This is a genomic window from Ruegeria sp. BG10, from assembly GCF_056538575.1.
This window is the reverse complement of sequence record NZ_JBQFTI010000003.1, coordinates 332,165-386,417: the sequence shown is the minus strand read 5'-3', so window position 1 is coordinate 386,417 and position 54,253 is coordinate 332,165. Positions and strand designations below refer to the sequence as shown.

Annotated in this window: 50 protein-coding genes and 1 tRNA gene (1 of these 51 only partly in view); 19 read left to right on the top strand and 32 right to left on the bottom strand. The window is 61.8% G+C overall.

The genetic code is table 11. The features are described 5' to 3' along the window. Nucleotides 1–368 precede the first annotated feature (368 nt). On the bottom strand, nucleotides 369–2,573 hold the full coding sequence (katG, locus tag ACR0D8_RS15230; RefSeq protein ID WP_480647722.1) for a catalase/peroxidase HPI: 2,205 nt from the start codon (nucleotides 2,571–2,573) through the stop codon (nucleotides 369–371). A gap of 247 nt (nucleotides 2,574–2,820) precedes the next feature. Next, a complete protein-coding gene (locus ACR0D8_RS15225) occupies nucleotides 2,821–3,666 on the bottom strand; it encodes an SDR family oxidoreductase (protein ID WP_480647720.1) in 846 nt (281 codons plus the stop codon). Nucleotides 3,667–3,755: 89 nt separating this feature from the next. On the opposite strand from ACR0D8_RS15225, the gene ACR0D8_RS15220 reads away from it, so the two are divergent. Next, entirely contained in the window at nucleotides 3,756–4,388 is a 633-nt protein-coding gene (locus ACR0D8_RS15220; RefSeq protein WP_480647741.1) for a class I SAM-dependent DNA methyltransferase, read from the top strand. 10 nt (nucleotides 4,389–4,398) lie between these two features. On the opposite strand, the gene ACR0D8_RS15215 is transcribed toward ACR0D8_RS15220, so the two are convergent. Both ACR0D8_RS15215 and ACR0D8_RS15210 read right to left on the bottom strand, forming a co-directional pair. Then, nucleotides 4,399–5,388, bottom strand: a complete 990-nt coding sequence (locus tag ACR0D8_RS15215; protein WP_480647718.1) for a sterol desaturase family protein — start codon at nucleotides 5,386–5,388, stop codon at nucleotides 4,399–4,401. A gap of 22 nt (nucleotides 5,389–5,410) precedes the next feature. Next, entirely contained in the window at nucleotides 5,411–6,166 is a 756-nt protein-coding gene (locus ACR0D8_RS15210; protein ID WP_480647716.1) for a class II aldolase and adducin N-terminal domain-containing protein, read from the bottom strand. 117 nt (nucleotides 6,167–6,283) lie between these two features. Between ACR0D8_RS15210 and ACR0D8_RS15205 the strand changes: the two genes are divergently transcribed. From ACR0D8_RS15205 to ACR0D8_RS15185, 5 genes are all read left to right on the top strand, one after another. Beyond that, nucleotides 6,284–7,159 carry a LysR substrate-binding domain-containing protein gene (locus ACR0D8_RS15205; RefSeq protein ID WP_480647714.1) on the top strand — a complete coding sequence of 292 codons (876 nt, stop codon included), beginning with the start codon at nucleotides 6,284–6,286 and terminating at the stop codon, nucleotides 7,157–7,159. A gap of 144 nt (nucleotides 7,160–7,303) precedes the next feature. Further along, the gene (gene ade / locus ACR0D8_RS15200; RefSeq protein WP_480647713.1) at nucleotides 7,304–9,106 is read left to right on the top strand and encodes an adenine deaminase; all 1,803 of its coding nucleotides are present in this window, start codon (nucleotides 7,304–7,306) and stop codon (nucleotides 9,104–9,106) included. Continuing rightward, on the top strand, nucleotides 9,103–10,569 hold the full coding sequence (locus ACR0D8_RS15195; protein WP_480647711.1) for an AMP nucleosidase: 1,467 nt from the start codon (nucleotides 9,103–9,105) through the stop codon (nucleotides 10,567–10,569). Before ade ends, ACR0D8_RS15195 begins: the two co-directional genes overlap by 4 nt. A 130-nt stretch (nucleotides 10,570–10,699) precedes the next feature. Continuing rightward, a complete protein-coding gene (locus ACR0D8_RS15190) occupies nucleotides 10,700–10,987 on the top strand; it encodes an HU family DNA-binding protein (protein WP_039533371.1) in 288 nt (95 codons plus the stop codon). 175 nt (nucleotides 10,988–11,162) lie between these two features. Further along, on the top strand, nucleotides 11,163–11,552 hold the full coding sequence (locus tag ACR0D8_RS15185) for a GFA family protein (RefSeq protein WP_480647740.1): 390 nt from the start codon (nucleotides 11,163–11,165) through the stop codon (nucleotides 11,550–11,552). A 42-nt stretch (nucleotides 11,553–11,594) separates the two neighbouring features. On the opposite strand, the gene ACR0D8_RS15180 is transcribed toward ACR0D8_RS15185, so the two are convergent. Continuing rightward, nucleotides 11,595–12,812 (bottom strand): BCCT family transporter, encoded by a 1,218-nt coding sequence (locus ACR0D8_RS15180; RefSeq protein ID WP_480647708.1) that lies wholly within the window; start codon nucleotides 12,810–12,812, stop codon nucleotides 11,595–11,597. 171 nt (nucleotides 12,813–12,983) lie between these two features. Here ACR0D8_RS15180 and ACR0D8_RS15175 point away from each other — a divergent pair, with 171 nt between their 5' ends. The 3 genes from ACR0D8_RS15175 (at nucleotide 12,984) to msrA (ending at nucleotide 14,912) form a co-directional block, all read left to right on the top strand. Continuing rightward, nucleotides 12,984–13,862: a DMT family transporter gene (locus ACR0D8_RS15175; RefSeq protein WP_480647738.1), complete on the top strand. Its 879-nt coding sequence runs from the start codon at nucleotides 12,984–12,986 to the stop codon at nucleotides 13,860–13,862. 94 nt (nucleotides 13,863–13,956) lie between these two features. After that, nucleotides 13,957–14,406: a peptide-methionine (R)-S-oxide reductase MsrB gene (gene msrB, locus ACR0D8_RS15170; protein ID WP_475156529.1), complete on the top strand. Its 450-nt coding sequence runs from the start codon at nucleotides 13,957–13,959 to the stop codon at nucleotides 14,404–14,406. Next, the gene (msrA, locus tag ACR0D8_RS15165; RefSeq protein WP_480647706.1) at nucleotides 14,403–14,912 is read left to right on the top strand and encodes a peptide-methionine (S)-S-oxide reductase MsrA; all 510 of its coding nucleotides are present in this window, start codon (nucleotides 14,403–14,405) and stop codon (nucleotides 14,910–14,912) included. Before msrB ends, msrA begins: the two co-directional genes overlap by 4 nt. 27 nt (nucleotides 14,913–14,939) lie before the next feature. Here the strand turns inward: msrA and ACR0D8_RS15160 are convergent, their stop codons facing one another. The 8 genes from ACR0D8_RS15160 to ACR0D8_RS15125 all read right to left on the bottom strand — a co-directional run bounded on the left by ACR0D8_RS15160 (nucleotide 14,940) and on the right by ACR0D8_RS15125 (nucleotide 27,189). Continuing rightward, nucleotides 14,940–16,943 carry a hydantoinase/oxoprolinase family protein gene (locus ACR0D8_RS15160; protein ID WP_480647704.1) on the bottom strand — a complete coding sequence of 668 codons (2,004 nt, stop codon included), beginning with the start codon at nucleotides 16,941–16,943 and terminating at the stop codon, nucleotides 14,940–14,942. 72 nt (nucleotides 16,944–17,015) lie between these two features. Continuing rightward, nucleotides 17,016–18,053, bottom strand: a complete 1,038-nt coding sequence (gene queG, locus ACR0D8_RS15155) for a tRNA epoxyqueuosine(34) reductase QueG (protein ID WP_480647702.1) — start codon at nucleotides 18,051–18,053, stop codon at nucleotides 17,016–17,018. A 72-nt stretch (nucleotides 18,054–18,125) separates the two neighbouring features. After that, nucleotides 18,126–18,791: an FtsZ-binding protein FzlA gene (gene fzlA / locus ACR0D8_RS15150; protein WP_480647700.1), complete on the bottom strand. Its 666-nt coding sequence runs from the start codon at nucleotides 18,789–18,791 to the stop codon at nucleotides 18,126–18,128. Between the two features lie 58 nt (nucleotides 18,792–18,849). Next, a complete protein-coding gene (gene mtgA, locus ACR0D8_RS15145; RefSeq protein WP_480647699.1) occupies nucleotides 18,850–19,584 on the bottom strand; it encodes a monofunctional biosynthetic peptidoglycan transglycosylase in 735 nt (244 codons plus the stop codon). Between the two features lie 39 nt (nucleotides 19,585–19,623). Further along, nucleotides 19,624–20,574 carry a Hint domain-containing protein gene (locus tag ACR0D8_RS15140; protein ID WP_480647697.1) on the bottom strand — a complete coding sequence of 317 codons (951 nt, stop codon included), beginning with the start codon at nucleotides 20,572–20,574 and terminating at the stop codon, nucleotides 19,624–19,626. A gap of 185 nt (nucleotides 20,575–20,759) precedes the next feature. Then, nucleotides 20,760–25,292, bottom strand: a complete 4,533-nt coding sequence (gene gltB / locus ACR0D8_RS15135) for a glutamate synthase large subunit (RefSeq protein WP_480647695.1) — start codon at nucleotides 25,290–25,292, stop codon at nucleotides 20,760–20,762. Next, the gene (locus tag ACR0D8_RS15130) at nucleotides 25,289–25,726 is read right to left on the bottom strand and encodes a GFA family protein (RefSeq protein ID WP_480647693.1); all 438 of its coding nucleotides are present in this window, start codon (nucleotides 25,724–25,726) and stop codon (nucleotides 25,289–25,291) included. Before ACR0D8_RS15130 ends, gltB begins: the two co-directional genes overlap by 4 nt. Before the next feature lie 29 nt (nucleotides 25,727–25,755). Continuing rightward, a complete protein-coding gene (locus ACR0D8_RS15125; RefSeq protein ID WP_480647691.1) occupies nucleotides 25,756–27,189 on the bottom strand; it encodes an NAD(P)-dependent oxidoreductase in 1,434 nt (477 codons plus the stop codon). Nucleotides 27,190–27,419: 230 nt separating this feature from the next. Here ACR0D8_RS15125 and ACR0D8_RS15120 point away from each other — a divergent pair, with 230 nt between their 5' ends. After that, complete coding sequence (locus tag ACR0D8_RS15120; RefSeq protein ID WP_480647689.1) at nucleotides 27,420–28,223, top strand: undecaprenyl-diphosphate phosphatase; 804 nt, start codon at nucleotides 27,420–27,422, stop codon at nucleotides 28,221–28,223. On the opposite strand, the gene ACR0D8_RS15115 is transcribed toward ACR0D8_RS15120, so the two are convergent. Further along, a complete protein-coding gene (locus tag ACR0D8_RS15115; protein ID WP_480647687.1) occupies nucleotides 28,224–29,207 on the bottom strand; it encodes a complex I NDUFA9 subunit family protein in 984 nt (327 codons plus the stop codon). Nucleotides 29,208–29,405: 198 nt separating this feature from the next. On the opposite strand from ACR0D8_RS15115, the gene ACR0D8_RS15110 reads away from it, so the two are divergent. Beyond that, nucleotides 29,406–29,492, top strand: a tRNA-Leu gene (locus ACR0D8_RS15110). A gap of 101 nt (nucleotides 29,493–29,593) precedes the next feature. Here ACR0D8_RS15110 and ACR0D8_RS15105 read toward each other — a convergent pair. The 13 genes from ACR0D8_RS15105 to ACR0D8_RS15045 all read right to left on the bottom strand — a co-directional run bounded on the left by ACR0D8_RS15105 (nucleotide 29,594) and on the right by ACR0D8_RS15045 (nucleotide 42,816). Beyond that, a complete protein-coding gene (locus ACR0D8_RS15105) occupies nucleotides 29,594–29,989 on the bottom strand; it encodes a hypothetical protein (RefSeq protein ID WP_480647685.1) in 396 nt (131 codons plus the stop codon). A gap of 38 nt (nucleotides 29,990–30,027) precedes the next feature. Next, entirely contained in the window at nucleotides 30,028–31,011 is a 984-nt protein-coding gene (locus ACR0D8_RS15100) for a hypothetical protein (RefSeq protein WP_480647683.1), read from the bottom strand. Nucleotides 31,012–31,136: 125 nt separating this feature from the next. Then, the gene (locus tag ACR0D8_RS15095; RefSeq protein ID WP_475156484.1) at nucleotides 31,137–31,589 is read right to left on the bottom strand and encodes an SRPBCC family protein; all 453 of its coding nucleotides are present in this window, start codon (nucleotides 31,587–31,589) and stop codon (nucleotides 31,137–31,139) included. A 106-nt stretch (nucleotides 31,590–31,695) separates the two neighbouring features. Then, on the bottom strand, nucleotides 31,696–32,508 hold the full coding sequence (locus ACR0D8_RS15090; protein ID WP_480647681.1) for an XdhC family protein: 813 nt from the start codon (nucleotides 32,506–32,508) through the stop codon (nucleotides 31,696–31,698). 11 nt (nucleotides 32,509–32,519) lie between these two features. Further along, on the bottom strand, nucleotides 32,520–33,707 hold the full coding sequence (locus tag ACR0D8_RS15085) for a vWA domain-containing protein (protein WP_480647679.1): 1,188 nt from the start codon (nucleotides 33,705–33,707) through the stop codon (nucleotides 32,520–32,522). Next, the gene (locus ACR0D8_RS15080) at nucleotides 33,707–34,573 is read right to left on the bottom strand and encodes an AAA family ATPase (RefSeq protein ID WP_480647678.1); all 867 of its coding nucleotides are present in this window, start codon (nucleotides 34,571–34,573) and stop codon (nucleotides 33,707–33,709) included. The genes ACR0D8_RS15085 and ACR0D8_RS15080 overlap by 1 nt, the downstream gene beginning before the upstream one ends. 105 nt (nucleotides 34,574–34,678) lie before the next feature. After that, entirely contained in the window at nucleotides 34,679–37,096 is a 2,418-nt protein-coding gene (locus tag ACR0D8_RS15075) for an aerobic carbon-monoxide dehydrogenase large subunit (RefSeq protein WP_480647676.1), read from the bottom strand. Next, nucleotides 37,093–37,587 (bottom strand): (2Fe-2S)-binding protein, encoded by a 495-nt coding sequence (locus ACR0D8_RS15070; protein WP_480647674.1) that lies wholly within the window; start codon nucleotides 37,585–37,587, stop codon nucleotides 37,093–37,095. The genes ACR0D8_RS15075 and ACR0D8_RS15070 overlap by 4 nt, the downstream gene beginning before the upstream one ends. Before the next feature lie 13 nt (nucleotides 37,588–37,600). Then, nucleotides 37,601–38,434 carry an FAD binding domain-containing protein gene (locus tag ACR0D8_RS15065; RefSeq protein WP_480647673.1) on the bottom strand — a complete coding sequence of 278 codons (834 nt, stop codon included), beginning with the start codon at nucleotides 38,432–38,434 and terminating at the stop codon, nucleotides 37,601–37,603. Between the two features lie 140 nt (nucleotides 38,435–38,574). Next, nucleotides 38,575–39,663, bottom strand: coding sequence for an MHYT domain-containing protein (locus tag ACR0D8_RS15060; RefSeq protein WP_480647671.1), 1,089 nt, complete (start codon nucleotides 39,661–39,663; stop codon nucleotides 38,575–38,577). Nucleotides 39,664–39,784: 121 nt separating this feature from the next. Then, complete coding sequence (locus ACR0D8_RS15055) at nucleotides 39,785–41,323, bottom strand: tripartite tricarboxylate transporter permease (RefSeq protein WP_480647669.1); 1,539 nt, start codon at nucleotides 41,321–41,323, stop codon at nucleotides 39,785–39,787. A 10-nt stretch (nucleotides 41,324–41,333) separates the two neighbouring features. Further along, the gene (locus ACR0D8_RS15050) at nucleotides 41,334–41,765 is read right to left on the bottom strand and encodes a tripartite tricarboxylate transporter TctB family protein (protein WP_475156453.1); all 432 of its coding nucleotides are present in this window, start codon (nucleotides 41,763–41,765) and stop codon (nucleotides 41,334–41,336) included. 82 nt (nucleotides 41,766–41,847) lie between these two features. Continuing rightward, nucleotides 41,848–42,816 (bottom strand): Bug family tripartite tricarboxylate transporter substrate binding protein, encoded by a 969-nt coding sequence (locus ACR0D8_RS15045; RefSeq protein WP_480647667.1) that lies wholly within the window; start codon nucleotides 42,814–42,816, stop codon nucleotides 41,848–41,850. 160 nt (nucleotides 42,817–42,976) lie between these two features. Here ACR0D8_RS15045 and ACR0D8_RS15040 point away from each other — a divergent pair, with 160 nt between their 5' ends. The 3 genes from ACR0D8_RS15040 to ACR0D8_RS15030 are packed head-to-tail and all read left to right on the top strand — an operon-like array spanning nucleotide 42,977 to nucleotide 46,072. After that, nucleotides 42,977–43,648 carry a response regulator transcription factor gene (locus ACR0D8_RS15040; RefSeq protein WP_480647665.1) on the top strand — a complete coding sequence of 224 codons (672 nt, stop codon included), beginning with the start codon at nucleotides 42,977–42,979 and terminating at the stop codon, nucleotides 43,646–43,648. Continuing rightward, the gene (locus tag ACR0D8_RS15035) at nucleotides 43,641–45,038 is read left to right on the top strand and encodes a sensor histidine kinase N-terminal domain-containing protein (protein ID WP_475156439.1); all 1,398 of its coding nucleotides are present in this window, start codon (nucleotides 43,641–43,643) and stop codon (nucleotides 45,036–45,038) included. Before ACR0D8_RS15040 ends, ACR0D8_RS15035 begins: the two co-directional genes overlap by 8 nt. Then, entirely contained in the window at nucleotides 45,035–46,072 is a 1,038-nt protein-coding gene (locus ACR0D8_RS15030) for an ABC transporter substrate-binding protein (protein WP_480647663.1), read from the top strand. The genes ACR0D8_RS15035 and ACR0D8_RS15030 overlap by 4 nt, the downstream gene beginning before the upstream one ends. On the opposite strand, the gene ACR0D8_RS15025 is transcribed toward ACR0D8_RS15030, so the two are convergent. The 3 genes from ACR0D8_RS15025 to ACR0D8_RS15015 are packed head-to-tail and all read right to left on the bottom strand — an operon-like array spanning nucleotide 46,069 to nucleotide 49,563. Beyond that, the gene (locus ACR0D8_RS15025) at nucleotides 46,069–47,571 is read right to left on the bottom strand and encodes a heme biosynthesis HemY N-terminal domain-containing protein (RefSeq protein ID WP_475156430.1); all 1,503 of its coding nucleotides are present in this window, start codon (nucleotides 47,569–47,571) and stop codon (nucleotides 46,069–46,071) included. The genes ACR0D8_RS15030 and ACR0D8_RS15025 overlap by 4 nt on opposite strands. Before the next feature lie 10 nt (nucleotides 47,572–47,581). Beyond that, complete coding sequence (locus tag ACR0D8_RS15020) at nucleotides 47,582–48,796, bottom strand: COG4223 family protein (RefSeq protein WP_480647661.1); 1,215 nt, start codon at nucleotides 48,794–48,796, stop codon at nucleotides 47,582–47,584. A 53-nt stretch (nucleotides 48,797–48,849) separates the two neighbouring features. Further along, nucleotides 48,850–49,563 carry a uroporphyrinogen-III synthase gene (locus tag ACR0D8_RS15015; RefSeq protein WP_480647659.1) on the bottom strand — a complete coding sequence of 238 codons (714 nt, stop codon included), beginning with the start codon at nucleotides 49,561–49,563 and terminating at the stop codon, nucleotides 48,850–48,852. 97 nt (nucleotides 49,564–49,660) lie between these two features. On the opposite strand from ACR0D8_RS15015, the gene tsaD reads away from it, so the two are divergent. The 4 genes from tsaD to ACR0D8_RS14995 are packed head-to-tail and all read left to right on the top strand — an operon-like array spanning nucleotide 49,661 to nucleotide 52,410. Next, the gene (tsaD, locus tag ACR0D8_RS15010) at nucleotides 49,661–50,758 is read left to right on the top strand and encodes a tRNA (adenosine(37)-N6)-threonylcarbamoyltransferase complex transferase subunit TsaD (protein WP_480647657.1); all 1,098 of its coding nucleotides are present in this window, start codon (nucleotides 49,661–49,663) and stop codon (nucleotides 50,756–50,758) included. After that, nucleotides 50,755–51,717: an NAD(P)H-dependent glycerol-3-phosphate dehydrogenase gene (locus ACR0D8_RS15005; protein WP_480647655.1), complete on the top strand. Its 963-nt coding sequence runs from the start codon at nucleotides 50,755–50,757 to the stop codon at nucleotides 51,715–51,717. The genes tsaD and ACR0D8_RS15005 overlap by 4 nt, the downstream gene beginning before the upstream one ends. A 1-nt stretch (nucleotide 51,718) precedes the next feature. Beyond that, a complete protein-coding gene (locus ACR0D8_RS15000; protein WP_475156409.1) occupies nucleotides 51,719–51,988 on the top strand; it encodes a YciI family protein in 270 nt (89 codons plus the stop codon). Next, nucleotides 51,988–52,410, top strand: coding sequence for an EVE domain-containing protein (locus ACR0D8_RS14995; protein ID WP_475156406.1), 423 nt, complete (start codon nucleotides 51,988–51,990; stop codon nucleotides 52,408–52,410). The genes ACR0D8_RS15000 and ACR0D8_RS14995 overlap by 1 nt, the downstream gene beginning before the upstream one ends. Before the next feature lie 223 nt (nucleotides 52,411–52,633). Here ACR0D8_RS14995 and ACR0D8_RS14990 read toward each other — a convergent pair whose 3' ends face one another. Continuing rightward, a complete protein-coding gene (locus ACR0D8_RS14990; protein WP_480647652.1) occupies nucleotides 52,634–52,975 on the bottom strand; it encodes a DUF2853 family protein in 342 nt (113 codons plus the stop codon). A 212-nt stretch (nucleotides 52,976–53,187) separates the two neighbouring features. Between ACR0D8_RS14990 and ACR0D8_RS14985 the strand changes: the two genes are divergently transcribed. Then, the gene (locus ACR0D8_RS14985; RefSeq protein ID WP_480647650.1) at nucleotides 53,188–53,835 is read left to right on the top strand and encodes a DUF899 family protein; all 648 of its coding nucleotides are present in this window, start codon (nucleotides 53,188–53,190) and stop codon (nucleotides 53,833–53,835) included. Nucleotides 53,836–53,902: 67 nt separating this feature from the next. Here ACR0D8_RS14985 and ahcY read toward each other — a convergent pair whose 3' ends face one another. Next, on the bottom strand, nucleotides 53,903–54,253 hold the end of the coding sequence (gene ahcY / locus ACR0D8_RS14980) for an adenosylhomocysteinase (protein WP_480647648.1). 1,038 nt of this gene lie beyond the right edge of the window; only the last 351 of its 1,389 coding nucleotides appear in the window; its start codon lies beyond the right edge, outside the window; the stop codon is at nucleotides 53,903–53,905.

The following is a 54,253-nucleotide window of genomic DNA, read 5'->3' as shown; positions in this document are numbered from 1 at the left end:
GGTCTCTCCCAAGCGTCTCAACCGTCTTTCCGATCCGTCAGCACCGTCCATCCGATGCAAACCCAGCGCCTCACCAGCGCCGGTGAAGGGGTATTTACGGATTAGGTCCGGGACCTGCAACCCCCATTTTGAAAAAACTTCACAATTCCCGGCGGAAACTTACCCAACTTAATGAAAACAATATCTTAGCTTAAGAATTCCATTGAAACCCCCGCCGGTTCAGGCATCCGACACCTGCTTTTGTGCCTTAGAATCCAACCTGGCGCTGGAATCGCTCGGTTCCTGTGGTTGTCAGCGCAAACTCACCCGAAAGAAAACGCCGCCAAAGGGGTCCCGTGGCGGCGTCACTTAGGCGGTCGGGTTCACCCTTATTTCAGGTCGAACCGATCCGCGTTCATCACCTTGTTCCAGGCGCTGACGAAATCACAGACGAATTTGCCTGCCGCATCGTTCTGACCGTAGACTTCGGCCAGCGCCCGCAGCTGCGCGTTGGAACCGAAGACCAGGTCAACGCGGGTCCCCGTCCATTTGACCTCTCCGCTGGCCCGGTCGCGACCCTCATAGATCCCGGCCTCGCCTGAAGGTTTCCATTCGGTGCCCATATCCAGCAGGTTGGTGAAGAAATCGGTGCTAAGCGTCCCGATGCGATCGGTAAACACACCATGGGACGTTCCACCGAAATTGGTGCCCAGAACACGCAGACCGCCCACCAGCGCCGTCATCTCGGGCGCGGACAGGGTCAGTAACTGCGCCCGGTCGACCAGCAGTTCTTCGGGTGAAACGCTGTATTCGCTCCTCTGGTAATTGCGGAAGCCATCCGCAATCGGCTCGAGCACCGCGAAGCTGTCGACATCCGTCTTCTCTTGGGTCGCGTCGGTGCGGCCCGGGGTAAAGGGAACCTCGACCTCCTGACCGCCGGCCCTGGCAGCCTGCTCGATTCCAACCGCACCGGCCAGAACGATAACATCGGCCAGAGACACTTTCTTGCCACCCGACTGCGCATCGTTGAACGCTTTCTGAACACCGGTCAGAGCATCCAGCGCTTTGGACAGTTTCAGCGGCTCATTCACGTCCCAGTCTTTCTGGGGCGCAAGGCGGATGCGGGCACCATTGGCACCGCCGCGCTTGTCCGACGCGCGGAAGGTCGAGGCCGAAGCCCAAGCGGTTGACACCAACTCGGACACCGACAGCCCGGTCGCGGCGATCCGGGCCTTCAGATCCGCCACATCCGCATCGCCGATCAGGTCGTGGTCCACGGGGGGGACGTTGTCCTGCCACAGCAGTTCCTCAGCCGGGGCCTCATCACCGATATAGTTCGTCCGTGGCCCCATGTCGCGGTGGGTCAGCTTGAACCAGGCGCGCGCAAAGGCGTCGGCGAATTCTTCCGGGTTTTCGTGGAAGCGTTTCGAGATCGGCCCATAGATTGGGTCCATGCGCATCGCCATGTCGGCGGTGGTCATCATGGTCTTGACCTTTTTCGACGGGTCATGTGCCGCAGGGGCCATATCCTCTTCGCGGACATTGACCGGTTCCCAGATCCACGCGCCCGAAGGGCTTTTGGTCAGGTTCCAGTCATATCCGAACAGCAGATCGAAATAGCCGTTGTCCCATTTGGTCGGGTTCGCGGTCCACGCCCCTTCGATGCCGCTGGTGGTGGTGTCGTCCCCCTTGCCGCTGCCGAACTTGTTGATCCAGCCCAGACCCATCTCTTCGATCGGGGCCGCCTCGGGTTCGGGGCCGACCAGATCGGGATCGCCGGCGCCGTGGGCCTTGCCAAAGGTGTGGCCCCCCGCGACCAGAGCGACGGTTTCCTCATCATTCATGGCCATCCGGGCAAAGGTTTCGCGGATGTCCCGGCCAGAGGCCAGGGCGTCGGGCTGTCCGTCCGGGCCTTCGGGGTTCACATAGATCAGGCCCATCTGTACCGCGGCCAGAGGGTTTTCCAACTCGCGGTCGCCGGAATAGCGGCTGTTCGGCTGATCGCTGGTTGCCAGCCATTCGGTTTCGGTTCCCCAATAGATGTCTTCTTCCGGGGCCCAGATGTCCTCGCGGCCGCCGGCGAATCCAAAGGTCTCTCCCCCCATCGATTCAATGGCGCAATTGCCGGCCAGTATGATCAGGTCGGCCCAGGAAATCCGGTTGCCGTATTTCTGCTTGATCGGCCACAGCAGGCGGCGTGCCTTGTCCAGATTGCCGTTATCCGGCCAGCTGTTCAGCGGCGCAAACCGCTGGTTTCCGGTCGAGGCCCCGCCGCGCCCGTCCGCGGTGCGATAGGTGCCGGCGCTGTGCCACGCCATACGGATGAACAGACCGCCATAATGCCCGTAATCGGCAGGCCACCAATCCTGCGATTCCGTCATCAGCGCGAAAAGGTCCTGTTTCAGCGCCTTCAGGTCCAGCTTGCTGAATTCGTCGGCATAGCTGAATTCCGCGCCCAGCGGGTTTGACGCCGGGGCGTTCTGGTGAAGGATCGACAGATTCAGCTGATTGGGCCACCAGTCCCGGTTCGACCGGGTTCCGTTGCCATGCATGACAGGGCATCCGCCCATGTTTGGGTTGTCACTTCCGTCCATATCGATCTCCAATCCTGGCTAGATTCCGGCGGTTTCGCGCGGTGAATACTCGGGCGATCAAGAACACATGCAGATGACACTTTTACCCGGCCTGCCAGCGCGTCCGGTATGGTACGCGGGCGGTCCGGGATATCGGCGACTCTTTTTGTCTTGTCACCGCTACAGGTAGCAAATCCAAGCCATGCAAAAAAGTTTTGTTTATGGATGATAGCCATAAACAAAACCTATAAATCAACCGGGTCCGCGCTCAGCCGCCACGCATCAGGGCGTCCAGACCTATGCGGTAATCCGGATACAGCAGCTTTACCCCAAGCTCATCTTTGATCCTGTCATTTCTGACGCGCTTGTTTTCATTGTAAAAGCTGCGGGCCATCGGGCTCAGGTCGGCCTCATCGAATGGTACGGCGGGGGGCAGTGGCAGGCCCTGAAGCCGAGCGGCATATGCGATGACATCCTGTGGCGGGACCGGCTCGTCGTCGCATACGTTATAGATCGCACCGGGATTTGGCGTGGCCATCGACGCCGCGAGAACCTGCGCGATGTCGGCGACGTGGATCCGGGAAAACACCTGCCCCGGCTTGATAATGCGCCGCATGCCAGCCCGCTTGAGTTTCGAAAACGGGCCGCGACCGGGGCCGTAAATGCCCGCAAGCCGAAAGATATGCGACGGCAGCCCGGGGATACCCTGCCATTCCTGTTCAGCTGTCACCCGCCACCTGCCGCGTTCGGCGGTGGGCGCGGGTGGTGTCGATTCATCCACCCAATCGCCCTGATGGTCGCCATATACCGCCGTTGTCGACAGATATCCGACCCACTGAAACTGACCGGCACGTTCTGCGATTTCATCCCGCATCCGGGCCAGAACCGGATCGCCCTGCGCGTTTGGCGCGGTCGAGATCAGCATATGCGTCACGCCATCCAGATCCGGCACCTGACCCGGCCAGATCAGAGGTTCCGCGCCCGCGGCACGGATGGTGTCGGATTGCGCCGGGTCCCGCGTGGTGCCGTAAATGCGCCAGCCCTGCGGTTTCAGAAGCCGGGACAAGGCCTGCGCCGAATACCCGTGGCCGAAGGAAAACAAACTACCTGTCATAGCACCTTTGATGATCCGCAATTTCGACGGATGCAAGCACCCGCGCCGGAATACTTGATTCGAATCCCGCAATGCGCCTTTCTTTCAGTATGAGCGACAAGACACCCGACCTGAACGCCGCCTATGCGCTGGATTCGCCCGAGGATCACCGGCGGCTCTATGCGGAATGGGCCGGGGATTATGACGAGACTTTCGCAGCGCGCGAGGATTATCAGCTGCACATCCATACGGCCCGCGCCTTTGTTGCGGCAGGCGGGCAGGGTCCGGTTCTGGATGTCGGCGCAGGCACCGGTCTGTGCGGCGCTGTTCTGGCCGGGCTGGGCGTCGGGCCGATCGACGCCACCGATATCAGCGCCGAGATGCTGGATCAGGCCTTGCGCAAGGATATCTACCGCGACGCGATCGAGGCCGATCTGAACCAGGGTATCCCGGTTCCGCGTCAAAGCTATTCGGGCATCGTTTCTTCGGGGACATTCACCCATGGACATCTGGGCCCCGAGGCCCTGACCGCCTTGCTGCGCGTGGCCCGGCCCGGTGCGCAATTCGCCCTGTCGATCAACGCCAAACATTACGAAAAACTAGGGTTCGCCGAGGCGCTTCACGTGCTGGCGCAGGGCCGGATACGGAACCTGTCGCTGCCCGAGGTGCGGATCTACGGCGATCTGGCTGCCGGCCCGAACCGGGACGATACCGCGCTGATCGCTCTGTTCGAGCGGACCTGACCCGCTAAAATCAGGTATACATCTGCTTTTTGAACGCCCGGGTTCGCGCCGTCGCCTCGGCCGAGCCGTCGTGATAGGTGCCGAACCACTTGTCGAACGGAATCTCGGACGTGCCGTAATTGCATTCGAAATACCGGTGGTGCAGCTGATGAAAGAAATCCCCGGCGCGGGCGGCGTCCGTATCCCCAGCCCTGAGCTTTTCGAACCCGGAATGCGACAGAACCGGGCTGATCTGCTGAAAATAGCTGTGAAACAGCAGGTGCATCGGATGCGAGGGCACGATCAGGTGGATGAAGTAGGTGGTGAAATACAGCAGGTTTTCAAACCAGTGGTTCGATATTCCCGACCAGGGACCGATATTGACGTTTCGGTGATGCACGGCGTGAACGTGTTTATAGAGCTTCGGATGATGCTCCAGCCGGTGCACCCAATAAAAATGCAGCCCCGACCACATGGGAATGAACATCATCCAGATCACGAACCAGACCGGCGCACTGGCCCATGTCACGGTGGGGACATAACCGTTGGCCATCGCCCAGTAGATGATCCACTGGTAGACAGTCGCCACGGTCATGGCGCTGCCCAGCGTCCACCAGATATTATCAAGGACCTGATTGCGAAAGGTGAAATTGCCGTTGTTCCGGGTCAGATCGCGGCGGTCGAATTTCTTGTACATGCCCTGCCCCTTGCGCATGTACAGCCACCAGTGCAGGCTGCCCGCGATCAGGATCTGGGGCACCATGTTCAGCAACCAGATGCGGAACATCCAGCCCGGCGCAAAACGCTGCATCGTCTCAAGCGACGGGAAGAAATACGCATAGGCAATCACGGACAGCGCCAGGCACAGCGTCAGCGCCGTGATCTGCAGCCACGCGCCGCTATACCATTGCAACACGGCGGCCGGGCGCGGCGGCCAGTTGAACAGCGGGTTCAGTCCCACCGGCCCCTCGGGGTGATAGTGCCAGCGGGCGGATTCGGGGTCCTGAGCGGTATCGGTCATGGCAATTACCCTGTTGCAATGGTCAGGTGGCGTAGTCAGAGCTTTCGGCATCCAGCAACGCCTTGATCTCACGCAGATGCGCAGCGGCCTGATCGGGATAGTCGTCCAGTTCCTGCGCGGTCTTTTCCGCTATTTCGTCCGACAGCACGCGCAGCGGCTGACCGGTTTGCAGCGCGCGGATATAGGTCTCGGCGGCGCGTTCGAAATAGTAGAGCCTGTTGAATGTGTCCGCCGGATCGCTGCCGATGACCAGAACGCCATGATTGCCCATGATCATGACCTTCTTTTTCGGGTCCGACAGCATCGCGGCACAGCGTTCACCTTCGCTTTCAAAGGCCAGACCGCCGAATTCGTCATCCACCACGTAGCGGTTGTAAAAGGTGGCCGTGTTCTGGTCGATCGGCGGCAGGGTGCTGTCGGCCAGCGATGCCAGAACGGTGGCGAAGATCGAATGCACATGCATCACACAGCGCGCGTGGCGGCAATGGCGGTGGATTGACCCGTGCAACCCCCAGGCGGTGGGATCGGGCGCGCCGGGCTGGTTCATGACGTCCGCGTCATTTGCATCCAGAAACAGCAGGTTCGACGCTTTGATCCGCGCGAAATGCATCTGGTTTGCATTCATCAGGAACTGCGTGCCGTCCTCATTCACCGCCAAGCTGAAATGGTTGGCCACGCCTTCATGCATGTTCAGCCGCTCGGTCCAGCGGAATGTGGCGGCAAGGTCCACGCGTTCGGACCAGTGGTCGATATTGGGGCGCAGAGACGTGACTTGCATTCCGGGCTCCTTCGCGGCTGGCTGGTGCTTGGAAAAAGCGTGCCCGCGGCGCGAAAATTTGACCAACGAAAAAAACGCACCTATTCCATTAGCTGAGCTAATGCCAAGGTTATACTCATGCAGAAACCGCTTCCGCCGCTGGGCTGGCTGCGCACTTTCGAGGCGGCGGCCCGCCACCTGTCGTTTACCGGCGCAGCCCGGGATCTGAACATGACCCAAAGCGCGGTCAGCCAGCAGATCAAGTCGCTGGAAGGGTATCTGGGCCAGCCGCTGTTCCTGCGCCGCCCGCGCGCCCTGGAACTGACCGAGGCCGGCATCACCTATCTGCCGGTGGTGCGCGAGGCATTTCGCACGCTGGTACGCGGCACGCAGGCGGTCACCGGGGCACAGCAGAACGCGGTTCAGGTGCAAAGCAACATCACCTTTGCGGTCAACTGGCTGGCCCCGCGCCTGCCGCAGTTCCGGGCCATGCACCCGGATGTTCAGCTGAACATCTTCACGGAATTATGGGAGCCCCGGGAAATGGCCGAAGGGGCCGCGGTCGAAATCCGCTATTCCCTGCGACCGTCTGATACCGTGCGGACCGAGCTGCTGTGCACCGACCATTACTACCCGGTCTGCGCGCCCGACTATCGGGTGACGCTTGACACCGTGCAGGATCACCCGCTGTTCGATTGCTCGAACCTGCTGTCGAACTGGCAGAACTGGGCCGAGGATCAGGGTCTGAACTGGGGAAATCCGCCGATCACCTATTCCACCACCTATCTGGTCAGCCTGTCCGTCGCCATGGCCGGCGGCGGCCTCTGCCTGACTCATGACACCATTGCGCGCGGGCTGATTGAACAGGGCAGGCTGGTGGCACCCTTCCCCCATCGCGCGGCAATGCCCGAGGCCTATTACCTGTTGCTGTCACCGCAGGCCGAGGAAACACCGGGGGCGGTGGCCTTTGCCGACTGGCTGCGCCGGGAAATGGCAGCGGATCGCAGGGCGTGATCCGGCGCGCTCCCGCCCATCGTCAACGCCCCTACGGGGCGTCTCCTCTGGTTGGGCCGGGCAGCGCTGACGCGCTGCATGACGGAATCATGATACCTGTACGGTGGGGGTTGCACCTTTCCCCGCATTCGGGAAAGTTGAGCCATGGAATACACACCCCTCCCTGACTGGCCCGATGCCGCCCCTCGTCTGATTGCCGTAGCCGCGGGGCGCGAAGCCGCGGATACGGTCATTCGCGGCGGCATCTGGGTGAATGTGCACAGCCGCGAAACCCTGCCCGATCATGACATTGCGATCGCCGCCGGACGCGTGGCCTATGTCGGCCCGGACGCGGCGCATTGCATTGGCCCCGACACAAGAATCATCGAGGCCCGAGGCCGTTACATGCTGCCGGGGCTGTGCGACGCGCATATGCATATCGAGTCGGGCATGCTGACCCCCGCCGAGTTTGCCCGCGCGGTCATTCCGCACGGCACCACCTCGATGTTCACCGACCCGCATGAAATTGCCAATGTGCTGGGGCTGGACGGTGTGCGCATGATGCATGACGAGGCGCTGATGCAGCCGGTCAATATCTATACCCAGATGCCATCTTGCGCACCGTCCGCGCCGGGGTTGGAGACCACCGGCTATGAAATCACGCCGGAGGACGTGGCCGAGGCGATGGCGTGGCCGGGCATTATCGGCCTGGGCGAGATGATGAATTTCCCGGGCGTGATCCACGGCGACCCCAAAATGCTGGCTGAAATCGCGGCTACTCAGCGGGCCGGCAAAACCGTCGGCGGACATTATGCTTCGCCCGATTTGGGGCCCGAATTTGCGGCCTATGTCGCGGGCGGCCCGGCGGATGATCATGAAGGCACCTGCGAGGCCGACGCGATTGCCCGCGTCCGGCAGGGGATGCGGTCGATGATGCGGCTGGGCTCGGCCTGGTTTGATGTGGAAAGCCAGATCACGGCGGTGACGGAAAAGGGGCTGGACCCGCGCAACTTTATCCTGTGCACGGATGACTGCCACTCGGGCACTCTGATCAATGACGGGCACATGAACCGTGTGGTGCGGCATGCAATCGCCTGTGGCTGCGACCCGCTGATCGCGCTGCAGATGGCCACGATCAACACCGCAACCCATTTCGGGCTGGAGCGCGAGATCGGCTCGATCACGCCGGGGCGGCGCGCGGATGTCATCCTCAGCTCGGACCTGAGGGATCTGCCTATCGAAATGGTTATCGCACGCGGTCAGGTCGTGGCGGAAGAGGGCCGGATTACGGTGGACTGCCCGCACCTGAACTGGCCGGACACCGCCCGCCAAACAGTGCGTCTGGGCCATACGCTGACCGGCGGCGATTTTGAAATCGCCGCCCCGGCCGGCGCCAACCGGGTACAGGCCAACGTGATCGGCGTTGTGGAAAATCAGGCCCCCACCAAGGCGCTGAAGGCAGAATTGCCGATCATCGAGGGGCTGGTCGAAGGCGAAGGCGAGGTCTGCCAGATTGCACTCGTCGAACGGCATCGCGCGACCGGAGGGGTGACAAACGCCTTCGTCTCGGGCTTTGGCTATCAGGGCAGGATGGCGATGGCCTCGACCGTGGCGCATGACAGCCACCACATGATCGTCGTCGGCACCGACCGGGACCAAATGGCGCTGGCAGCGAACCGGTTGGCCGAGGTAGGCGGCGGCATCACCATCTTCCGCGAGGGTGAGGAGCTGGCGCTGGTCGAACTGCCCATCGCAGGTCTGATGTCCGACAGCCCGGCCGCACAGGTTGCGGCCAACGCGGAACAGATGGTCGCGGCGATGCAGGCCTGCGGCTGTCAGCTGAACAACGCCTATATGCAGCATTCGCTGCTGGCGCTGGTCGTGATCCCGGAACTTCGCATTTCCGACCTTGGGCTTGTCGATGTGCGCACCTTTGAAAAGATCGATCTTCTGGAACCCCTTGCATGACGATAATAAAAACGCCTGACGTCCCGGGCCCCGAGAAATTCACCGACCCCGCCGCCGCTGTTGCCCGGCTTGAGGCACTCTATGAACAGGCAACCGCGTTTCTGTGCGACAGCTTTGCCAAGGCGATGGAACAGGGGGCGCCAACCGAACGGTACAGAGCCTATTACCCCGAAATCCGCATCAAAACCGCGTCCTACGCGCAGGTCGACAGCCGGCTGAGTTTTGGTCACGTGTCCGAGCCCGGCACCCACGCGACCAATGTGACGCGCCCCGATCTGTTCCGGAACTACCTGACGCAACAAATCGCCCTGCTGATCAAGAACCACGATCAGCCGGTCACGATCGGCGCGTCCGAAACCCCCATCCCGGTGCATTTCGCAGTGGCCAACAACCCCGATCTGGTGGTCCCGCATCAGGGCGCGGCCGGGTTTACCCTGCGCGATGTGTTTGATGTTCCGGATCTGACCACGACCAATGACGACATCGTCAATGGCGTCTATGATCAGGAAGACGACGAATCCGGGCCGCTGTCGCTGTTCACCGCTCAGCGCGTCGATTACTCGCTGGCGCGTCTGGCGCATTACACCGCGACCGACCCCAGCCATTTCCAGAACCACGTCCTGTTCACCAACTACCAGTTCTATGTGTCCGAGTTCGAAAACTACGCCCGCGCGCAACTGGCCGATCCCGACAGCGGCTATACCAGCTTTGTTTCAACCGGAAACGCCGAGATCACGGACCCGGAGGCGGCGCTGGAACAGCCGCTGAAACTGCCGCAGATGCCGACCTATCACCTCAAGCGCGAAGACGGGTCGGGGATCACGCTGGTCAATATCGGTGTGGGCCCGTCCAATGCCAAAACCGCCACTGACCATATAGCCGTCCTGCGCCCGCATGCCTGGCTGATGGTCGGCCATTGCGCCGGGTTGCGGAACACTCAGGCGCTGGGGGATTTCGTGCTGGCCCACGCCTATCTGCGCGAGGATAAGGTGCTGGATGACGACCTGCCGGTCTGGGTACCGATCCCGCCACTGGCCGAAGTTCAGGTGGCGCTGGAACAGGCCGTGGCCGAGGTCACCGAGCTTGAAGGGTATGAGCTGAAACGGATCATGCGCACCGGCACGGTTGCCTCGGTCGATAACCGCAACTGGGAGTTGCGCGATCAATCCGGCCCGGTGCAGCGGCTCAGCCAGTCACGCGCAATTGCGCTGGACATGGAAAGCGCCACCATCGCCGCCAACGGCTATCGGTTCCGGGTACCTTACGGCACCCTGCTATGTGTCTCCGACAAGCCGTTGCACGGGGAATTAAAGCTTCCCGGCATGGCCTCGGCGTTCTATACCACGCAGGTCAGCCGCCATCTGGCGATCGGAATTCGCGCGATGGAGCATCTGCGCGGCATGCCGTTGGAGCGTCTGCACAGCCGGAAATTGCGTTCATTCGACGAAACGGCCTTTCTCTGACGCAAAAAAGCAACGAATTCCCCCTATTTTTAGGGTTTTCAGCGCTACTATTCGTTGTGTTCGCCCACAATATCCCGTTACAGTTACGCGGTGAGGCCCTATCTATCGGGCACGTTAAGGAGACCAAGAAATGGCAAAGCCTATGACAAAGACTCAGCTGGTTGCTGCTCTCGCTGAGGAAATGGGAACCGACAAGAAAGCCGCAAACGCTGCGCTGGAGGCCATGACCGGCCTGATCACCCGCGAAGTGTCGGCTGGCGGTGCGGTAACCCTGCCCGGCGTCGGCAAAATCTACTGCCGCGAACGCCCCGAGCGCATGGTGCGCAACCCCGCCACCGGCGAGCAGTTCAAGAAAGAGGCCGACAAGGTGGTCAAGATGACCATCGCCAAGGCGCTGAAGGACAGCGTGAACGGCTGATTTCAGCTTTCACTGCGATACGATCAAGGGCCGCCGGTTGGGGGCCCTTTTTCTTTTGCCTGTCCGAAGCCCCGCTCGCCCCAAGCGTTAAGAACGGCCCCGGGTATTGTCGAAAAACGCGTTTGGGTTAGGCTTGAAAGCCGTGATGATTCCAACCGTACGACGGGGGCGCGACATGGATCAACATACAGGCGGATGCGTTTGCGGCGACATTCGGTTCGTGGCATCGGGAAGGCCGCTCAGGGTGGGCATATGTCACTGCCGAGACTGTCGAAAGCACCACGGCGCCTTGTTTTACGCTGCCGCCATATTTCCCTTGGCTTCGGTCAAAGTGACCGGCCGGACCGGGGAATATGAGGGACGCCATTTCTGTTCCAAATGCGGTGCATCGGTTTTCGCGCAAACCGGTGATGAGATCGAACTGCATCTGGGTGCTCTGGATAAGCTGAATCAGTTCAAACCGAGCTATGAAAGTTGGTGTATTCGTCGGGAAGATTGGTTGCCGCGGTTCCCGAACACAATCTGCTTTGATCGAGATCGGGAGGGTGCAGAGTCTGATGAATAGCGCGGGCGTAAATCGCAACGCCCGCGCTGTTTTTTGGACAGCTCAGTGAACCGTCTCAACCTTGTGGAAGTCCAGATCGCGGTCTTCCGGCATTGAATCGATGCTCAGCACCTCCTGGCGCTTGGTGACCAGGATATAGACCACGCAGGCCAGATAGAGGCCGACGACCACAGCGCCGATCCACTGGATCTGCAGCCACTGGCTCTGGAACAGCAGGGTCAGGACAAACAGCATCGCAACGTTGCCCGCCACGTAGATCGCCTTGCCGAACCGCTCAACCGTCATGTTCAGGTTGTCGGTATACAGGCGGATCAGCGAGTCCAGCGAGTTGATCACGAAGGTCACGCCCACGATCACCATCGCGATGTTGGTGATACCTGCGGTGCTGATGCCGTTCAGGTGGTAATAGTAGAGAACGGTGAACCAGATCCCCAGCGGGATTGACGGGAAAATCAGCAGCGCCGCCAGTAGTTGCCATGTTTTCAACCCACCCACAAAGCGCGAGGTGAACTGACCGATCATGATCGACCACGCGAACCACCAGAACAGGTAGAAGGCGTGATAGTCGGTCAGCGGCAGGACGAATTTGTGGATATTGGCGAAATACGCCCCGATATTGCTGCCGGTTTGTGCAAATCCGGTCAGGCCCATGCCGGCCGCGATCCACATGCCGATGATCAGAGTCAGGAACAGGAAGGTCGAACCCACCGAAAGAATGCGCACGTATTTCAGATCGGTCGAGGAATAGGCCGCCGCCAGAATGACCACGAAGACGATGATGTAGAAGGTGGTGACCACGGATTCACCATCACCGACCTCGGGCAGATAGCCCGGCAGGTAGATCAGGAACAGGCTGGCGGTGAAGGCACAGGTGCCGATGATCACCACGTTGTTGATCAGCTTGACCAACGGGATCTCAAAGAACTTCACACGCGGTTCGATAACGCAGAAGTAGAACGCGGTCAGGAAATAGAACGCCCAGATCAGAAAACCCCAGAAGCCGAACTCGATGGCCAGCGGATTGGCAAAAGCATAGGCCGGGTCTTCGGCATAGCCGCCGAACTCGGTCAGCGGGAACATGATCAGGCCAACGTCCAGACCGGACGTGAACAGGATCGCGATGAAGGTGAACAGGTGGACAGGGGTGACGCCGACACAGCGCAGGTTCCACCATTTCACCACGAAAAATGCGACCAGCCCGAGGGCCAGCAAAACGCCAAATGACAGGATGTATTCCAGAAGCACCAAAACGCCTCCCATGATATTTTGGATGGGGGCGTTGCTATACTTTATTGGCTGGTCAATCAATAAAAACGAATTGAATTGAAATGCTGCCCCCGGGATGTGCCTTTTTTGACGCAAGCACCGGCGCTGCTTGCGGCTGATGGGAAATTCGGGAACAGTGCGCGACAGTTCGAACAGGGGGTCATGATGGATCTGCGCGCCATAGCGATGGGGCTGATATTTGCGTTCATCTGGTCCTCGGCCTTTACCTCGGCGCGGATCATCGTGGCGGAAGCCTCGCCTCTGTTTTCACTGGCCCTGCGGTTTCTGATCTCGGGGCTGATCGGCGTCGCCATTGCCCGTGCCATGGGGCAAAGCTGGCGCCTGACGCGATCCCAGTGGTACGCCACCATCCTGTTCGGAATTTGCCAGAATGCCCTTTATTTGGGTCTGAATTTCTATGCGATGCAAACGATCGAGGCCTCTGTCGCCGCCATCATCGCCTCGACCATGCCGCTGTTGGTCGCATTGGCCGGGTGGCTGTTTCTGGGCGAGCGGTTGCGCCCCGTCGGGGTCGTTGGCCTGCTGGCCGGGTTCACCGGTGTGGCGCTGATCATGAGCAGCCGGATCGACGCGGGCATCGACCTGTTTGGCGTGGCGCTTTGCGGTATCGGCGCACTGGCCCTGACCTTCGCCACACTGGCCGTACGCGGGGCCACATCGGGCGGGAACTTCATGATGGTGGTCGGCTTGCAGATGCTGGTGGGATCGGCGGTTCTGTTTGTCGCCGCCCCGCTGTTCGAGACGATCTATATCCACCCGACCGTGCCGCTGGCGCTGGCCTTTACCTACACAACCCTGTTCCCCGGCCTGCTGGCCACGTTGATCTGGTTCCTGCTGCTGGACAGGATCGGCGCCACCCGGGCGGCGACCTTTCATTTCCTGAACCCGGTTTTCGGGGTCACCATCGCCGCCATCCTGCTGGGTGAAAAGCTGGGGCCGCTGGATGCGGTGGGGGTCGGGATCACCACGCTGGGCATTCTGGCGGTTCAGCTGGCCCGGCAACCGGTGGCAAAACCCGGCTGATCCCCGCACGACCGCGCGAGGCGGGTGTAACACCCCTTTGCTTTCGCCGCGCAAACCCCAATTATTGGTCCAGAGCCAAACCTCCGGAGGAGCCATGACCCGTTACACCAAAGACCCCGAGGCCATTGCCGCCCTCTCACCCGAAGAATTTCACGTCACCCAACGCAGTGGAACCGAACGTCCGGGCACCGGCAAATACCTGGGCAACAAGGAACCGGGGATCTATGTCGATATCGTCTCGGGCGAGCCATTGTTCGCCTCGACCCACAAATACGAATCCGGCTGCGGCTGGCCCAGCTTCACCAAGCCGATCATGCATGAGCATGTGGAAGAGTTTCGCGACACCACCCACGGCATGATTCGAACCGAGGTACGGTCCAAACACGGGGACAGCCATCTGGGCCATGTGTTCCCCGACGGCCCGCGCGAACAGGGCGGGCTGCGCTATTGCATCAACTCTGCCGCGCTGCGGTTCATCCATCGTGACGAGATGGAGGCCGAAGGCTATGGCGAATACCTGATCCATGTGGAGGAAATCCAATGACCGAACAACGCGCTGTCCTGGCCGGGGGCTGTTTCTGGGGCATGCAGGACCTGATCCGCAAATTGCCGGGCGTGTCCCGGACCCGCGTCGGCTATACCGGGGGTGACGTGCCCAACGCCACCTATCGCAACCATGGCACCCATGCCGAAGGGATCGAGATCTGGTTCGATCCCGCCACGATCTCTTACCGCGATCTGCTGGAGTTCTTTTTCCAGATCCACGATCCCACCACGCTGAACCGTCAGGGCAATGACCGCGGCATGAGCTATCGGTCCGCCATCTACTATGTGGATGACGCGCAGAAACAGGTGGCAGCGGACACAATCGCCGATGTGAACGCCAGCGGTATCTGGCCCGGCAAAGTGGTGACCGAGCTTGAACCCGTCGGCGATTTCTGGGAGGCCGAGCCAGAACATCAGGATTATCTGGAGCGTATTCCGAACGGCTATACCTGCCATTTCCCGCGCCCGGACTGGGTTCTGCCCAAGCGCGACGCTGCGGAATGAAACGGCCGTCCCCGGGAAAACCGGGGGCTAGCCCGATGCAACCCGGGGCCGGCCGCTGGCCTCTACAGTAATCATCGCCTCGACAAACACGTCCTGCGCCTCAACCCGGGCGGTGCGGATGTCGCGGTCGACAATCACACGGATATCTTCGGCCCCGGCCTCACGCACAGCATCTTCGGCCGCGTTGCGCAGAACTGATTCCAGCTTGGCCAGCGCTTTTTCGGTCTCGTCGAAATCCTGCGGACCGTCGTCAAGATGCACACGGTACCGGCCCTCGGACGGGGACGTCACCGTTCCCGACCGGCGCAGGGTCAGGCGCCCCACCACCGCACCGATGGCATTGGCCACGCCGGCATGGTCCGGCAGGATCATGCGACATCGCACCCGCTCTCCCACCGCCGGGTAATAGCTGGGGGCCGAGGCCCCAAGCCCCACAACATCCACGTTCAGCGCCGCATCCAGCGCCAGCAAGCCCCGATGCCCCGCCAACCCTTTCTGCGTCAGAACATGCCGGGCAAGATCGGCGGCGGGAACACCGAAACCCTCTGCTTCCTCGGCAAAAGCAGTCTCTAACAAGGTCAATGTGGTCTGTTCCGTTAGCTGATCCACAATCAGTTGCGCCAGCGCCTCTGGTCCTGCGGCCAGCCTGTCGCCCGTTCCCACACGTTTGCGGGCCACCAGTTCAAGCGCCTTGCGCGCGGCCTCTGCATCCCAGGCGTCCAACCGGCCCAGAACATGGCTCGCATCCGACGGTGTCACCCCCGACACCTGCACGATCCCGCGATCCACCAGCCGCGTCAAAGCGCCGTTTTCCATACGTGAACGCAACAGATCGCTCAGCGGCAGCACGCCGTCACCCAACCGGTTCAGCAGGGCGTCTTCCCGCGCGCCCAGCCCTTCCGCGTGGATGCCAGGCACGCGCCGGGCAAACCGCGTGTCGTGTTCACCAACGGTCGTGGCGCGCAGCTGCGCATCCAGAACCGGGTGAACGATGTCAGGTGCTTCGGCCGCCATCAAAGACACCGGCAGCACCCGCCTTGGCCCCAAGAACACACCGCCGCGCAGCCCTTCGGTGATCACATGCACCTGACTGTCGCCGCCCAAACCGTGGGTCCGCATCGCCACGGCCTCGACCATGGTCCGGAACCCGCCCACCCGCGCACCTTCCGGATCGATGGCGGGCTTTCCGTCGCGGATCAGTGCCACATCCGTGGTGGTGCCGCCGATATCCGACACCAGCGCATCACTGGCGCCGGTCAGCCAGCCCGCCCCCACGATCGAGGCCGCCGGTCCGCTCAGAATCGTCTCAATCGGCCGCGCCCGCGCCTGTTCCGCGCTCATCAACGCGCCGTCACCACGCACAACCATCATCGGTGCAGTGATCCCAAGCTCCAGCAACCGATCCTGCGCGCGCCCGATCAGCCGGTCGATCATCCCGATCAGACGGGCATTCAGCACAGCGGTCACCGCGCGCTTTGGTCCGTTCAGCCGGGCCGACAGATGGTGCGAGCAGGTGACCGGCGCGCCGGTTTTCTCGGTGATGATCCGCGCCGCCTCCAACTCATGTGCCGGGTTTCGCGTGGCAAACCGGGCAGCGACGGCAAACCCGGAAATACCCATATGCGAATACAGGAAAGCCTCAAGCGCGGCGACATCCAGAGCCGCGGCCTCACCGCCCGCATGGCTGTGACCGCCCGAGATCACCAGCGCCGGATCCCCCTTCAGCGCGTCCTTCACCCCATGCTTTTCCAGATCGCTGTTCCGAAACCCGATATAGACAAGCGCAACGCGCCCGCCCTGCCCCTCGACCAGCGCGTTGGTGGCCAGCGTGGTCGACAGCGACGCCATCGAAATCCGGTCCGGCGCGACCTGCGCCTGATCCAGCACTGCCTGAATCGCTTTTCCGACACCGATCGCCAGATCGGCCCGCGTGGTCAGCGACTTGGCCGAGGCGATCACCTCTTCCTCATCCCGGATCAGAACCGCATCCGTATAGGTTCCGCCCGTATCCACCCCCAAAGCCAACGCCATCGGGATCTCCTTCCTGTTCACTGCAGATGGGTTTAGCGGTTTGGACCGACACGTCCAGCCTGTTTGCGGCACTCAGGACAATCGTTTCACCGCCCATCGCGCCGCATCGGCCACCGCTGGATCGGGATCATCCACCAGGCCCTGCGCGACGGGACGCAACGCCGCCGATCGCGAATTTCCAATGGCGTAAAGCACGTTGCGCACGAACCGGTCGCGCCCGATCCGCTTGATCGGTGAACCGGAAAACTTTGCACGGAACGCCGCATCGTCCAGCATTGCCAGCTCCGCCAGGGGCGGCGCCCGCAGATCATCCCGCGCGGCATAACGGACATCGCTCGCGGCAACCGCAAATTTGTTCCACGGACAGGCCGCAAGGCAATCGTCGCACCCGTAGATCCTGTTGCCCAGCTTGCCGCGCAATTCCTCGGCGACCGGCCCTTTGTGTTCGATGGTCAGATAGGAAATGCACCGTCGCGCATCCAATCGGTACGGCGCAGGAAAGGCATCTGTCGGGCATACATCCAGACAGGCCCGGCAAGACCCGCAATGATCCATCTCGGCCATGTCCGCCGGCAGGTCAAGTGTGGTGAAAACAGAGCCTATAAAGGCCCAATTGCCCCAATCGCGGCTCAACAGATTGGTGTGTTTCCCCTGCCACCCCAACCCGGCGGCCTGCCCCAGCGCTTTCTCGGGCACCGGCGCGGTATCGACAAAGACCTTCACCTCGCCGCCCGCCTCGGCAATCAGCCAGCGCGCCAGCCGCTTCAGCCGTTTCTTGACCAGATCATGATAATCCTTGTTCTGCGCATAGACGGAAATCGCCGCCCTGTCCGGGTGCCCCAAATCTTCGGTCGGGTCATGATCGGGTGCATAGCTCTCGGCCAGCATGATCACCGACCGCGCCTCGGGCCACAATGCTGCCGGTTCGCCGCGCCATTGGGTCCGCTCGGCCATCCAGCCCATTTGCCCGTGATACCCGGCCTGCAAGAACGCCGCCAACCGCGCAGGAACCTCAGGCACATCCCAGGGGCGACACACGCGACAGGACACAAACCCCTCGCTCAGCGCCTGCGCTACCAGCTTGTCCTTTAAACCCGATCCGCTCTTCATCTGGCCAAAAATACCTTCGGGGGGAATCGCGCCCCGGCGCGATGGGGGGCAGACAGCCCCCCTGCGACCCTATCAGAAATCCAGATCGGCGTAATGAGGCGGAGGCCGGAACCCCGGCACCTGATCCGCCAGAATCGACCGGAACGCGGGGCGCGACTTGATCTTGGCATACCAGTCTTTGACCGCCGAACTGCGGTTCCAGTCCACATCCGAAATATAGTCCAGCGCCGAAAGATGCGCCGCGGCAGCAAAATCGGCCAGCGTCATCTGATCCCCGGCCAGCCAGCGGCGGTGATCCAGCAGCCAGGCCATGTAATCCAGATGGTATTTGATGGCGCGCGCGCCCTGCTTGACGTTTTTGCTGTCGGGATAACCCTCGCCCGTTACTTTCTTGTTCACCCGCTCATACAGCAACTTCGATGTGACCTCGTGGTGAAACTTGTCATCGAACCAGCCGACCAGGCGACGCACCTCGTATCGCGCCTCGGGGGCTTTGGGCATCAGCGGCGGCTCGGGCCGGGTCTCTTCGATATATTCGCAAATGGCAGCGCTTTCCGACATGACCTGACCGTCCAGCCGCAGCACCGGTACTTTTCCGGCGGGGTTGCGGCGCAGAAAATCCGGGCCTTTTTCCCAGTATCGCTCTTCGACCAGTTCAACTTCGATCTTCTTTTCCGCCAGCGACAGGCGCACTTTGCGGCAATAGGGGGACAGGGGAACGTGAAACAGACGCGCCATGGGCTTCCAATCGAACCAGTGAATACCCCCCAGCTTTAGCGCCGAGAGACCAGGGGTTTCAATCCTCGAAACAATCCGCGCGACCATCTGCGCGGATGGTGGCCGCCCCGTCCAGGATCGACGCCGCCCGTCTGCGCGTCCGAACCGAGGGGTCGGTGACCGACCTGTTGCGGGGCGAAGGCAGGATCGCCGCAATGCGGGCGGCCTGTACCGGTGAAAGCTGCGCGGCGGATACGCCGAAGTTGCGCCGCGCCGCGGCTTCGATGCCAAACACCCCTTCCCCGGTCTCGGCCACGTTCAGATAAACCTCCAGAATACGCTGCTTGCTCCAGAAGATTTCAACAACCGGCGTGATCGAGGTTTCCAGCGCCTTGCGCACCCAGCTGCGGCCCTGCCACAGAAACACGTTCTTCACCACCTGCTGGGTAATGGTCGACGCCCCGCGCGTGCCGCCATCCTCCAGCGCGTCCCGGATCGCTTCGACGTCGAAACCCCAGTGGAGACAGAAATTCGCATCCTCGGCCGCAACCACGGCGCGGGCCATGACCGGCGTCATGTCCTCGATCGGTACCCAATCGCGCTGCACCTTGCCCAGCCGGCGCCATTCGGACCAGATCGTGTGGGTCACCGGTGGGTTCACGACCGAAAACAGCGCCACCAGACCCACGATCAGAACAACCACGCCCAACCCGGCGCGCGTCACCCAGCGGCGAATCCACCGTGTGCTGATTTTCTTTGTCTTTGACGCTTTGCTTTTCTTACTGCTCGACTTGCGCGCTGCTTTTTTTGCCATGCTGTTGCTATACGACGCGCCGCGACCGTTTGGAACGGTTTATATCGCCAGCGCGCGCGCCTCGCGCGGGCGCACGACCGGGCGCGCGGTTTCCGGCAAAACCGGGTTTCGGGCGCGCAGTTCGGGGAACAGGCGCAAAACCTCGGCCTGCGTTTCGCGGTCGGATTGGGTGACCGCGTGGCCGGGATAATAGCTTTCGCTTTTCGCCCCGTTGGCGATCACGATCTCATGCCGGGAAAACAGCAGGTGGATATAGTCGGCCTTGCCGCCTTCGACCCGGGTTACGCTGTCGCCGTTGACCAGCGAATGCGCAGCGATCAGAACTTCGGAATGGCCGAACAGGTAAGGCGCGCGCCAGTCTTCGACCAGCATCCGGTGCTGCGGTGACACTGTCAGCGGGTGTTCCAGACCCAAAACGCCCGCCTCGAACCGGATCGGCGCAAGCTTGCCTTCCGCCTTGACGCGGGTGCGCCCGACCCACAACAGGGGTTGCGGGCCATTATCCACGGTGGTGATCAGTTCCCCGGGCTTCAAATCCTCGACCGGGCGCGGACCATCCGGCGTTTCGATCAGGGTTCCGGGCGTGAAACAGGGCGGGCCCAGTTCGTCATTGTTGATATCGACCGAACCGAACGACCCGCCGGTATCGCTGAAATCCGTGGCGGTTGAGCTGACAAAGGTTCCGTTTTGCAGGACCTGCCCGTCAGTGGGGGTGAACACCTCGCGCCCGTCGGCCAGATAAAAGGTCACACCGGTATAGGTGACCTGCGTACCATCGGACAGTTCGATCGTCACCGTGTCATCGAAATACGACGCGGTAATATCGGAACCGTCCACCGAATCGTCGTTCAGCCGGTTGATCAGGTCGTCATCGTTCTGATCCACGATGTCGAATTTCTGCACGGTCAGGGGTGTTCCAACCACCGTACCGTTCGCGCCCGGATTGGCCGGGTCGAGCACAAAAAACTGATCTATGTAGGTCGTCGGCATTCAACTGCTCCTGCAAACTCGCAAAACCGGGATACAGCATGACAGCAAATCCCGAAGAAACTGTGGCCATAGCTAGGCGCGATCCGAGAAAAAACGCAATAAATGCGATTCGCGCGGCTTAAAATAGATAAAACCCGCGTGTTTCTTGTGACACGCGGGTTTCTGGATCAGGTTGCGTTGCGCCCTTATTCGGCCGGAACAGCAGCCACTTCGGCGGACAGCGGATGGCTGAGCTTGTTCAGCATCTCTTTCGGGCAGACCTGCAGGAAGTTGGTTCTTTCAACCTCCCAATGCTGCAGGATATCGGCGGCCTTGCGGCTGTAGGTTTCGGCCTGATGGGTTTCGATCAGCGATTTCAGCTGATCCTCCCAATGGTCGACTGTCACCGGACAGGTCACCAGCGTTTCCATGTTCATCAGCTGCTCGGCCTTGCCCTCGGGGTCGTACAGGTAGGCCATGCCACCGGTCATACCTGCGCCAAAGTTGGCCCCGATACCGCCCAGGATCACCGCGACGCCACCGGTCATGTATTCGCACCCGTTGGAGCCACAGCCCTCGATCACCACTGTCGCGCCCGAGTTCCGCACGGCGAACCGCTCACCGGCGCGCCCGGCAGCGAACAGGTGGCCATCGGTGGCCCCATAAAGCACCGTGTTGCCAATGATGGTGTTGTCATCCGCCTTCAACGGGCTGACCTGCGGCGGCCGCACCACGATGGTGCCGCCCGACAGACCCTTGCCGACATAGTCGTTGGCGTCCCCGGATACTTCCAGCTTCAGCCCCGGAGCGGCAAAGGCCCCCAGTGACTGGCCGGCCGAGCCCTGAAGTTTGACGTGCAGGTGGTCCGATTGGAACGTGTTCCGCATCCCGAAATTCTGCACGATATGGCTGGACACCCGCGTGCCCACGGTCCGGTGCGTGTTCTGGATCGCATAAGACAGCTGCATCTTTTCGCCGTCCTTCAGGAACCGTGCCGCGTCGCGCACGATCTCGGCGTCCAGCGTATCCGGCACAGCATTCCGATCCTTGTCGCGGTTGTACACGATGTCATGCGCGCCATCGACGGTGATCAGCAGCGGGTTGAGGTCCAGATCGTCCAGATGCGCCGAACCGCGACTGACCTGTGCCAGCAGATCGGCCCGCCCGATGATCTCATCGACAGACCGTGCACCCAGGCTGGCAAGGATTTCCCGCACTTCCTGCGCGTAGAAAGTGATCAGGTTGACCACCTTGTCCGCATTGCCGGTGAACTTGGCACGCAGGGATTCGTCCTGCGTGCAGACGCCAACCGGGCAGGTGTTCGACTGGCACTGACGCACCATGATACAGCCCATCGCGATCAGGGCAGCGGTGCCGATACCGTATTCCTCAGCGCCCATCATCGCGGCCATGACAATGTCGCGCCCGGTCCGCAGGCCGCCATCGGTGCGCAAGGTCACGCGGTCGCGCAGGTTGTTCATCGCCAGAACCTGATGCGCCTCGGTCAGGCCCATCTCCCACGGCAGACCAGCGTATTTGATGCTGGTCGCGGGTGAAGCGCCTGTACCGCCATTGTGACCCGAAATCAGGATAATATCCGCTTTCGCCTTGGCCACACCGGCAGCAATCGTGCCAACGCCCGAGGATGCCACCAGTTTCACCGTCACCTTGCAGCGCGGGTTGATCTGTTTCAGGTCATAGATCAGCTGCGCCAGATCCTCGATCGAATAGATATCGTGGTGCGGCGGCGGCGAGATCAGCGTGACGCCCTTGGTCGAGTGCCGCAGACGCGCGATCAGGTCGGTGACCTTCATGCCCGGTAGCTGCCCACCCTCGCCGGGCTTCGCACCCTGGGCGACCTTGATCTCCAGCTCTTCACACTGGTTCAGGTACTCGGCGGTCACGCCGAACCGGCCCGATGCCACCTGTTTAATCTTGGCCGACGGGTTGTCGCCGTTGGGCTCGGGCACGAAATGCGCCGGGTCTTCGCCACCCTCACCCGAGTCCGACTTGGCCCCGATCCGGTTCATTGCGACGTTCAGCGTCTTGTGTGCCTCGGGGCTCAGCGCGCCCAAGCTCATGCCCGGCGTGACAAAGCGCTTGCGGATCGAGGTGATCGATTCCACCTCTTCAATCGGGATCGGATTGCCCAACGGTTTGAAATCCATCAGGTCGCGCAGGTGGATGGGCGGATTCGACTGCATCTTGGCAGAAAACTGCTTCCACAGCTCATAGGACGCACGGTTGCAGGCCATCTGCATCATGTGCATCGAGGTCGCTTCCCACGCGTGGGTTTCACCCGACTTGCGCGCCTTGTAGAACCCGCCGATGGGCAGCACGTCCAGACCGCTGTCCCAGCCCTTGGCGTGGATTTCCTCGACCTTGGTCTGGATACCGGTCACGCCGATACCCGAAATCCGGCTGGTCATGCCGGGGAAATACTCGGCTACCATGGCGCGGCTGAGTCCCACGGCCTCAAAGTTCAGACCGCCGCGATAGGATGAGATCACCGAAATCCCCATCTTGGCCATGATCTTCAGCAGACCCTGATCAATCGCTTCGCGATAGCGGGCGACGTTTTCGGTCAGGGTACCGTCCAGCAGCCCGCGGTCGATGCGGTCGGCCAGCGAATCCTCGGCCAGATAGGCGTTCACCACGGTCGCACCACAGCCGATCAGAACGGCAAAATAATGCGGGTCGACACATTCGGCGGACCGCACGTTCAGCGAACAGAATGTCCGCAGCCCTTGGCGGGTCAGATGCGAATGCACCGCGCTGGTGGCCAGAATCATCGGCATCGCCACGCGCCCCGGACCCGAATTCATGTCCGACAGCACCAGATGCCCTGCGCCGGACCGCACGGCCTCTTCTGCTTCGGCTCTGACACGGGCCAAAGCGGCGCTCAGCGCGCCCCTGCCGGGTTCAAAGCTACAGTCGATCTCGGCCAGCGGAGAGCCAAAGGTTTCCACCAGCTTGTCCCATTGCGCATTGCCCACAAAGGGGCTGCCCAGCACAACGATCTCGGTCTGGCTGCTGTCCTCATCCAGCACGTTTTTCAGGTTTCCGAACCGCGTTTTCAGAGACATCACCCGATATTCGCGCAGGCTGTCGATGGGCGGGTTGGTCACCTGGCTGAAATTCTGCCGGAAGAAATGACTGAGCGGGCGGTATTGTTTCGACAGCACCGCCGACGGCGTGTCATCACCCATCGAAGCCAGCGCCTCTTTGCCGTCTTCGGCCATCGGGGCAAGGATTTGCTCCAGTTCCTCGACCGAATAGCCGGCCGCGATCTGGCGATTGCGCAGTTCCTCACCCGAATACAGCGCGGTTTCGGTGACCCCGGCCAGGGCGTCATCCAGATCGTTGATCTTGCCGACCCACTCGCCAAACGGCAGCGCGCTTGCCAGCTTGTTCTTGATCTGCGTGTCGCGGTACAGCTTGCCCTTCTTCATGTCCACGGCCAGCATCTGACCCGGGCCCAGCGCACCTTTTTCGGTCACCGATGCCTCATCGATTGGCACCATGCCCGCTTCGGAGCCCGCAATGACCAGACCATCGCCCGTCACCACATAGCGCATCGGGCGCAAGCCGTTCCGGTCCAGACCGGCGCAGACCCAGCGGCCATCGGTCATCGCCAGCGCGGCGGGGCCGTCCCACGGTTCCATCACCGAGTTGCAGTAGGAATACATGTCGCGCCATGCCTGCGGCAGCTCCACCGCCTGCTTGGACCAGCTTTCCGGCACCAGCATGGTTTTCGCCATCGGAGCCGAGCGACCGGCGCGCACCAGAACCTCAAAAACCGAGTCTAATGCGGCAGAATCCGACGATCCACCCGCGATGATCGGCTTGATGTCTTCGGCATAGTCGCCAAAGGTGCCACTGGCCATGCGGATCTCATGGCTTTTCATCCAGTTGATGTTGCCCTTCAGCGTGTTGATCTCACCGTTATGGGCCAGCATGCGGAAAGGTTGCGCCAGCCACCATTGCGGGAAGGTGTTGGTGGAATAACGCTGGTGATAGATGGCGAATGCGGATTCAAACCGCTCATCCATCAGATCGGGATAGAACACGGCGACCTGCTCGGCCAGCATCATGCCCTTGTAGATGATCGAACGGCAGGAGAGCGACGCCAGATACAGGCCGGAGATACCCGCGGCAGCCGCAGCCTTTTCGATGCGCCGGCGGATGACATATAGCTCCCGCTCGAAGGTTTCTTCATCCACACCTTTCGAGTTCGAGATCAGGATCTGCTCAATCTCGGGCCGGGTCGCGTTGGCCTTTTCACCCAGACAAGTCACGTCCACCGGTACGTGGCGCCAGCCATAGATGTAATAGCCCATCCGCAGAACTTCGGTTTCCACGATGGTCCGACAGCTTTCCTGCGCGCCAAAATCCGTGCGGGGCAGGAACACCTGACCGACCGCGATCAGTTCGTCCAGGTTCGGCTCATGCCCGGTACGGCGGATCTGGTCATAGAAGAACGGTACCGGGATCTGCACATGGATCCCCGCGCCATCGCCGGTCTTGCCATCGGCGTCCACCGCACCGCGGTGCCAGATCGCCTTCAGCGCGTCGATGCCTGCGTCGACGACCTTACGCGACGGCTTGCCATCGACCGAAACCACCAGGCCCACACCGCAAGAGGAATGCTCTTCCCCTTCGGAATAGAGACCGTTTTCCGCCATCCATTTGCGCTTGGCTTCCTCGGCCCGCACCCAATCGGCATCGTATCTGGTCATTGGCTGTCTCCTTCTTCCGGCAGGGCATACATGGCTTCGACCTGCGCCTTGGTCATCTGCTTGCGTTCGCCTTCGAACGCGTACCCCTCGGGCTTCTTGTCGATATAGAGTTCAAGTTTCAGGGGGCTGCCGGTGCCGTTGTCGAACAGCCCGGCGGCCATTTGCGTGTGTCCGTGCATCTCGCCCTGCAAGGTGATCCGGTACCACAGCGCCGAGCCGCATTCGGCGCAGAACGCACGCTCGGCCCAATCGGACGAGGTAAAGGTTTTCACCGGACCCAGCGCGGCATAGCCCGGCTCGGCCTGAAACGTCACCAGCATGGAACTGGTCCAGCGGCGGCATTGATCGCAATGGCAGGCACCCAGCGCATCCCGCGCCGGGGTTGCGGTCACCGTGACCGCGCCGCACATACATTGGCCTTGCAATTCGGGCATTCCCGACCCTCCTGTCGCTGGGCTTGGACTTATTCGGCCGCGACGGCAGCCTTGCTGTTGAACCGGTCGATGATCGCGTCAGCGCAGTCGCGCCCGTCGCGGATCGCCCAGACAACCAGCGACGCACCGCGCACGATGTCACCGATGGCATAAACGCCGTCCATCTCGGTCTCACCGGTCTGGAACGCCGCCTTGACGGTGCCCCAGCGGGTCACGGGCAGATCGGGCTGGCCGAACAGGGTGGGCAGGTCTTCGGGCTCGAACCCCAGCGCCTTGATCACCAGATCGGCCTCTTCGACATAATCCGCGCCTTCGATCACTTCGGGCGCCTGACGGCCGGTTGCGTCCGGCTGACCCAGGCGCATCTTCTGCACCATCACACCGGTCACCGTGTCATCCCCGGTGAACCCTTTGGGGGCGCTCAGCCATTCAAAGATCACGCCCTCTTCCTCGGCATTCTGGGTTTCTCGCTGCGAACCGGGCATATTCGCGCGGTCGCGGCGATACAGACATTTGACCGAGGTGGCGCCCTGACGGATCGAGGTGCGCACACAGTCCATCGCGGTGTCACCGCCGCCGATCACCACAACTTTCTTGCCGTCAGCATTCAGGCGGCCATTGTCGAAATCTTCGACCGCGTCACCAAAGCTCTTGCGGTTCGAGGCGGTCAGAAAGTCGATGGCTTTCTCGATCCCGGCCAGTCCGCTGCCGGGCATGGACAGGTCGCGAGATTTATAGACACCCGTCGCAACGATCACCGCGTCGTGGCTGGCGCGAATTTCTTCGAACTTGCCCGCATCCACATCGCAGTTCAGAACGAAATTGACCCCGCCGTCTGCCAGCAGGTCATTGCGGCGCTGCACGACGTCTTTTTCCAGCTTGAAGCCCGGAATGCCGTACATCAGCAACCCGCCGGCACGGTCATAGCGGTCATAGACAGTGACCTGAATTCCGGCGCGGCGCAGCATATCCGCCGCCGCCAGACCACCGGGACCGCCGCCGATGATACCAACGCTTTCGCCACGTTCAGCGGCGGGCGCGACGGGCTTGACCCAACCTTTGTCCCAGGCGGTGTCGGTAATGTATTTCTCGATCGTGCCGATGGTGACGGTGCCATGGCCCGATTGTTCGATCACGCAATTGCCTTCACACAGGCGGTCCTGCGGGCAGATGCGGCCGCAAATCTCGGGGAAGGTGTTGGTGGCCTGACTGGTCTGATAAGCCTCTTCCAGACGCCCCGTTGCGGTCAGGTTCAGCCAATCCGGGATATTGTTGTGCAACGGGCAGTGCGACTGACAATAGGGCACACCGCACTGACTGCACCGGCTGGCCTGCTCTGCCGCCTTGTCCGCCGCGAATTCAGCATAGATTTCGGCAAAGTCGTCCTTGCGGTCACCTGCGGCACGCTTTTCCGGCATGACGCGGTCGATCTGCACAAATTTCAGCATCGGTTGCTTGGCCACGGGTCAGACTCCATGAATTGGCTTGGTCGGGTTTCTTTAAGAGATGCACGGTCGGATGAAAAGTCAATCCTACTGACCTAGTTTGAAAAAATTTTAGCAAACCGGTCAACTCGGCGGAAAAATTCCATGTTTTTAGTTCCGAATCGGACCTATATGTGCGCTTTCCTTTTCCGCACCACACTTATACCCATTGATCACAAACAACACGTGACGGCAGCACGGGCAGTAGAATGAGTCTTTTTCAGTTGATTCTCGCGGCGATTATTCAGGGCATCACTGAATTTCTGCCGGTCTCTTCCTCGGGCCATCTGATCCTGCTGCCCAGCCTGACCGGGATGGACGACCAGGGGCTGGCCATCGATGTCGCCGTGCATGTCGGCACGCTGGGCGCGGTGATTCTGTATTTCTGGTCGGACGTGAAACAGGCGCTCGCGGGCCTGCCGCGCGCCCTGACCGGGCGAACCGACACGGCACAGGCGCGCCTGGCCATGTGCCTGATCATCGCAACCATTCCGACGGTCGTGATCGGCGCCATCCTGTTCAAAACGGGGTACAGCCAATCGCTGCGTTCGATGGCAGTGATCGGCTGGACCATGCTTGGGTTCGGTCTGTTGCTGTACTGGATGGATCAGAAAGGCCCGCAAACCAAACGCAGCAGCGACTGGAGCCTGCGGGACGCGGTGATACTGGGGTTGTGGCAGGCACTGGCGCTGATCCCCGGCACCTCGCGCTCGGGCATTACGATCACCGGGGCGCGGCAGCTTGGGTATACGCGGGAAGACGGCGCGCGCATCGCCATGCTGATGTCGATTCCGACCATTCTGGCATCGGGTGTTCTGCTCTCTGCCGATGTGATCCGCGAGGCGGACGCCCAATTGGCCAAAGACGGCGCAATCGCCGCCTTTTTCGCCTTTGTCTCGGCGCTGCTGGCTTTGGCTCTGATGATGCGTCTGCTGCGCAGCATCAGTTTTACGCCCTATGTCATCTATCGCGTGGTTCTGGGCGCGATCCTGCTGGTCATCGCCTATAGCTGATCAGGTCCGCAGGTTGTCGGCCGACTTCTGAATTTCGTCATACTGGCCCGAGGGGCGGAATTTCCACAGGTAATCGGGCAGCACCGATTCCAGCGTAGCGGGCTCGATCCCCAGATCGGCAAACCCCTTGGCCCCGTCGGTCACCACATTGTCGCGGCGCAGGTTTTTCAGCTGATCCCGGGTCAGGATATGGTTCGGGAACAGCTGAAAACTGACGAATTTCGCAATATCCAGCAGGCCCGCCATGATCCGCGCCGCAAAGAAAGGGATACCAATGATGACACGGCGGCGATGGATGACCTCAAGCATCTGTTGCATCAGGGCGCGGAAGGTTTTCACCTCGGGTCCGCCCAGCTCATAGGTACCGGCCTCTGCCTGACCCACAGCGCCCCGAACCGCGGCCTTGGCCACGTCATCCACATAGACCGGCTGGAATTTGGTTTCCGAACCGACCAGAGGCAGGAACGGCCCCATACGGGTCATCCCGGCAAAGCGGTTAAAGAACTGATCCTCGGTTCCGAAAATGACCGACGGCCGCAGGATCACCGCATCCGGCATATGGGCCAGTACGCCGGCCTCACCCTGCGCCTTGGTGCGGGAATATTCGCTGTCGGACTCCGCATCCGCCCCGATGGCCGAGATATGCACCATCCACGCAACGCCCTGTTCGGCAGCCAGGCGCGCGATCCGCTCGGCCCCTTCGGCCTGAACCGCGTCAAACGCATTCTTGCCCAGTTCGTTCAGCACGCCCACGCAGTTAACCACCGTATCCGCCCCATGCATCGCTGCCGCGACTGAGGCATCGTCGCGAATATTGCACAGGATGGGCTCGACCTGACCGACCACGCCATAGGGTTTGACAAACATCGCCTCATTCGGACGCCGCACCGCAACCCGCACGCGCCACCCTTCATTCGCCATGCGCCGTGCGATATACCGACCGACAAATCCCGATCCGCCATAAATCGTGACCAGTTTGGACATGAGTGGGCTCCTGCTGATGGGTCCTGATCCGATCTACCGCCCAAAGCCCCGGCAAACAAGGCGCAATAACGCCGCGCGGGGCCGAAATTCCTGCCCGATCAGGACGCTTTCGGACATGGGTCAAAAAACTTTCAAAAAACTTCCCGAATCCGGTTGACGCCCCCCGCCAGTAGGCTTAAACGCCCCTCCACGACACCTGCCCAGGTGGCGGAATTGGTAGACGCGCTAGCTTCAGGTGCTAGTGTCCGTATGGACGTGGAGGTTCGAGTCCTCTCCTGGGCACCAAATCCCCGACACGATACAGAATAACGACGCTTTGGCGCAGCTTTCGGGGTCGATTTCCGATACTCGCAGCCTGCGCGTCAGGCCGGTTGCGGGCTTTGGTCCTACCATCTGTAATGTGGCTCGCGCTCTCCTCTGAGAAAGCGTGAGACGTCGATGGCGTCGATGACCAGGGAAACGGAGTTGAAGGCGATCAGTAGGACAACCCAGTTGTAAAGACCCGGCTGGGAAATACTGTCCGGCAGGTTCATCAGAAAATACCCGATCATCGGAATCCAGAGGACATGACCGATGCCCAGCAGCCTGACGAAGCCCAGCCTGAGATAGATGGCGATCATCACGGCGATGCCCGCGCCGATCGCGATAAGGTTCATCTGTGCGTAAAACGTATCGAGAAAGAACAGAGATCCCAGATTTACCAGTATCAGGCAGATCGCCCAGACCCTCGGCAGGGGCGCGAACCGAAAGAGAACGATCCAGAGAATTTCAAACGCACGCATGTCCCCACTTTCGACCTTCGCTCGCGTCCTGTCACCTTTCAATCCGTGCGGGCGGCAAGCTCAGCCATTTCGCGATGCCGCATGGCGGCCTGCGCCTTGACGCGATTCACAAACGGGGCGGGCAGATCGGGGCCCTTCGCGGCCATGTAAGCGCGACAGCTCTCATCGCCGATAAGCTCGGCATATTTGATCCATGTCCGGAACGCGAAGACGTCGCGCAGGCTGATCAGGGGCTTGGTATTGCTTCTTCTCTGCGGGGCCGCAAGATTCAACCCGCTGAAATAGCTGTCTTCGATCTTCCGCCACCCGGCCGGAGTTTCGAAAGGTTTCTGATCCGGTGAATCCAAATATTTGAACTCCGGGTATTCCTGGCCGTACTCGGAACAGCCATGCGATATCTTTGCGTGCACACCGGTAATTCCGAACAGGGCCTGCAAATCGCACAGCGCCGTCCGGCAGGCCTGCGCCTCGGCGATGCTTTCGCAGTAGATATAAGCCTTGTAGGGAAACTTGATGCCGTCGCGCAGCTCGATCATGCATTTCCGGGCGTTGTCGCCGGGCAGGTCGAGGTTGAGCAGCAGGAAATAGGTCTGAAACATCGCCTCAAGGTTTTCGGGCAATATCTGAACCTTGTAGCAATCATGGCACAGGCCGGGGATCACACTGGTTTCCTTGAAGAATTTCAACTTTTCGCCACAATGCACATCCTGCCCGCGAATGGTCATCACCCGGCCGGAAAAGACCTGACCGAACGGTACAGCCTGACGGATCCGGGCGGATTTCAGAATGTCCAGCCATTGCGCATAGGCGGCAGCGTTGCCGGCGGGGTTCAGAAAAGACGACCGCCAGTCCGGTTTCAGGGATTTGGCGATACGAGCCTGCGCCTTGCCAAAGGCACCGGTCGGAGCGGTCCGGGATCCGGAAAAATCCAGCAGCGTGACAAGCCGCCGGATCATTTGCAGATCGCCGGGCTTAATCGCCAGCCACTCTTCCAACTGTTGCAACTGTGCTAGGTTTTGCACCCTGGCCTCCTGCTGCCGGATCATCCGCCTGCTGCCAAGGTGATCGCGCCGATTGGTGCTGCCGTCAACCGAATTGCGCTTTGTGGGCGCGGCCCCTGTGGGCCGGGCCCGGCGGTTGCCCGATATCAGGACACCGATTGTTCCGAGACGATCTCGCCAAACCGGGTGAAGAATTTGCCTGACAGTTTCTTGGCCGTCCCTGCGATCAGCCGGCTACCGAGCTGCGCGATTTTTCCGCCCACATCCACTTTGGCCGTATAGCCCAGAATCGTCTCGGCGCCGTCTTCTGTCAGTGTCACCTCGGCGCCGCCCTTGGCGAACCCGGCCGCTCCGCCCTTGCCCTCGCCGGTCAGGGAAAACCCGTCCGGCGCGTTGGAATTGTCCAGCGTCACCTCGCCGGCAAACCGCGCCTTGACCGGGCCGATCTTCAGGACAACTTTCGCCTCAAGCTCTTGCGGTGAGTTCTGGATCAGTTCCTCGCAGCCGGGGATGCATTCCTGCAGAATGTCGGGGTTGTTCAGAGCCTGATACACGACATCCCGGGGTGCCGCGATACGGATTTCGTCACTGAGTTCCATTCATGTTTCCTTCGTTCAACAACATCTCGGATAAACCAAAAGCGCGGTTTCGGCCGCCTGTTCCGCAGATTGCTCGGGGCCGGCCGGCCACAGGGACCGCAGGCGATCAAGCAAATTTTTCATCATCGGACGCCTCCGTGGATTTGTTGGTGTTTCGCCACAGCACAACCTCGGCCAGAATCGAAAGGGCGATCTCATGCGGGTCGATCGCGTGAATATCCAGACCCGCCGGAGATTTGAGCTGCGCCGCCCGCACCGGATCCATCCCTTGCGCGATTAGCTTTGCGACCAGCGTATCAGCCTTTTTACGGCTGGCCACCATGGAAACACGCGCCGCATCCGTTTGCAGCGCGGCCATCAACGCAGCTGCATCACCCCGCCCCTGCGTGGCCACGACAACGAAATCCCGCGCCGAGATGCGCAGTTGCCCGATGGTCTCCGGCGTGAACCGTGCGTAATCGCCTTCCGTCTCGACCTCTGCCGTCACGCTGACGCGAAATCCCGCCAGCGCCCCATGCGCCGCCAGCGCAACTGCAATGGGCGAGTCTCCAAAGATCACCAGACGCGGCGCAGGCTGATAGGGTTCCACCAGCAGATCGACGGTGCCGCCGGACGGGCATCCGCTTTTGTAGGTCTGCACACCGTCAGGATCGGACATGTTCACCACCTTTTCCGAAGGTTTCACCCGGATCATCTGCGGCGTACCGCTGACCAGCGCCGCCCGTGCCGAGCTTTGCACAGCGCGCTGAACGCAAGCCCCGCCGAGATGGCCCAGAATGCGTCCGTCCTTTGTGATCGCAGCCTTACCCCCGGCCTTGGCCGAGGTTGCATCCGCCGTGCGCAACACCGTGGCGATGCAAAACCCCTCGCCGGATTGGCGCAGGTCTTCGATTGTGTCGAATATGTCGAAACTTGCCATACGGGGTCCTTTCACAACCTTCGGAACTGCGGTTCCAGCGCCGCAAGCGCGTCCAGCGTATTGGCGGGCAAATGCGCGTCCAGATGCGGTTCAGCCGCCTGCATCGCTGCCGCGACAGGCTGGTAATTCTGCCAGCCCTTCAGCGGGTTCAGCCAAACGATCCGCCGCGCCTTGCGCCGGATGCGCGCCAGCACCTCGCCCAGCGCCTGCGGGTCCGAGCTGCAATAGCCGTCGGACAGGATCAGCACGATGGTCCGCCCGTTCAGCGCCCGAGCTCCATACCCGGCCAGAAAGCGCTCCAGACTGCCCGAGATATCCGTGCCGCCCCCGAACCCCTCGGCCATCAGCGACAGCCGCCCGGCCGCGCGCAATGTGTCGTGGTCGCGCAGCGCATCGGTTACGCGCATCAGGCGGGTGTGAAACAAATAGGCATCCGCCTGTGCGTCACTGCCGATTAGACCTTTGAGAAAGGCCAGAAAGACGCGCGCATAGACGGTCATCGACCCGCTGACATCGCACAGCGCAACGATCCGCATCGGGCGTGGAGGCCGGGCGCGGCGGAACAGGTCCATCGGCTCTCCGCCACGCGCAAGACTGGCCCGCTGTATCCGCCGCATGTCCAGCGCCGGGCCGCGCAGGGATTGCCTGCGCCGGCGCGATCGGCGGTCGCGAATTGCACGCGCCAGGTTCAATGCAACCGTTTCGGCCTGTTTCAGAGCCTGTTCATCCATCAATTCCCGCAGATCCCGGCGCGACAGGTTGGCCGTACGGGTCGCGATCAGCTTCCCGTCTCTCCCCACAGCCTCCCTGTCGCCCGGATCAGGAGCGGTGGCCTGATCCGATCCGTTGTGCTCCTCTTCCGCGTCACTGTCCGGCTGTTGCCAGATCATCGGTTTTGCGGCCTGCACCCGGACATGCTCGGTTTGCGCCGATCCGTGCCGGTGCCTGCCGGAGTTGAACCAATAGGCGTCAAACAGGTCGTGAAAGCGGCGCCAGTCTTCCGCATCACCTGCCAGAACGGCACACAGCGCCTGCCGCGCCTGATGCGCATCGGTGGCTTCTACCGCTGCCAGCGCCGCAAGCGCATCGCCGGTTTCCCGCGGTCCCACCCGCATACCGTTCATGCGCAGATGCGCGATAAAGCCGGACATGCGGTCTGCCAATCCTGCAGCACGCGAGGGAAACCGCGTGACCCGCATCACGCCACCTTCCCGATCAGACGATCCATCACCTCTGGCGGCGCGGCGTCGTAATCCGCGGCGGTCTTCAGTAGACAGACAAGGGTCGCCTGCACCTCATCCCGCGATCTGGCCAGATCGTTGACGCCCAGGCCCGACAGCGCCGCCGCCCAATCCAGCATCTCGGCAATGCCCGGCCTTTTCTCAAGCTCTTCCTTGCGCAGCGCCTGAACGACACCGACGATCTGCCGGGCCAACACCGCTTCGATCTGCGGCATGCGCGCCTGCAGGATCGCCAGCTCCGTTTCGCGCGACGGGTAATCGAGGAAGCCGTACAAACACCGCCGCCGCAGCGCGTCCGACAAATCGCGCGTTCCGTTGGCAGTCAGGATCACGATCGGCCGTACCTGCGCCTTTATGGTCCCCAGTTCGGGGATGGTGATCTGAAAATCGGACAGGATCTCCAGCAGGTAAGCCTCGAACTCCTCATCCGCCCGATCAATCTCATCAATAAGCAGTACCGGAGGCGCGTCAGCAGATATAGCCTCTAACAAGGGCCTTTTCAGCAGATACGCATCAGAAAACAGCTGCGCCTCGCCGACGCCACCCTGCGTTTCACCCGCACGAATTGCCAGTAATTGCCGCTGGTAGTTCCACTCATAGATGGCATGGCTGGCATCCAGCCCCTCATAGCATTGCAACCGGATCAGGCGCGCATCCCGCCACGCCGCCAGTGCCTTGGCCACTTCGGTCTTGCCCACGCCTGCCGGCCCTTCCAGCAACAAAGGCCGCCCCAGCTCCTGCGCCAGATGCAGCGCCATCGCCAACCGGTCATCGGCGACATAACCCTGCGCGGACAATCCGTCTTGTACATCACTCAAAGTCAAAACCAGGATCCAATCTTCATCTGGCTATTAATACCTCGGGGGAGGTTCGGAGGGGGTAGAACCCCCTCCGTTCGGTCTGACCGGCGCAAGCCGGTCCGAGACCTATTACCCGTGCAGCCCCAGACCGTTCGCTATCTTCCAGATGCGCCAATGGTCATGCGGCATATGGCTCTGCACCAAGCCAAAGGGCCGGAACGCATCATGCACCGCGTTCGAGAACGCCGGCACGCCGCCCACATTCGGGCTCTCGCCCACCCCTTTCGCACCAATCGGATGGTGCGGAGACGGTGTCACCGTGTGATCGGTGGTATAGTTGGGGGTCTCCCACGCGGTCGGTAGGAAGAAGTCCATCAGCGTACCGGTCTTCACATTGCCCAATTCATCATAGGCGATCTCCTGACCCATTGCGATGGCCAGCGCCTCGGTCACGCCGCCATGGACCTGCCCTTCGATGATCATCGGGTTGATCCGTGTGCCGCAGTCGTCCAGCGCATAGAACTGCCGCACCTCCCATTCGCCGGTATCCACGTCGATCTCCATGACGCAGATATAGGCCCCGAACGGATAGGTCATGTTCGGCGGGTCATAATAGCTGACGGCTTCCAAACCCGGCTCCAACCCCGGAATGGCCTGATTATAGGCGGCAAAGGCGATTTCCTTCATGGTCTTGAACCGCTCAGGCGCGCCTTTGACGGCGAACCGGTCCACGTCCCATTCGACGTCGTTGTCGTGGACTTCAAGCAAGTAAGCCGCGATCATCTGCGCCTTGGCGCGGATTTTGCGGGCAGCCATGGCCGTTGCCGCCCCCGCAACCGGAGTAGAACGTGACCCGTATGTGCCAAGCCCGTAAGGCGCGGTATCGGTGTCACCTTCCTCCAGCGTGATATCATCGGCGGGCAGGCCGATCTCACTGGCGATGATCTGGGCAAAGGTCGTGGCATGGCCCTGACCCTGACTGATTGTCCCCAGCCGTGCGATGGCAGACCCGGTAGGGTGGATGCGGATTTCGCAGCTGTCGAACATACCCAGCCCGAGGATGTCGCAGTTCTTCACCGGCCCTGCACCCACAATTTCCGTGAAATGCGTTAGGCCAATCCCGAGCAACTTGCGGGTTTTCACGGCCTTGAAATCCTCGATCCGCTGTGCCTGTTCCGCGCGCAGACCGTCATAATCCACAGCTTTCAGCGCCTTATCCCAGGCGGTATGGTAATCGCCCGAGTCATATTCCCAGCCCAGCGCCGACTGGTATGGGAACTGATCGGCCCTGATGAAGTTGATCCGGCGAAGCTCGGCGGCATCCATGTTCAACTTGATGGCCAGAACCTCGATCATCCGTTCAATGAAATAGGCGGCCTCGGTCACGCGGAAGGAACAGCGATAGGCCACCCCGCCCGGCGCCTTGTTGGTATAGACACCATCGACGGCCAGATAGGCGGTGGGGATGTCATAAGACCCGGTGCAGATGTTCATGAACCCGGCCGGGAATTTGGTGGGATCAGCGCAGGCGTCAAAACCACCGTGATCCGCCGTGGTATGGCACCACAGGCCGGTGATCTTACCGTCCTTCGTGGCTGCAATCTTGCCCTGCATCCAGTAATCGCGGGCAAAGGCAGTGGTCATCAGGTTTTCCATCCGGTCCTCGACCCATTTCACCGGCTTGCCGGTCACGATGGACGCCACAACCGAACAGACATAGCCCGCATAAGCCCCGACCTTGTTGCCGAAACCGCCACCGATATCGGGGCTGATCACGCGGATATTATGCTCGGCCAGACCAGAGATCAGCGACACAACCGTCCGGATCGCGTGTGGGGCCTGAAACGTGCCATAGAGCGTTAGCTTGCCGGTCACCTTGTCCATCGAGGCCACGCAGCCACAAGTTTCCAGCGGACAGGGATGGGTGCGGTGGTAATAGACCATTTCCTCGGCAACCACGTCAGCCTCGGCCAGAACCGCTTCGGTCGCGTCTTTGTCGCCCTGCTCCCAGGTGAAGATATGGTTGTGGTGCTTTCGGGGGCCATGCGCGCCCTCCGTCTGACCTTCGAGGTCTTCGCGCAGAACAACGTCCGATTTCAGCGCCTCAAACGGATCGGTGAGGACGGGCAGTTCTTCATACTCAACCTCGACCAGTTCCACTGCATCCGCCGCGATGTACCGGTCTTCGGCGACCACATAAGCCACCTCCTGACCCTGGAACAGCACTTTGCCATCGGCCAGCACCATTTGCTTGTCACCCGCCAGCGTCGGCATCCAGTGCAGACCCAAAGGCGACAGGTCTTCGGCCGTCAAAACAGCAATCACACCGGGCAGCGCCAAGGCTGCCTCTTTGTTGACGCTGACAACACGGGCATGTGCGTAGGGGGAGCGCACAAAATCGCCGAACAGCATCCCGTCCAGCTTGAAGTCATCGACATAGTTGCCCTTGCCTTGGGTAAAGCGCACGTCCTCGACGCGTTTGCGGGCACAGCCCATGCCTTTGAGGTTGGCGGCGCGTTCTTCGGGGGTCAGAGTCTGGTCGTTCATTCCGCGGCCTCCTTCTGTGCATTGAGCATGTCGGCAGAGGCCGAGATCGCCTTGACGATGTTCTGGTAGCCAGTGCAGCGGCACAGGTTGCCGGCCATGCCAAAACGGATATCTTCTTCAGTCGGGTTCGGGTTTTCCTGTAGCAAGCGATGCGCGCGAGTGATCATGCCCGGTGTGCAGAAACCGCATTGCAGCCCGTGATGTTCACGGAACATTTCCTGCAACACACCCAGGCTGCCATCGTCATTGGTCAGCCCTTCGACGGTGGTGATTTCTGCGCCGTTCACCTGCGCGACGAAGGTGGTGCAGGATTTGACGGACTTACCGTCGATATCCACAGTGCAGGCCCCGCAATGGCTGGTCTCGCAGCCAATATGAGGCCCGGTGGTTTTCAGGTCTTCCCGCAGGAAGTGGATCAGAAGCGTGCGCGGCTCGGCCAGTCCTTCGACCTGCTTGCCGTTCACGGTGAGTTTGACGTGCATTTTCGACATAGGTTCCCCTCCCTCAACCCGCGCGGCTGTGCGCGCGGTCGATGGCGCGGCGCAGCATCACGGCGGCCACGTGTTTCTTGAATTCGACGGGGCCGCGGTTGTCAGCCACCGGGTCGATCGCGTCGAGCATCGCCGCGACGCAGCCCTCAACATCCCCGCCCGCCAAGGCGCTGCTGGCGCTTTCGGACCAGATGGGCGTGTCGGCCAGATTGGTCATCGCGACCGAGGCCGTTCCGTTGCCCACCATCACAGCAGCGGCTGCGGTCGCATAGTCGCCGATCTTGCGCTTTTGCTTCTCGTAAGCCTGTCCAACACCGGCGCCGGGCACCGGGATTGATATGCGAGTCAGAATCTCTTCGTCCTCACGGGCGGTGAAATAGGCGGCCTCATAGAAGTCACGTGCAGCGACGCTGCGGTCGCCATCCGGGCCAGAGAGTTCAAACGTCGCGTTCAGGCATTGCATCAGCCCCGGCATGTCATTACCCGGATCGCCATTGGCAACGTTGCCACCGACAGTGCCCATATACCGCACCTGCGGGTCAGCAATCTGCAAGGCCGCCTCGCGGATCAGCGGGATCACGGCGGCCAGACCGTCATGCGTGATCAACTCGTGCTGCGTGACCATCGCGCCCAGGGTCACGGTGTCAGACCCGATCTCGATGCCCTTCAATTCGTCTATGGCCTGCAGGTCCACCAGATGGCCCATCTCGGCCATGCGCAGTTTCATCATCGGGATCAGGCTGTGCCCTCCCGCAAGCACGCGCGCCTCGTCTCCGTGTTCCTGCAAGATGCCAATGGCCGAGGCGATATCGCCTGGCCGGTGATACTCAAAACCGGCTGGTATCATGTTTTTCCTCCCTGGGTCCGGGCGATCTGCCTTGGGGGACCTGAGATCAGAAAAACGGCTGCGGCCTTATGCCTTCCAGTCACAGGCAACGGGGGGCGCCGCTTGTTTCACCAGTTGCGAATAGGGCGCACGAGCTGCGATCAAAGCCCCAGCGCGTCGCGAATGTCCGGCAGACGGGATCGGCTGACAGGCACTTTGGCCAATGCGTCGACACTGTCGAAATAGCAGGTGCCGTTATCCTTGTGCCGCTCAAAGCCCGAGACATGGCTGGGGTTCACAAGATAGCTGCGATGGGCGCGCAGAAAGCCATCCGGTTTCAGCCGCGCTTCGGCCTCGGTGATCGACCAGGGGCAGAACAGCTTTTCCGCACCCATATAGAGCACGGTATAGTGCCCCTCGGCCCGGATGGCGGCAATCCGGGCGGGCGTTGCGAAAAAGGTCTGGCCTTCACGCTCGAACGGGACGCCTGCGCGCAGGGTGGCGGGCTCGGGTTCGGGCGCAGGTTCGGTGCCTGCCCCGGGTTCCGGCCCGATGAAACTGATCCCGGTCAGCAGGAACGCCCCGCAGATCAGGAACACCGCCACCGTGACCCCCATCGCCAGCACCTGATTGTTCAACGCCGGCCCGGCCCCGCCCGCGCTGTCGCTGGCGACAAAATCGGTCAGGCCAGTGGCCACGAAATGCATGGTGAACACCGCCAACCCGAAGCACCCGGTTCCCAGGAGGATGTTGCGCTGGGTGCGGTTGTCATAGGCCACCCAGATCGCCATGACAGACAGCACGACCGAGGCCAGCGTGGCAATCGCCACGTCCCAGGCGGTGTAGACCGGGCGGCACAGCTGCATCCCGGCCATGCCGACATAATGCATCACCACAATGCCCAGACCGACGATAACCCCGGCCCCGATCATCGTTTGCCCGCTGCGGGGGCGGAAATGCAGCAGCAGCAGCGCCAGACCCACCATCAGGATAGCCACCAGCGCAGAGATCAACGTGATCAGGGCATCGTAGTAGAACAGGATCGGCAGTTGCAGCCCCAGCATCGCCACGAAGTGCATGGACCAGATGCCACCGCCCAGAATGACCGCAGCAAGCGCGACGACCAGCTTGCGCCGCTGATCGTCCAGCCTGGACGCGCCATGCGTCAGATAGAGGCCGGTAAATCCGGCCATCAGCGCCACGGCCAGCGACGCCGCCACAAGCCAGGCGTTATGGGAATAATCCAGCATTTGGGTTTGCGCGCCCTCCCCGACGCGAGGGCGACGTTAGCAAACGGATTTGATTGCGACAATTGGCTGATGGTCACGAAATGCCGGGGCCGCCCCTGCACGAGGGCGGGCCCCGTTTGCGTCAGTCGCTGATCGCGCCTTCCTCGTCCCGGCGCTGGTGCATCTTGGCCTTGAGCCGCGCACCCACGATCAGCGGCAGGACAAAGCCGATGATGGCAATGGCCCAGAGGGCGATCGACAGCGGGCTGTCGATCAGGGTCCACCAGTTGCCGTTGTCGATGGTGACCGCGCGGCGCAGGTTGTTCTCCATCGAGTTGCCCAGAAGCGTGCCCAGAATGATCGGCACCAGCGGCACGTCCAGCTTGCGCAGAACCCAGCCCATGACGCCGAACCCGATCATCACCAGCAGATCAAAGCTGGACCCCGAAATGCCGTAGATGCCGACAAAGCTGACCATGGCCACAATCGGCATCAGGATGCGCGACGGGATCATAAGGACGCGGGTGAACAGGCCGACCATCGGGATGTTCATTGCCAGCAGCATGAAGTTGGCGATGAACAGTGCCGCGATCAGACCCCAGACCACATCCGGGTTCTGGGTGAACAGCAAAGGCCCGGGCGTGATGTTCAGCGCCAGTAGCACCGCCAGCAGGACGGCCGTGGTCCCGGACCCCGGCACGCCCAGCGCCAGCATCGGCACCAGGGCACCCCCGGCGGCGGCGTTGTTGCCGGCCTCGGGCGCGGCCACGCCACGGGGATCGCCGGTGCCGAAGGTGTTTTCCTTGTCGACCAGCCGTTTCTCCATCGAATAGGAAATGAACGAGCCCAGTGACGCGCCGGCCCCAGGCAGGACGCCCGCGATGAAGCCAAGGAACGAGGTGCGCAGCATGGTTGGCGTGCAGCTTCGGATCATCGACATCGGCGGGTAGAGGCGGCCGATATTCAGCTTGCGCCCCTCCGCATCCGAGCCGCCGTGGCGGTGTTCGAGAAAGATGAACACTTCGGACAGGGCAAACAGGCCAACAATGGCCACAAGGAAGTCCAAGCCGTCATACAGGTGCACCTCGCCAAAGGTGAAACGCGGTACGCCGGTCTGGGTATCCACACCGATGGTGGCCAACCCAAGGCCCAGCGCTGCGGCAAAGGCCGATTTCGCCTGATTGGTCGAGGACACGCCGCCCAGCGTCATGAAGGCCAGCGCAAACAGGGCGAAATACTCGGCCGGTCCGAACAGCAGGGCGATCTTGACTAGCTGCGGCGCCAGGAAGATCAGCCCCCATGTGGCCAGAAACGCGCCCACGAATGAGGCGATGCCGGACAGCGACAGCGCCTCGCCGGCAAAACCCTTTTTCGCCATGGGATGCCCGTCGAGACAGGTCATCATGGCGGGCTCGTCACCGGGAATGTTCAGCAGGATGGATGAGATCCGCCCGCCGTACATTGCCCCGTAATAGACACTGGTCAGCAGGATCAGCGACGGTGTCGCGCCCAGACCCAGCGTGAAGGCCAGCGGGATCAGAATGGCGACACCATTTGACGGGCCCAGACCGGGCAACGCGCCCATGATCGTGCCCAGAAAACAGCCCAGCAGGGCCAGCATCAGGTTCTGCCATGTCAGCGCAATGGCAAAGCCGTCGCCCAGGGATGCAAGCGTTTCCATGATCCCCTCCTCAGAATCCCAGCGGGCCGCGGGCCAGCGACAGGCCCAGAACCAGATGGAAGATGACGTAGATGCCCAAAGACGTGCCGACGCCCACCACCACGCTTTCAATCGGGCCGGACCCCAGGCGCCAGGCCAGATAGGTGGCGGCAAAGGCGGTGGCGATGACAAAACCCACCACCGGCAGGAATTCGGCGTAAAGGATCATCATGACCACGGCTGCGCCGACCTCGACCAGACGGCCCAGCGCGGGCCATTCCGGTTCGGCGTCGGGGCGCAGGGCGATCACGATGCTGGACAGGCCCAGAATGGCGGCGATGATCAGCGGGAAGGCTTTGGGTCCAACGGCGTCGGACAAAAAGCTTTCTTCGATCGCCAGTGCGGATATGGCGAAGCCGATGGCGAGAAGCAGTCCGACAACCCCGAAGATGCGGTCACTCATCGGTGTCTCCTTTGGTTCGGGTAAATCTGTTGATCCGGGCGCCGCGGCAAACGCAGCGCCCGGATACCTGTGGGTGGTGGTGCTATTTGATGATCCCGATCTCTTTCGAGATGGTCTGAATCTGCCCGACGGATTCAGCGACGAAGTCCTGGAAGGCAGCGCCCTGCAGGTCCAGCGGGGCCAGACCGTTGGCGGCCATCACGCCTTTCCACTCGTCCGAGGCATAAAGATCGCCGATCTTGCCAACCCAGTCGCCATAAGCCTCATCGGTCATGCCGCCCGGAGCGTAGAAGCCGCGCCAGTTGGCCCCGATGGCGTCCACACCCTGCTCTTTCGCGGTCGGGAATTCAGCGAACTCGCCGGGCAGACGTTCGGGGGCCAGCACCGCGACCACCTTGATGTCGCCGGAGTCCACAAATCCCTTGGCTTCCGAGATATCGCCGGTGAAGGCCTGAACCGAACCGGCCAGCAACTGCGTCACCGCCTCGCCACCACCGTCAAAGGCGATGTATTTGACCGAGCGCACATCGTCGATGCCATAGGCATTTGCGGCGATCAGAACCTTCAGGTGGTCCCAGCCACCCACGGCTGATCCGCCCGCGACCGACACGGCCGTCGGATCGGCTTTGATCTGGTCCAGCAGTTCGGGCAGCGTGTTGACCGGGCTGTCCGCCGCAACGGCGATCACGCCGTAATCCGCGCCGATCGCAGCCAGCCAGCGCACCTGATCCATCGAATTGCCCGGATAGGCCCCCTGCGCCAGCCGGGTGGCGGTGGCGGCGCTGGCCGCGACGATCAGTTCATTGTCTTCGCCGCGCTTGTTCACCACTTCGGCAAAGGCCACACCACCACCGCCGCCGGCAAGGTTCACGACCTGCATGGTCTGGTCTATCAGACCAAGATCCTGCAGCGACTTACCCACCTGACGGCAGGTGAAATCCCAACCGCCGCCGGGGTTGGCGGGGGCGATACATTCCTGTGCGCTGGCGGCAACGCCGGACAGGGCAAAGACAGCAGCCGCAATCGCGCCGCTGGTTCCAAACAGTTTCATTCGTGTCTCCTCCTCAGGTCTTTTTGGGCTGCTGTCCCGCAGCCGAAACCGGTCCCCGCAGGGAATGGGCGCATGACCTTTCCTTGCAGGTTGAACCTGTTTACCGAATAATGCTGTCACGAACCTGTCACGTTCCGGGTGGGCGGTTTTTGGGGGAACCATGCGCGTATTGATGATCGAGGATGCCGAGGATCTGGCCGAAGGCGTCGTGGCCCATCTGGCTCGCTCGGGCGTGGTGTGCGATCTGGCGACCACCGTGGAATCAGCCCATGATTTCCGCGCCGTACAGAGCTATGACGCGATGCTGCTGGACATCAACCTGCCCGACGGATCCGGGCTGAATTTCCTGGGCAGGATCCGTGCCTCGGGCGATCGTATTCCGGTTCTGATGCTGACGGCGCTGACCTCGGTCGAGGATCGCGTGGCCGCGCTGGACAAGGGGGCTGACGACTATCTGGGCAAGCCCTTCGATCAGCGCGAGCTTGAGGCCCGGTTGCGCGCGCTGGTGCGCCGCGACGCAGACCGCAAGAGCGAACAGATCGCGCTGGGCCCGCTGGTCTACGCCCCCAAGGACCGCAGCGCCACACTGGACGGCAAGCGCGTGAACCTGACCGCGCGCGAGGCCGCGGTGCTGGACGAACTGATCCGGCACGAGGGGCAGTACCTGTCGAAAGCGCGGCTTTACGACTCGCTCTATGGCTTCGAGGATGCGGATGTCGGCGAAAACGCGATCGAGCTTTATATCGCCCGCCTGCGCAAGAAATTCACCGGCAGCACGGTCAGCATCAGCACCCGGCGCGGCGTGGGGTATCGGATCGGTCTGGATGGCTAGCCTGCGCCTGCCCCACAGCCTGACCGCCCGCGTTCTCAGCGCCGTGGTCCTGATCCTGATACTGGGCGGGTTCCTGGTGGGCCTGTCGATCTGGGCGAATGGCCGGCTGGCGGCCCGGCAGGCCTATGACCGGCTGCTGCTGGGGGCGGCAAGCGATATCGCCGAGTCGGTGCGCATTCAGGACGGCGCGCCCATCGTCGATCTTCCGGTTTCGGCGTTTGAGTTGCTCGCGCAAGCCCCGGATGACCGGATTTTCTATGCGGTGCAGATCCCGGGCGGCCCGTTCATCACCGGGCTGGACCGCGACACCGTGATCGAGGTTCCGCAGAACACCGGGACCGCGCCCTTCTATTTTGCCGCCGGGCTGAATGGTGAACCGGCCCGCTTCGTCCGCGTGACCCGCCTGTTTGCCGAACGCGACTTTTCCGGCGAGGTCGAAATTCTGGTCGGTCAGACCCTGCGCGCCCGGCAGTCGATGACAGCGGGGCTGATGCGGGACGCGCTGCTGCCGATGGCGGTGGCCGGTATGCTGCTGCTGATCATGTCCTGGTTTGTGACCCGCTCTGCCCTGCGCCCGCTTGAGGCGTTGTCCGAGGATTTGACCCGTCGCGACCCTTATGACCTGACGCCGATGGCCAGCGACGGGCTGCCGCGCGAGTTGCAGGTCATGCTGCACGCGATGAACCGTTTCATGGGGCGGCTGGACCGGCAGGTGGACACGATGCGCAACCTGATTGCCGACACCGCGCACCAGCTGCGCACGCCGGTTGCGGCAATCCGGGTCCAGGCCGAGATCGCGCAGGATGACCCCGACCCGCCGGCAAGGCAACGCGCGCTGGCCCGGCTGCTTGGCCGCACGCGGTCCCTGGGCACGCTGCTGGATCAACTGCTGTCGCGGGCCATGGTCATCCACCGCATCGACAGCGCGCCCCGCCGCCCCGTTGACCTGCGCGAGGTGGCGCTGGACGTGCTGGAACACAGCGATCACGAGCTGATCGCCCCGGGTGTCGAGGTGCGGCTGGACATCGGCGAAACCCCTGTTCTGGTACATGCGGACGCATTTTCAATCGGCGAGGCCGCCAAGAACCTGCTGGGCAACGCGCTGCGCCACGGTCGCCCCCCTGTCAGCATCGGCGCTGCGCAAGAGGCCGGGCAGGCGGTGCTGTGGGTCCGGGATCAGGGCCCCGGCCCCGCCACGCCCGTTGCGGAAAATCTGGGCGACCGGTTCAACCGCAACACGGGCTCGGGCGAAGACAGCGCCGGTCTGGGCCTGTCCATCGTGAAATCCACCGCCGAGGCGTTTGACGGCAAGGTGGAAATGGCGCGCGACAACAGCGGCTTTCGCGCAGCACTGCGTTTTCCGGCCGCTCGGGACGGGGGCATGTCATGATCCGGGTTCTTCTGTTCAGCGCGCTTCTGTCTGCAATCTCGGGCGTAGTGTCGGCGCAGGAGGCAACGGCCCGGTTCGGCGCCGGCCAGACCCCGATGCTGATCCGTTCCACCACCGACATCGCCATCATTGCTCCTGTGGTTGCGCGTTTCGCCGAGCAAAACCCCGATCTTGAGATCACCTATGAACAATGGGGATCGAATGCACTGTTCCAGCACAGCCGCACGGTCTGCAAAACGGGCGAAAACCCCGCCGATGTGGTGTTTTCCTCGGCCATTCAGCAGATGGTCTGGCTGGTCAATTCGGCCTGCGCCTCTCGCTACAGTTCGGACCTGACCGATGCGCTGCCCTCTGCCCGGCGATGGCGGGATGAGCTGTGGGGCATCACCACCGAACCCGCGGTCATTGTCTATAACAAGACCTATCTGCGGGATGACGAGGTTCCGCGCAACCGTTTTGCGCTGCTGGATGCAATGCGCACGCAGCCCGACCTGCTGCGCGGGCGCGTGGCGACCTATGACATTGCGGCCTCGGGCCTGGGCTATTTGTTTGCCTATGGCGACAGTCTTGAGGCGACGACTTTCGGTTCGCTGATCGAAGGGTTTGCCCGGGTGGATGCCGTCGCGACCTGCTGTTCCGCCGAAATCATCCGCGCGGTGGGCGACGGGCGATTCCTGATCGCTTACAATGTGCTTGGGTCTTATGTGGCAAACGCCAAGGCGCCCGGTGTGGGTGTGATCCTGCCCGAGGATTATACGCTGGTGCTGTCCCGCGCCCTCATGATTCCGGACCACGCCCGCAACAAGGCGGCGGCGACCGGGTTTCTGGATTTCCTGCTGTCACCCGACGGTCAAAGCCTGCTGGCGGCTTCGGGGCTGGTCGCCCGGATGGACGAAACCGAGACCGGGCTGACCCCCAGCGCCCGCCGTTTCATCGCCCTGTCCCCGGCGCTTTTGGTGGCGCGGGATCAGAACCGGCGGGCCGGGCTGTTCAAGCTGTGGAACGACGCGTTCAATGTGGAAACGGCACATTAGGCCGGTTTTTCGACCGCGGGTTCGACATCGGGCCGCACGGGTTCGACCTCCATGTCAATCACCTCGGGGCCGGCAGGGTCCTCGATCTCTTCGATTTCGGGCTCGGGGTCCGATTGGTCCTCAAGCGCGCCGACGATCAGGGGCAGCATGTGGACGCCGGTCGCGGTGGCGATTTCCGGGGTCTGCGGGGTTTGCCAGCTGAGCGTGTCAAAGCTGTGGCAGTTCTGGCAGACCGGAGCCCATTCGGCCTGAATATCGTGGCAATTGTCGCATACCCATTGCGGCCCGCGCGGTGCGTTCAGCGCCTTGGCCAGCCAACCCTGTACCACCGCGTCTGACGATCCTTCGCCCCGCTCAATGGCCGCCATCAGCGTGTAGGCGCGGGCATCGGCCTGTTTCTCGACCACATCGCCCAGCGCCCTGCGGGCTTCGGGGAAATCCTCGGCCACGATGTTCAGTTCAGCAAGGATCAGGCGGGTTTCCGGGTTTTCGGGATGGATACGGGTCAGTGCGGTAAACCGCTTGATCCGGTCGACCGGGGTTTCATCCGGCGCAATCTCGGCAAAGGCATGGGCCAGATCGGGATGCGGCTGAACCTCCCACGCCTTTTTCAGGATCTTGGTTGCAGCGCGCGGCTTGCCCTTTTCGATATAGGCCCGCGCTGCCATTGCCGCTGCCGGAACCAGATCGGGCGACAGGCGGTTGGCTTCGATCGCGTGCTCCTGCTGTTCGACGGTTGCGGTTTCGTCCAGAATATCCTTGGCCTCGGACAGGGCCAGAACCGCATCGCGGCGTTTGAACACATCACGCGGCAGGTGTCCGGATTTCAGCTTGGCGGTCAATGTCGACCGCGCCCCGGCCCAGTCCTGCGCCTTGGTTTGCAGGCCCAGCAGGATATCCTGCGTCTCCTGGTGGCGGGGTTTGATCGCCAGCGCCTTTTCGGCCAGTTTGCGGGCGGTGTCGTCATCCCCCTCGGCCAGCTTCTGTTTCATGATGCCACGCACGCCCACAAAGCGGGTGGCGTTGTTGGTGACCAGCTTCTTGTACGTGTCTGACGCCTTTTTGGTGTCACCATTCATCTCGGCGGCCTGTGCCACCAGCAGATTGGTCAGTTCGGGCTTGTTCAGCAACTTCTCGGCCTTGTTCGCCTTGGTCATCGCCACGCGCCCTTCGCCCGAAGCCAGCGCCATGATCCCGTCGGCCAGCGCCTTATAGCCGCGCTGTTCCCGGCTGCGGTCGAAATAGCGCGACAGGGCGGTTTCGTCGCCATTGAGAAAATGAAGCGTCGCGATCAGCAGGGTCAGCAGCTTGAAGAACAGCCAGATCGCAAAGACCAGAACGCCCAGCGCGATCACTGACTGTAGCGGCCCCAGCGTGTATTCCGTACCCCCGGCGGTGATCTGAACCCCGCCGCTGGTTTCCATCAGGAACATGGCACCCACGGCCAGCAGCCCGATAATCGCTACAAAAACAAGGATCTTAAACAGTGACCACAGCATGGCAGGTCCTTCAGTTCGAGTTCACGCCGGATTGAAGCGTATTCGCGGCGTCCACAGCGGCAACACGTGTCTGAGCGGCCTGTTGCCAGTCCGCCAGCGCCGCCTGCGCCGCATCGGGCAGGGATTGAATTTCGCTCAGGGCGGCCGGGATGTCACCGTTGGACAGGGCGGCCTGCGCCCGCGACAGAACCGCATCGGGGCCGGCGCCCTCTTGCGGTGTCACCGAACGCGCCCCGGTCTGACGTTGCAGAAAGGCGACCAGACCGGTGCCCTTGTCGGCATCGCGCGCATCCGACAAGGCGGCGCGGGCCGCCGGCGTAAAGGTCGCGCGCAGCGATGCAAGGGTCGACACACCCTTTTCGGCCGGGTCGGACAACGCTTCGGGCACATCCACGCCTGCGGCAGTCAGGTCCGAAATCAGATCGGCATAGGGCTGGCCCGCATCCAGCTGTCCATGAACCTGCGACAGGATCGCCGCGTTTGTCGCCGCCTGCGCCTTGGCAGCAGCCTCAGTCTCAAGCGCCTGCGCGTCCGAGACCATTTTCTCGACCTCCGCCCGTTGCGCAGCCAGCGAATCCTGCAGTTTCTTCAACTCAGCCTCAAAAGCGGCCGACACTTCAGGCGAGGCACCCTGCGTCAATGCCTCGTTTTCCAGATCGCTCAGACGGCTGGCCAGTGGGTCAATCTTGCCCGCCAGACCGTCAACAGCGGATTTCAGAGCGCCCAGATCCGAAGTGATCGGGGTAATCTGATCCGTCAGGGCGCTGATCTTTGCGTTCAGATCGGCGCTGTCGGTCAGCGAATTCGACAGCGACTCGATCCGGTCCGACTGGTCCGAAAGTTTGGATTCCAGCGCTGCAATCGCATCGGTATCGCCTGAACCGAACAGCCCGGCATTGCCCACCGCAAACCCGAGCGCCGCCGCAATCGCGCCGCCGATCAGCGCCGGAACAAAGCCGCCCCGCTTTTCGACCGTCCGTTCGACGATTTTTTCCTGAACCGCTTCGGCTTCGGCTTCGGCTTCGGCTTCGGCTTCGGCTTCGGCTTCGGCTTCGGCTTCGGCTTCGGCTTCGGCTTCGGCTTCGGCTTCGGCTTCGGAAAGGGCCTCTTCTACCGGTTCGGAGACGTCAAGGGGCGCGTCATCCTGTTCGGGCACGGAGTCGACGACGTCCTGCGACTTGGGGTCATCCACAGGCTTTTGATCGGTTTTCTTCTTACCAGCCACCGCACAATCCCCTTATCGAATCCAAAATCACAACAATAACAGACCAGACCAAGTTAATCGGAGGTCTCGTCGCTCTCAACCCGCATCGCATGTTTGACAAGTTTTTTAACGGCTTTCCGCATTTTCTTCGGTGTCGGCTCTTTGGCAATCTTGAGCCGCGCATACTCCAAGGAATAAAGAGATTCGGCAGTGGCGTCGCTGATCGCGGCCAGCCAAAGGGGCGCCGCGCCGGTCCAGATGTCGGCAAAATGTCGCGCCGTTCTGGGCGAAAACAGCGGCACAATCACCGGGGAAATGCCATCTGCGGCGGCGGCGGCTTCGGATGTCAGCGGTAACAGCCGCTGCTGATAGACCGGCTGTTCCTGTACGGTCAGCCCCGACTCGGTCAGCCGTTCGGCGATATTGCCACGGCTATGTTCGCCCCGCAGATGCAGCAGGGGGCTGTCGGGCCGGTGTTTCAGCAGATACCCCACCAGTTCCTCGGCCGTGGCACCCACCATATGCGCGTTCCAGCCGGCGCCCTTGGCGGTGCCCGTGGTGGCCGGACCGACACAAAACGCAGGCACATCGCGCGTCAATCCCAGAGACACGGCAGCATTGACCGCATTGGCCGAGGTAAAGATCAACCCGCGCATGCCGGCGGTATCCACCTGCACCGGCAGGGGTCGGATTTCCAATAGCGGGGAATAAATAACCGCAACCCGAGACCTGACGCGGGTCGGCAACTGCGCAACAAACCTCTCAGAGGCGGCGCGAGGGCGGGTCATCAACAAATTCAACAGGCGGCGCCTTCGGCCTTGGGATTGTTTGCGTCCGCGCAGGGTGATACCCCGCTTGGCAGTCATGATGCAACGGATCAGACCAATGGTGCAAACACTTACCGTTCTGGGGCTGGAAAGCAGCTGCGACGATACCGCCGCGGCGGTCGTGCGCCAGACCGATGGCGCCGGGGCCGAGGTGCTGTCGTCCATCGTGCATGGCCAGACCGACCTGCACAGCGCCTTCGGCGGTGTGGTGCCGGAAATCGCCGCGCGGGCGCATGCCGAAAAGCTTGACATCTGTGTCCGGCAGGCGCTGGAGGCCGCCGGTTTGACCCTTTCCGACATGGACGCGGTGGCGGTAACTGCCGGACCCGGCCTGATCGGCGGTGTAATGTCAGGTGTTATGTGCGCCAAAGGGCTGTGCGCCGCAACCGGTCTGCCGCTGATTGGGGTAAACCATCTGGCCGGGCATGCGCTGACGCCGCGCCTGACCGACGGGATCCCCTTTCCATACCTGATGCTGTTGGTGTCGGGCGGGCATTGCCAGTACCTGATCGCCCATGGGCCCGAGCGCTTTACCCGCCTGGGCGGCACCATCGACGACGCGCCGGGCGAGGCTTTTGACAAGACCGCTCGCCTGCTGGGTCTGCCGCAACCCGGCGGCCCCTCGGTCGAGGCCGAGGCGCGGTCCGGTGATGCCAGTCGTTTTCGCTTTCCCCGGCCATTGCTGGACCGGCCCGGATGTGACCTGTCCTTTTCCGGGCTCAAGACCGCCTTGATGCGGATGCGGGATCAGATCGTGGCCGAAAAAGGCGGTCTGACCCGTCAGGATCGCGCCGACCTTTGCGCCGGATTTCAACAGGCCATTGTCGACACATTGGCCGAGAAAACCCGGCGCGCCATCGACCGGTATCTGCAGGAGAACCCCGCAGACCCGGTGATCGCAGTGGCGGGCGGTGTGGCGGCAAACTGTGCAATTCGCCTCGCGTTAGAGTCTGTTTGCACCGAAAACGGCACCCGTTTCACCGCCCCTCCGCTGAACCTGTGCACCGACAATGCGGCCATGATTGCCTATGCCGGGCTGGAGCGGTTCCGCACCGGCGCGCGCGACGGGCTGGACCTGACCGCGCGGCCGCGCTGGCCGCTGGACCAGACCAGCCCCGCCATGCTGGGCGGCGGCCGGAAAGGCGCCAAGGCATGAGCGTTGCGGTGTTGGGCTCCGGTGCGTTCGGCACGGCGCTGGCAATCTCGCTGGCCGGGACCGGGCCGGTGACGCTGTGGTCGCGGGACGCGGATCAGGCCCTTCAGATGCGGGACACGCGCGAGAATGCAGCGCGCCTGCCCGGGGTGTCTTTGCCCACTGAAATCACCGTCACGTCCGAGGTTGCCCGGGCCACCGAAAGCGAAATCCTTCTGCTGTCGGTGCCGATGCAACAACTGCGCAGCGCGCTACAGGCCCACGCCCCGCTACTTGCAGGAAAGACGCTGGTGGCCTGCTGCAAAGGGATCGAGCTGTCCTCAGGTCTGGGTCCGATCTCGGTGATCCGGCAGACCATACCGGACGCGCGCCCTGCCCTGCTGACCGGCCCCAGCTTTGCCGACGACATCGCGCGCGGGTTGCCCACTGCGCTGACCCTGGCCTGCGCCGCGCCCGATCTGGGCGAAACCTTGCAGAATGTACTGACCACGGCCAGTTTGCGCCTTTACCGGACCACCGACGTGATCGGCGCCGAACTGGGCGGTGCCCTGAAAAACGTGATGGCCATCGGCTGCGGCGCGGCGATCGGCGCCGGGTTGGGCGACAGCGCCCGCGCCGCCCTGATGACCCGCGGGTTTGCCGAAATGCAGCGGTTCGCGCTGATGCGCGGCGCGCGTCCGGACACGCTGATGGGGTTGTCCGGGCTGGGGGATCTGGTGCTGACCTGTTCGTCCGAATTGTCCAGAAATTACCGTTTTGGCCTGTCTTTGGGTCTGAATCGTCCCTTTGACACCGGCACCACGGTCGAAGGTGTCGCCACCGCGCGCGCCATGACTGCGATCGCCACCAAAGAAGGGCTCGACATGCCCATCAGTGCTACGGTGGCGGATCTGAGCCACGGCGCCTACAGTGTGGCGCAAGCCATCCAAACCCTGCTCAACCGCCCCCTGAAGGAGGAATAACATGCTGATCGCCCTTATCGCCCGGGACAAGGACGGTGCCCTGCAAACCCGGCTGGACAACCGCGCCGCCCATCTGGCCTATATCGAGGAAACCGGAGTCGTCGCGCAGGCGGGGCCGCTGCTGAATGGTGAGGCGATGATCGGTTCGCTCATTATCCTTGAGGTCGAGGACATGGCCGCCGCGCAGAACTGGGCCGACAACGACCCCTATGCGCAGGCCGGGCTGTTCAAGTCGGTCGACCTGATCGTCTGGAAAAAGGTGGTGGGCTGATGGCGTTCTGGCTGTTCAAATCCGAACCCTCGACCTGGAGCTGGGATCAGCAGGTGGCCAAAGGCGCAGCGGGCGAGGAATGGGATGGCGTGCGCAACTATCAGGCGCGCAATTTCATGCGTCAGATGGAAGTTGGCGACCGGGGGTTTTTCTATCATTCGCAAAAGGACAAGGCGATTGTCGGCATTGTCGAGGTCTGTGCCGAGGCGCATCCCGACAGCACCACCGATGACGACCGCTGGGAATGCGTGGATATAAAGGCGGTGCGCCCCTTTGCGACTCCGGTGACACTGGATCAGATCAAGGCCGATGACCGCCTGGCCGAGATGGTGCTGGTCAAGAACTCGCGCCTGTCGGTGCAACCGGTCAGCGATGCCGAATGGCAGGTGATCTGTGATCTTGGGCAGACACAGGCGGATTAAGGTACCGGCTGGAAAATAACGGAACTGTAATTAAGGGAAGGCCCTGACGATCGCAGAGCCTTCCCTACCCCCGCGTGCTCCCTACTCACCACACGCGTATGGAAATCTTTGGCTCTGACCGTCCTGGTCACAACCTGATCCTAGTCGATTTCATGCGGCGGGCACAAACACCAAGTGCTTAAAATTTAAACCGCCCGCGATTGTGGCTTTGCCCGGGGCAATGTCAGCCGTAGACCGACTCTTTGCCGAAATGTTTGGTCAGCATGTAATAGACGACGGCGCGGTATTTGTTGCGCTCGGACATGCCGTAGGTTTGCAATACCTTGTTGATCGCTTCCATCAGCTCGGGACCGTCCGAAAGGCCCAGCTTCTTGATCAGGAAATTGTTCTTGACCGTCTCAAGCTCAGCGTCCTGACTGGCTGCCACCGTTGCGGCGTCCGCGTCATAAATGGACGGGCCACAGCCGATGGTGACTTTGGTGAGAAGGTCCATATCCGGATCCACACCGCATTTGGATTTCAGATCTTCTGCGTATTTGGCGATCAACTCGTCGCGTTTTCCCATGAATTACTCTCCCTTAATGCAGCTTTTGCCGCGATTGCTCACGTCCTTGAAACAAGTGCAGGCAGGTTAGACATTTGCGATTTTCGAACAAAGGGAAAATTTCCGCACTTTCCCCCTGAGCGGATTGCAACCCATTCCGGCGGTCGGCTGTGGATTGCATTTGGCGAAATTTTAATTTAACCTTTTTGTTAAATAATAAGCAGGAGAGCCCCATGCCCGTGAGTTTCCCGAACGAATCCGCCGAATACAGAACCGCCCGCGCCGCCCTGCTGGCGGCCGAGGTCGAACTGCGTCAAAAGGTCGAGGACGTCGCCGCCCTGCGCCGAACCCTGCCAAAAGGGGGCGCGTTGCCGGATGACTATGTCTTTCACACGCTGTCCGGTGACCCGGTGCCCCTGTCGTCGCTGTTCGGCGCGCAGGATACGCTGGTTGTGTATTCGCTGATGTATGGCCCGGATGCCACCTCGGCCTGCCCGATGTGTTCGGCCTTTCTGGACGGGCTCAACGGGCAGATCGCCCATCTGTCCAAAACCGTTTCGATCGCGATTGTGGCGCAGAATTCGCCTGAAAAGCTGCGCGCCCTCAGCACGCGGATGGGCTGGGACAATCTTCCGCTCTATTCCGCGCTTGGCACGACTTATCAGCGCGATTACCTGGCAGAGACGGGTGACGGCAACCAGTTGCCGATTCTGAATGTCTTTCAGCGGGATGCTGATGGCATCCACCATTTCTGGAGTTCCGAGATGTTCTTTGAACCCAGCGACTGGCATCCGCGTCATGTGGATGCGGCCTGGCCGCTTTGGAATATTCTGGATCTGACACCCGGCGGGCGCGGGGATTTCATCCCGCCCCTGCGCTGAAACAGAGGTCATCCAACGAAAAACGGCGGCCACATGGGCCGCCGTCTGAATTCTGCTTCGCCGTCACTCAGTAGCGATAATGTTCGGGCTTGTACGGGCCTTCCGGTTTCACCCCGATATAGGCGGCCTGTTCGCTGTCCATCCGGGTCAGCTTCACACCGATGCGGTCCAGATGCAGGCGGGCCACTTTCTCATCCAGATGCTTGGGCAGGATGTAGACCTCGTTGTTGTACTCGTCACCTTTGGTGAACAGCTCGATCTGCGCCAGAACCTGGTTGGTGAACGAGGCCGACATCACAAAGGACGGGTGCCCGGTGGCGTTGCCAAGGTTCAGCAGGCGGCCTTCGGACAGCAGGATGATGCGGTTGCCCGAGGGCATCTCGATCATGTCCACCTGTTCCTTGACGTTGGTCCACTT

What these genes read in the sequence shown, in the direction of transcription:
- katG (WP_480647722.1), bottom strand. Translation starts at nt 2,573, where the DNA reads ATGGACGGAAGTGACAACCCAAACATGGGCGGATGCCCTGTCATGCAT.
- ACR0D8_RS15225 (WP_480647720.1), bottom strand. Translation starts at nt 3,666, where the DNA reads ATGACAGGTAGTTTGTTTTCCTTCGGCCACGGGTATTCGGCGCAGGCC.
- ACR0D8_RS15220 (WP_480647741.1), top strand. Translation starts at nt 3,756, where the DNA reads ATGAGCGACAAGACACCCGACCTGAACGCCGCCTATGCGCTGGATTCG.
- ACR0D8_RS15215 (WP_480647718.1), bottom strand. Translation starts at nt 5,388, where the DNA reads ATGACCGATACCGCTCAGGACCCCGAATCCGCCCGCTGGCACTATCAC.
- ACR0D8_RS15210 (WP_480647716.1), bottom strand. Translation starts at nt 6,166, where the DNA reads ATGCAAGTCACGTCTCTGCGCCCCAATATCGACCACTGGTCCGAACGC.
- ACR0D8_RS15205 (WP_480647714.1), top strand. Translation starts at nt 6,284, where the DNA reads ATGCAGAAACCGCTTCCGCCGCTGGGCTGGCTGCGCACTTTCGAGGCG.
- ade (WP_480647713.1), top strand. Translation starts at nt 7,304, where the DNA reads ATGGAATACACACCCCTCCCTGACTGGCCCGATGCCGCCCCTCGTCTG.
- ACR0D8_RS15195 (WP_480647711.1), top strand. Translation starts at nt 9,103, where the DNA reads ATGACGATAATAAAAACGCCTGACGTCCCGGGCCCCGAGAAATTCACC.
- ACR0D8_RS15190 (WP_039533371.1), top strand. Translation starts at nt 10,700, where the DNA reads ATGGCAAAGCCTATGACAAAGACTCAGCTGGTTGCTGCTCTCGCTGAG.
- ACR0D8_RS15185 (WP_480647740.1), top strand. Translation starts at nt 11,163, where the DNA reads ATGGATCAACATACAGGCGGATGCGTTTGCGGCGACATTCGGTTCGTG.
- ACR0D8_RS15180 (WP_480647708.1), bottom strand. Translation starts at nt 12,812, where the DNA reads ATGGGAGGCGTTTTGGTGCTTCTGGAATACATCCTGTCATTTGGCGTT.
- ACR0D8_RS15175 (WP_480647738.1), top strand. Translation starts at nt 12,984, where the DNA reads ATGGATCTGCGCGCCATAGCGATGGGGCTGATATTTGCGTTCATCTGG.
- msrB (WP_475156529.1), top strand. Translation starts at nt 13,957, where the DNA reads ATGACCCGTTACACCAAAGACCCCGAGGCCATTGCCGCCCTCTCACCC.
- msrA (WP_480647706.1), top strand. Translation starts at nt 14,403, where the DNA reads ATGACCGAACAACGCGCTGTCCTGGCCGGGGGCTGTTTCTGGGGCATG.
- ACR0D8_RS15160 (WP_480647704.1), bottom strand. Translation starts at nt 16,943, where the DNA reads ATGGCGTTGGCTTTGGGGGTGGATACGGGCGGAACCTATACGGATGCG.
- queG (WP_480647702.1), bottom strand. Translation starts at nt 18,053, where the DNA reads ATGAAGAGCGGATCGGGTTTAAAGGACAAGCTGGTAGCGCAGGCGCTG.
- fzlA (WP_480647700.1), bottom strand. Translation starts at nt 18,791, where the DNA reads ATGGCGCGTCTGTTTCACGTTCCCCTGTCCCCCTATTGCCGCAAAGTG.
- mtgA (WP_480647699.1), bottom strand. Translation starts at nt 19,584, where the DNA reads ATGGCAAAAAAAGCAGCGCGCAAGTCGAGCAGTAAGAAAAGCAAAGCG.
- ACR0D8_RS15140 (WP_480647697.1), bottom strand. Translation starts at nt 20,574, where the DNA reads ATGCCGACGACCTACATAGATCAGTTTTTTGTGCTCGACCCGGCCAAT.
- gltB (WP_480647695.1), bottom strand. Translation starts at nt 25,292, where the DNA reads ATGACCAGATACGATGCCGATTGGGTGCGGGCCGAGGAAGCCAAGCGC.
- ACR0D8_RS15130 (WP_480647693.1), bottom strand. Translation starts at nt 25,726, where the DNA reads ATGCCCGAATTGCAAGGCCAATGTATGTGCGGCGCGGTCACGGTGACC.
- ACR0D8_RS15120 (WP_480647689.1), top strand. Translation starts at nt 27,420, where the DNA reads ATGAGTCTTTTTCAGTTGATTCTCGCGGCGATTATTCAGGGCATCACT.
- ACR0D8_RS15115 (WP_480647687.1), bottom strand. Translation starts at nt 29,207, where the DNA reads ATGTCCAAACTGGTCACGATTTATGGCGGATCGGGATTTGTCGGTCGG.
- ACR0D8_RS15105 (WP_480647685.1), bottom strand. Translation starts at nt 29,989, where the DNA reads ATGCGTGCGTTTGAAATTCTCTGGATCGTTCTCTTTCGGTTCGCGCCC.
- ACR0D8_RS15095 (WP_475156484.1), bottom strand. Translation starts at nt 31,589, where the DNA reads ATGGAACTCAGTGACGAAATCCGTATCGCGGCACCCCGGGATGTCGTG.
- ACR0D8_RS15090 (WP_480647681.1), bottom strand. Translation starts at nt 32,508, where the DNA reads ATGGCAAGTTTCGACATATTCGACACAATCGAAGACCTGCGCCAATCC.
- ACR0D8_RS15085 (WP_480647679.1), bottom strand. Translation starts at nt 33,707, where the DNA reads ATGCGGGTCACGCGGTTTCCCTCGCGTGCTGCAGGATTGGCAGACCGC.
- ACR0D8_RS15075 (WP_480647676.1), bottom strand. Translation starts at nt 37,096, where the DNA reads ATGAACGACCAGACTCTGACCCCCGAAGAACGCGCCGCCAACCTCAAA.
- ACR0D8_RS15070 (WP_480647674.1), bottom strand. Translation starts at nt 37,587, where the DNA reads ATGTCGAAAATGCACGTCAAACTCACCGTGAACGGCAAGCAGGTCGAA.
- ACR0D8_RS15065 (WP_480647673.1), bottom strand. Translation starts at nt 38,434, where the DNA reads ATGATACCAGCCGGTTTTGAGTATCACCGGCCAGGCGATATCGCCTCG.
- ACR0D8_RS15060 (WP_480647671.1), bottom strand. Translation starts at nt 39,663, where the DNA reads ATGCTGGATTATTCCCATAACGCCTGGCTTGTGGCGGCGTCGCTGGCC.
- ACR0D8_RS15055 (WP_480647669.1), bottom strand. Translation starts at nt 41,323, where the DNA reads ATGGAAACGCTTGCATCCCTGGGCGACGGCTTTGCCATTGCGCTGACA.
- ACR0D8_RS15050 (WP_475156453.1), bottom strand. Translation starts at nt 41,765, where the DNA reads ATGAGTGACCGCATCTTCGGGGTTGTCGGACTGCTTCTCGCCATCGGC.
- ACR0D8_RS15045 (WP_480647667.1), bottom strand. Translation starts at nt 42,816, where the DNA reads ATGAAACTGTTTGGAACCAGCGGCGCGATTGCGGCTGCTGTCTTTGCC.
- ACR0D8_RS15040 (WP_480647665.1), top strand. Translation starts at nt 42,977, where the DNA reads ATGCGCGTATTGATGATCGAGGATGCCGAGGATCTGGCCGAAGGCGTC.
- ACR0D8_RS15035 (WP_475156439.1), top strand. Translation starts at nt 43,641, where the DNA reads ATGGCTAGCCTGCGCCTGCCCCACAGCCTGACCGCCCGCGTTCTCAGC.
- ACR0D8_RS15030 (WP_480647663.1), top strand. Translation starts at nt 45,035, where the DNA reads ATGATCCGGGTTCTTCTGTTCAGCGCGCTTCTGTCTGCAATCTCGGGC.
- ACR0D8_RS15025 (WP_475156430.1), bottom strand. Translation starts at nt 47,571, where the DNA reads ATGCTGTGGTCACTGTTTAAGATCCTTGTTTTTGTAGCGATTATCGGG.
- ACR0D8_RS15015 (WP_480647659.1), bottom strand. Translation starts at nt 49,563, where the DNA reads ATGACCCGCCCTCGCGCCGCCTCTGAGAGGTTTGTTGCGCAGTTGCCG.
- tsaD (WP_480647657.1), top strand. Translation starts at nt 49,661, where the DNA reads ATGGTGCAAACACTTACCGTTCTGGGGCTGGAAAGCAGCTGCGACGAT.
- ACR0D8_RS15005 (WP_480647655.1), top strand. Translation starts at nt 50,755, where the DNA reads ATGAGCGTTGCGGTGTTGGGCTCCGGTGCGTTCGGCACGGCGCTGGCA.
- ACR0D8_RS15000 (WP_475156409.1), top strand. Translation starts at nt 51,719, where the DNA reads ATGCTGATCGCCCTTATCGCCCGGGACAAGGACGGTGCCCTGCAAACC.
- ACR0D8_RS14995 (WP_475156406.1), top strand. Translation starts at nt 51,988, where the DNA reads ATGGCGTTCTGGCTGTTCAAATCCGAACCCTCGACCTGGAGCTGGGAT.
- ACR0D8_RS14990 (WP_480647652.1), bottom strand. Translation starts at nt 52,975, where the DNA reads ATGGGAAAACGCGACGAGTTGATCGCCAAATACGCAGAAGATCTGAAA.
- ACR0D8_RS14985 (WP_480647650.1), top strand. Translation starts at nt 53,188, where the DNA reads ATGCCCGTGAGTTTCCCGAACGAATCCGCCGAATACAGAACCGCCCGC.